The sequence below is a fragment of the Streptomyces sp. NPDC004051 genome (genome assembly GCF_053604275.1).
Map to the genome: position 1 here is coordinate 1 of NZ_JBSGHG010000011.1, position 56164 is coordinate 56164.

Sequence of the window (56164 nt, forward strand, 5' to 3'; positions counted from 1 at the left end):
AAGTTGCACTCGCGTCACACAAGAAGATCTACCGGACCAGGCCCCGCAGCGAAGGCGAATCCCGCAACTTGATCACGACTCAATACGCGCCCTAGAGGGCCGCCGCTCCGTGCTCGCGCAGGGACTGGTCGTACTGCTGGAGGACCCACAGTTCGTTCTGCACGGAGGCCAGTTCGGCGGGGTCGCCCTGGGAGGCGAGGCGGGTCAGCCGGCCGGTGATCTCGCGGACGCGGCGCTCGACGGCGCGGCGGCGGACGGTGACCAGCTGGGCGCCCGCGTAGTTCTCGTCGACCTCCTTGACGCCCCGGTGCAGCATGATCGCCTCGACGGCGAGTTCGGTGACCATGGCGCGGACGGTGTCGTCGGGGGCGGCGTCGCGCACCCGGATCAGGTACTCCTGCGGGTCCTGGGCGCCGTACTCCGCGCCGCCCGCCTCCAGGACGGCCTGGCGCACGGCCGCGTAGGCCGGGGCGGTGAACTCGTCGACGCCGTAGGCGTCGAAGGCCGGGGAGACCAGGGCGGGGTGCTGGAGGGCGAGCTTGAGCAGTTCCCGTTCGGTGGCGAAGACGGGGTTGCGGAGGTTGAGGGCGGGGCCCCGCGGGGGTGTGGGGGCCGGACCGGAGGCGTACTGCTGCGGGTCGCCGCCGCGGCCGCGCTGCCGGCGGTCCTCGGGGGCGGGGCCCTTGCCGCCGCGGTCGCGGGCCCAGCGGGCGAGCTGTGCCACCCGCTTGACCACGAACTGGGTGTCGAGGATGCCGAGCATGCCGGCGAGCTGGACGGCGACCTCGTGCTGGGCGCCGCTGTTCTTGATGCGGGCGACGACCGGGGCGGCCTCGTCGAGGGCGGCGGCGCGGCCGGCCGGGGTGTCCAGGTCGTAGCGGTTCACGATGTGGCGGAGCGCGAACTCGAAGAGCGGGGTGCGGGGTTCGGCGAGGTCGGCGACGGCCGCGTCGCCCTTGGCCAGGCGCAGGTCGCAGGGGTCCATGCCGTCGGGCGCGATGGCGATGTAGGTCTCGGCGGCGAACTTCTGGTCGTCCTCGAAGGCGCGCAGGGCCGCCTTCTGGCCGGCCGCGTCACCGTCGAAGGTGAAGATCACCCGGGCCGAGCCGTTGTCCATCAGCAGCCGGCGCAGGATCTTGATGTGGTCGTTGCCGAAGGCGGTGCCGCAGGTCGCGATGGCGGTGGTGACACCGGCGAGGTGGCAGGCCATGACGTCGGTGTAGCCCTCGACGACGACCGCGCGGGACGCCTTGGCGATGTCCTTCTTCGCCAGGTCGATGCCGTAGAGGACCTGGGACTTCTTGTAGATCGCCGTCTCGGGGGTGTTGAGGTACTTGGGGCCGTTGTCCGCCTCGTACAGCTTGCGGGCGCCGAAGCCGACGACCTCGCCGCCGATGTCGCGGATGGGCCACATCAGCCGGCCGCGGAAGCGGTCGATGGGGCCGCGGCGGCCCTCCTGGGAGAGGCCGGAGAGGATCAGTTCCTTGTCGGTGAAGCCCTTGCCCCGCAGGAAGCGGGTGAGGTGGTCCCAGCCCTGGGGGCTGTAGCCGACGGAGAAGTGCCGGGCGGCCTCCTGGTCGAAGCCCCGCTCGGCGAGGAAGGCGCGGCCGGTGTCCGCCTCGGGGGAGGTCGCGAGCTGCTCCGCGTACCAGTCGGCGGCGATCCGGTGCGCCTCGACCAGGCGGATGCGCTCGCCGCGCTGGTGGGCCGGGTTGTACCCGCCCTCCTCGTAGCGCAGGGTGATGCCGGCCTGGGCGGCCAGGCGCTCGACCGCCTCGGAGAAGGAGAGGTGGTCGACCTTCATCACGAACGTGATGGTGTCGCCGCCCTCCTGGCAGCCGAAGCAGTGGAAGAGCCCCTTGCTCGGGCTCACCTGGAAGGACGGCGACTTCTCGTCGTGGAACGGGCACAGGCCCTTGAGGTTGCCGCCGCCGGCGCCGCGCAGCTGGAGGTACTCGGACACCACGGCGTCGATCGGGACCGCGTCCCGTACCGCCTTCACGTCCTCGTCGTTGATCCGTCCAGCCACGCTGGAAGTCTACGGTGGCCCGCCGGGAGCCGGATCGGAGGCGTCCGCCCCGGTCAGGGGGCGAGGCTCTCCAGCGGAACGTGCGGGTCGGCCAGGGCGTCCGTGTCCACCGGGGTCCCGGAGCGGATCAGCCGCTGGATCGGGTCCGTGACGTCCCACACGTTGACGTTCATCCCGGCCAGCACCCTGCCCTCCTTCACCCAGAACGCGATGAACTCCCGCTTGCCCGAGTCGCCCCGGATCACGACCTGGTCGTAGGAGCCCGCCGGCGCCCAGCCGGAGTACTCCATCCCCAGGTCGTACTGGTCGCTGAAGAAGTACGGGACCCTGTCGTACGTGACCTCCCGGCCGAGCATGGCGCGGGCCGCGGCCGGGCCGCCGTTGAGGGCGTTGGCCCAGTGTTCGACGCGCATCCGGGTGCCGAACAGGGCGTGCGGGAAGGAGACGACGTCGCCCGCCGCGTGGATGTCCGGGTCGGAGGTGCGCAGCCGCTCGTCGACCAGGATGCCGCCGCCGTCCGCGGGGCCGGCGATCTCCAGGCCCGCCGCCCGGGCGAGGCCGGTGCGCGGGGCGGCGCCGATCGCCGCGAGGACGGCGTGCGCCGGGTGCTCCTCGCCGTCGTCGGTGCGGGCCGCGAGGACCATGCCGTCCTGCCCGGTGATCTCGGTGAGGGTGGCGCCGAAGTGGAAGCGGACGCCGTGGTCGCGGTGCAGGTCGGCGAAGAGCTGCCCGAGTTCCGGGCCGAGGACCGAGTGCAGCGGGGTCTGCCCCCGGTGCACGACGGTGACCTCCGCGCCGTACGCGCGGGCCGCCGCCGCGACCTCCAGGCCGATCCAGCCGCCGCCGGCGATCACCAGGTGGCCGTTGTCCCGGCCCAGGGAGGTCAGGACGCCCTTGAGGCGTTCGGCGTGCGCGAGGCGGCGCAGGTGGTGGACGCCGGCCAGGCCGGTGCCCGGGATGTCCAGGCGGCGGGGCTCGGCGCCGTTGGCCAGCAGCAGTTTGTCGTAGCGGACGGTGGTGCCGTCCTCGCCGAAGCGGACGGTCTTCGCGGCGCGGTCGACGGCGTCGACGGTCTGGCCGAGGTGCAGCTCGACGTCGTGGCGCGCGTACCAGGCGGGTTCGTGCACGAAGACGCTGTCGCGTTCCTCCTTGCCGAGGAGGTAGCCCTTGGACAGGGGCGGTCGCTCGTACGGGTGGTCGCGTTCGTCGCAGATCAGCAGGACGCGGCCGGTGAAGCCCTCCGTTCGCAGCGTTTCGGCCGCTTTCGCGCCGGCCAGTCCGCCTCCGACGATGACGAATGTCTGATCCGCGTCGACCACGTGATGCCTCCTCTTCAGGGTGCCGCCACCTGTGAGCGTCCCGCACACCGGGTGGTGCGGGAAGGGGGAGTGACCCGATCAGGCCACGGACGGTCACCTTCGGGCTCCTCCCCAACCCTGCCCCGTCAGACGGGTGTGAAGCGAGCGGGCCGAGGCGTCGGTGAGGGACGCGATCTGGTCGACGATCACCCGTTTGCGGGCACGGTTGTCCGGGGCCTGCGCGAACAGCGTGCGGAACTGCGGGTCCAGGCCGTCGGGGGCGCGGGCGGTGAGCGCCTCGGCCAGTTCGACGACGACGATCCGCTGGTCGGCGCGGAGCAGTTCCTGCTCGGCGCGCTGCATGACGTACCGGTCGGCGACCGCCTTGAGGACGGCGCACTCCAGGCGGGTCTCCCGGGGGACGACGAGTTCGGCTCCGTAGCGGGTGAGGCGGCCGCTGCCGAACCGCTGCCGGGTGGCGCCCTCGGCGGCGAGGCAGAAGCGGCCGATGAGCTGGCTGGTGGCGTCCTTGAGGCGGGCCTGGGCGACCGCGGTGCCGTCGTAGCCGTGCGGCCACCACTCCTGGGCGAGGAGCCGGTCGAGCGCCTCGGCGAGTTCCCCCGGGTCGGTGCCGGGGTCGGTGTAACGGGCGGCGGCGACGGCGAAGACCGCCTGCCGCTCGGGCTCGGCGTGCAGGAGGTTGGGGTCGATGTGGCCGGCGTGCAGGCCGTCCTCCACGTCGTGCACCGAGTAGGCCACGTCGTCGGCCCAGTCCATGACCTGGGCCTCGAAGCAGACGCGGCCGTCGGGGGCGCTCTCGCGGATCCAGTCGAAGACGGGACGGTCGTCCTCGTAGACGCCGAACTTCGGGGAGGCCGGGTCGGTGGGGTGGCCGCCCCGGGGCCAGGGGTACTTGGTGGCGGCGTCGAGGGCGGCACGGGTGAGGTTGAGGCCGACGGAGCCTTCGGGGGTGAACCGTTTGGGTTCGATGCGGGTGAGCAGGCGGAGCGACTGGGCGTTGCCCTCGAAGCCGCCGCAGTCCTCGGCGAACTCGTTCAGCGCCTGTTCGCCGTTGTGGCCGAAGGGCGGGTGGCCCAGGTCGTGGGAGAGGCAGGCGGCCTCCACCAGGTCCGGGTCGCAGCCGAGGGCCGCGCCGAGCTCCCGGCCCACCTGGGCGCACTCCAGGGAGTGGGTGAGGCGGGTGCGGGGGCTGGCGTCCCAGAGCGGGCTGGCCGCTCCGGGGGTGACGACCTGGGTCTTGCCGGCCAGGCGGCGCAGGGCCGCGGAGTGCAGCACGCGTGCGCGGTCGCGCTGGAAGGCGGTGCGCCCGGGGCGCTTGTCGGGTTCGGCGGCCCAGCGGGCGACCGAGGCCGGGGCGTAGCCGGGGGGCGGGACGTGGTTCTCGTACTCCTGTGACGCCGGGCCGTCGGGGGCGTGGGTGCTGGTGCCTGCCATGCCTCGACACTACGGGGAGGCGGCGACGGCCGGGGGGCGCCCGTACCCCGTCGGGGCGGGGGCCGTGCGGGCCTGGTCGTAGCGGTGGAGGAGGAGGCGGACCAGGGCCGGGTGGGCGCCGAGGGGGGCCGAGGCGATCCAGGGGGACGCCGCCGCGCACTCGGTGGCGAAGCGCCCGGGGGCCGTGAAGCAGGAGGCGACCGCAACGCGGTGGCGGCCCCGGGCGGCCAGGGCGCGCAGGGCGTCGGGGACGGTGGGGGCGGCGGCGGAGGCGTAGGCGGGGACGACGGGGACGCCGAGGCGTTCGGCGAGCAGGCCGGCGGTGCGGGCGGTGTCGCGCCCCGAGCCGGGGGTGCGGGAGCCGGCGGCGGCCAGCACGACCGCGCTCGCGCGGCGGGTCGCCCCGTCCGCCGGGGCGCGCCAGCCGGCTTCCGTCAGGCGGGCGTGCAGGGCGTCCACCAGCAGCGGGTGCGGGCCCAGCGGGGCGGCCACGCGCGTGTGCAGCGGGGTGTCCGCGGCCGTCTCGGGGATGTCCCGGGTGACGTGGTGGCCGCGCCCGAGCAGCAGCGGCACCAGCACGGCCGAACCGGCACCCCGCGCGTGCAGTGCGGCGAGGGTGTCCGGGAGCAGCGGGGCGTTCAGCTCGAGGTGCCCCAGGTGCACGGGCAGACCGGGACGCAGCGCGCGGACGCGGTCCAGGAGCGCCCGTACGGTGCTCGGCGTGCGCGGATCGCGGCTGCCGTGAGCCACGACGACCAGGGGGGTGGTGGGGTGCGCCGTCATGTCCCGAGGGTCGCCCAGGGACGTTGCCTTCCCGTTGCACGCGCGTGACGGGTGTTTTCCGGCGGTTCACGGCGCCGTCCGCGCCCGGTGTGAGCCCGTTCGGGCCGATCACGGGGCGCGGCTGAACCGGAGGGCGCTCCGGCGCGTCTCCGAGATCGAGGACCGACCGGGGAGGGTGCCCGTCCGATGCTTGACCTGTTGCGCCGCGTGAGGACCCGCGGGTTTCGCCGACCGCGCCTGCCGCGCACCCGTACCGGGCAACGGCGGCTGGTGCAGGCGGGGATGGCGGCGTGCGTCCTGGCGCTGCTGCCGGCGACCTGGATGCACACGGTCGCGGACGGCCGGCTGCGCACCACGGCCGACGTGCCCCGCACGGACGTCGCCGTGGTCTTCGGCGCGGGCCTGTGGGACGGGGAGCCGTCGCCGTACCTCGCCCGCCGGCTGAACGCGGCGGCCGAGCTGTACCGGACGGGCCGGATCGAGGTGGTCCTGGTCACCGGCGACAACAGCCGTGAGGAGTACGACGAGCCGGACGCGATGCGCGCCTATCTGACCCGGCACGGCGTGCCCGACGCGCGGATCGTCAGCGACTACGCGGGCTTCGACACCTGGGACTCCTGCGTCCGCGCGAAGGAGATCTTCGGCGTGGACCGGGCCGTGCTGATCAGCCAGGGCTTCCACATCCGGCGCGCGGTCACGCTGTGCCGGGCGGCCGGAGTCTCCTCCTACGGCGTCGGCGTCGACGACCGGCACGACCTCACCTGGTACTACGGGGGCGTCCGGGAGATCCTCGCCGCGGGCAAGGCGGCGGCGGACGCCGTGCTCCGCCCGGACCCGCACTTCCTCGGCCCGGAGGAGCCCGGGGTGCGGCGCGCCCTGGCGGACGTCCACGTCCCGTGAACCGCTGACCGACAGCGCGCATATCGCGGTATGCTCGCGTCATGGCAGACACAACGCGGATCACGGTGACGCTCCCGGTCGAGCAGGTCGCCGAACTGAAGAAGCTCACCGACAACGTCTCCGGCTACGTCGCTGAAGCGGTGGCGCGTCAGCTCCGGCACCAGTTGCTCGGTGCCGATCTGCTGCGCCATCAGGAGGAGCACGGGGCCTTCACCGAGGAGGAGTTGACCGAGGCGCACTCCCGGATCTTCGGCACGACGGGAAGCGCCGGACGTCCGGCGAGCACCGCGTGAACGGTCACATCGAGACCGTCGTCCTGGACTCCCAGGGTCTCTCCGCCTGGATCACGGAGGATCGCAAGATCCTCGCGATGCTCCAGGTGTTCCATTCCATGGGCTCCGGGATCGTCGTCGGAGCCAACACCGTCGTGGAGGTCAGCCACGCGCGTGTGAACCTGCCCCGGCTGCGGTGGGTGCTGTCCCGCGTCAAGGTGGAGGCGGTGACCGAGGCGGCGGCGAAGAGGGCCGCGGAACTGCTCAAGGCCACAGGCCTGCACGGGCACCGGTACGCGATCGACGCGACGGTCGCGGAGCTGGCGCTGCGCCAACCGGGGCCGGTGGCCCTCCTGACATCCGACCTCGATGACATGTCCCGTCTGTGCGGCGGCCGTATCCAGCTCGTCGGTGTCTGAGCGGACGCCCCGTGCCCCCGCGCACCCGGTCTCACCGCGCTCCCCCGGCCCCGGGGAGGTGGTCGTGCCCGGGGCGTAACCGGGGGCGGTGCGGGGTGTAACACGGGGGGCGCAGGGTGGACGGTATGGAGAGTCCGGGGACGCCCACGCACTGCCCGTACTGCGCGCTGCAGTGCGGGATGAGTCTGGTGTCCGGCGCGGGCGGGGCCGTCGGGGTGCGGGAGCGGGCGGACTTCCCGGTGAACCGGGGGGCGCTGTGCGGAAAGGGGCGTACGGCGCCGGCCGTGCTGTCGTCGGACGTGCGGCTGACCTCGCCGCTGGTGCGGTCCGCGGGGGGTGTGCTGGTGCCGGCCTCCTGGGAGGAGGCGCTGGACCGGGTCGCCGAGGGGCTGAGGCGGACGCGTGCACAGTACGGGGCGGACGCGGTCGCGGTGTTCGGCGGGGGCGGGCTGACCAACGAGAAGGCGTACAGCCTGGGGAAGTTCGCGCGGGTGGTGCTGGGGACCTCCCAGATCGACTACAACGGGCGGTTCTGCATGTCGTCGGCGGCAGCGGCCGGGGTCAGGGCGTTCGGGCTGGACCGCGGACTGCCGTTTCCGCTGGAGGACATCCCGCGGACCGGCTGCGTGATCCTGGTCGGGGCGAACCCGGCGGAGACCATGCCGCCGTTCCTGCGGTACCTCACCGAGCTGAGGGAGAACGGCGGCACGCTGATCGTCGTCGACCCGCGCCGTACCAGGACGGCCGAGCAGGCCGATCTGCATCTGGCGCCCCGCCCCGGTACCGATCTCGCGCTGGCGCTGGGCCTGCTGCACCTGGTCGTCGCCGAGGGGCGCACCGACGAGGCGTACGTCCGGGAGCGCACCGTCGGCTGGGAGGAGACCCGGGCCGCGGCGATGGCGCACTGGCCGGAGTACGTGGAGCGGATCACGGGCGTGTCCGTGCCCGAACTGCGGGAGGCGGTACGGCTGTTCTGTGAGCCGGAGGCGGCGATGGTGCTCACCGCGCGCGGGCCCGAGCAGCAGTCCAAGGGCACCGACACCGTGGGCGCCTGGATCAACCTGTGCCTGGCGACGGGCCGGGCGGGCCGCCCGCTGTCCGGGTACGGGTGCCTGACCGGGCAGGGCAACGGGCAGGGCGGGCGCGAACACGGCCAGAAGGCGGACCAGTTGCCCGGCTACCGCGAGCTGACCGATCCGGCGGCGCGGGCCCATGTGGCCGGGGTGTGGGGCGTGGACCCGGATTCCCTCCCCGGGCCGGGGCGCAGCGCCTACGAGCTCCTCGACGCGCTGGGCACGGACATCCGCTCGCTGCTGCTGATGGGCTCCAACCCGGTGGTGTCGGCGCCGCGCGCCGCGCACGTCGAGGAGCGGATCCGCTCGCTGGACTTCCTGGCGGTGTGCGACGTCGTGCTGTCGGAGACGGCGGCGCTCGCCGATGTCGTGCTGCCGGTGACCCAGTGGGCGGAGGAGACGGGGACGACGACGAACCTCGAGGGCCGGGTGCTGCTGCGCCGCCGGGCCCTCGCCCCGCCGGAGGGCGTCCGGAGCGACCTGGAGGTGCTGCACGGGCTGGCCGCCCGGCTCGGTGGCACACGGGGCGGTTCGGAGAAGGGGTTCCCGACCGAGCCCGAGGAGGTCTTCGAGGAGCTGCGCCGGGCGAGCGCGGGCGGACCGGCGGACTACTCCGGGATCGGCTACCGGCGGCTGGCGGCGGAGGACGGCGTGTTCTGGCCGTGCCCGGCGGGGGCCGGGGGCGCCGTCCACCCCGGCACGCCCCGGCTCTTCCTCGACCGGTTCGCCACCGGGGACGGGCGGGCCCGGTTCACGCCCGTCTCGCACCGGGCGAGCGCCGAGGAACCCGACGAGGAGTACCCCGTGCTGCTGACCACCGGCCGGGTCGTGGCGCAGTACCAGTCCGGTGCGCAGACCCGGCGCGTCGAGGAGCTGAACGCCGCCGCGCCCGGCCCGTTCGTGGAACTCCATCCCCGTCTCGCACAGCGGCTCGGCGCGGCCGAGGGCGATCCGCTGGCCGTGGTGTCCCGGCGGGGCCGGGCGGTGGCGCCGGCGCGGATCACCGCCGCGATCCGCCCCGACACCGTGTTCATGCCGTTCCACTGGGCCGGCGAGGGCCGCGCCAACACCCTCACCCACCCCGCCCTGGACCCGGTCTCGCGGATGCCGGAGTTCAAGGTGTGCGCGGTACGGGTGGAGAGGGCGGCGCCGTGAGCGGATCACCCGTTCACAGGCGCGCGGCGCGCCCTTCGGCTTCTTTCCCCTGAAAGGACCGCCGCACGCCGGTGACCTGCCGGAACGGCGGGCGGACGGGCCCCGGCCGGGCGGGTCCGACACCCGTTCACCCCATTCCTGACTCTTCTTCAGGAAGCGCTCCGTGCCCGGTGGCACTTACCTCGGACAGGCAGGGACGCGACTGACGGCGGCACATGGGCGTGTCGCGGGCGTGGCCCCTGCGTGAGCTCGAGGGAGCATCGATGCGAGATATCGCCCGGTGGCCGGCCCGTCTGCCCGGCGGGGTCTGCCTGCCCGGTGGGGTCTGCCTGTCCGGTGCGGCCGCTCTGGCCGGCTCCGTGCTCGCCCTGGCCTTCCTGGGACTGCTCGTCGCCCCCGCCGGGTACGCCGGGGAGGCGGACACCTCCCCGGCCGGGCGCTCCCGCGGCACGGTGGTCGGGAAGCTGGAGGTGTACCCGTCCTCGGTCGTGGCCGGCGCTCAGGTGACGGTGAACACCGCGGCGTGCGGGGACCGCGACACGGTCGCGGGGGACGCCACCGCCGTGGGCGCCGGTCGCTTCACCCTGGCGCCGAGCGCACACGAGCGGGACTCGATCGGCCAGTTCCGGGTGCCGCCGGGCGCGCAGCCGGGGACGTACGAGATCGTCGCGAAATGCTCCGCCGGCGGGCAGTTGGTGACCGGGGACCTGGTGGTCAGACTGACGTCCGCGGCCCAGCAGGTGCATCCGCACGGAAGTGTGAAGACGGGGGTCGGCGGCGCACTGGGCCCCGACCCCGTACAGACCGCGGCCGGCGTGGCGGCGCTCGCCGTCGCCGCCGCGGGCGGTACCTGGCTCCTGCATCGCCGGGCGAGAGGCGACGGGATCTGACGGGCACCCTCCGCTGCCCGTCCACCGGTACCGCATGTCCCCTCCCCCTCCGGGTCCGACGCCCCTCGCGGCCCGGAGGGGGGCACGGGGCCGACTGTGAAGAGGTCATCACGATGCGCAGCAGGTTCGGCCGGGCCGGCGGCCCGAGCAGTACGGCCATAGCCTCCGTGAGCGTGCTCGCCCTGTGCTGCGGGCTGTGGCTGCTGCGCGACGCGGCCGACACACCCGCCCCTCCCCAGCCGTCCGCCGCCCAGGCCCACTCCGGGCGCCCCGCTCTCGCCCCCGGCCGCCCCGCCGCACTGCCGCCCTCCCCGCCCAAGAGCATCCGCATACCCGCGATCGACGTGGACGCGCCGCTGACGGGCCTCTCCCTGACCGGCACCGGCAGTCTCGACGCGCCGCCGCCCGAGCGGAGGAACCTGGCCGGCTGGTACGAGGCCGGCACCGCACCCGGCGAGCGGGGCACCGCGATCGTCGCGGGCCATGTCGACAACGCCGACGGCCCCGCCGTCTTCTACTCCCTGGGCGCCCTGCGCAAGGGCAGCAGTGTCGAAGTGGACCGGGCGGACGGCCGCACCGCCGTGTTCACGGTGCACGCCGTGGAGGCGTACGACGCGAGGGACTTCCCCGACGAGCGGGTCTACGGCGCGGCGAAACGGCCCGAACTGCGGATCATCACCTGCGGCGGCGGCTGGTCGCGCACCACCGGCTACCGGGGCAACGTCGTCGTCTACGCCCATCTGACGGGCAGTCGCGGCCGCTGAAGTTCCGCGGCCCGCGGCCTCAGGCCAGCCACTGCTCGTACGCCATGTTCGCCACCAGGGCGAAGACCACCGTCAGCAGGACGACGCGGACGAAGCCGCTGCCCTTCTTCAGGGCCGTGCGGGCGCCGAGCGTGCCGCCCGCGAGGTTGAACACCGCCATCAGGGCCGCCAGCTGCCACAGCACCGCGCCCTGCCAGGCGAACATGGCCAGCGCGCCGGCGTTGGTGCAGCAGTTGACGATCTTCGCGGTGGCGGAGGCGGTGACCAGGTCGAGGTGGAGCAGCGCGGTGAGCGCCAGGACGAGGAACGTACCGGTGCCGGGGCCGATGAGACCGTCGTAGAAGCCGATGCCCAGGCCGCCGAGGCCGATCGCGGCGAGGACGCGGCGGCGCGAGACCGGGCCGGGTGCGGGCGCGGCGCCGAAGGACGGGCGGAGGATGACGAAGGCGGCCACGGCGAGCAGCACCACCATGATCACCGGTTTGAGGACCTCGGTGCTCATCCCGGCGGCGAGGAAGGCGCCGCCCGACGACCCCGCGAGGGCGGCGAGACCGATGCGCACGGCGGTGCGGACGTCCACCGGGGCCTTGCGGGCGTAGGTGATCGCCGCGCCCGTGGTGCCGACGATGGCGACCGCCTTGTTGGTGCCCAGCGCGTGCGCGGCCGGGGTGCCGGCGGGCAGGCCCAGCAGCAGGGCCGGCAGGAGCAGCAGCCCGCCGCCACCGACCACGGCGTCGATCCAGCCGGCGGCGAGCGCCGCGAGGCAGAGCAGGACGACGGTGGTCAGCGAGATGTCGGGCATGGCCGTGACCCTATGAACCGGATAGTTGCGCCGTCCATCGAGATGAGCGTTTCCTGAGGTTGAGCCTCCTCACACCCGCCCCCCGCCCCCGCTGAGGGCAGCGTTCCGCGCGGGAAACAGAGGTGGTGCCGCCGGGTAACACGCGCACCGCAGGCTCGGGGCATGACCTCGGACGAGCGTGTGGTGGTGATCGGCGCCGGCCTGGCGGGCGTGCGTCTCGCCCGGCGGCTCGGCGAGCTCGGCACGCCGGTGACGCTGATCGGCGAGGAGGGGCCCCGCCCGTACAACAGGGTGCTGCTCGCCGAGGTGCTGGCCGGACGCTACGGCCCCGAGGTGATCGCCCTGCCGACGCCCGGGGAGCCGGTCCGGGCCCGGGTCACCGGCGTCGACCGCGCGGCGCGCACCGTCACCTGCGCGGACGGCTCGGTGATCGGGTACGGCCGGCTGGTCCTGGCCACCGGCTCCGCCCCGGTGCTGCCGCCGCTGCGCGGACTGCTCAGCGCGGACGCCCCGGGCGCCGCGGGCACCGCGGGCACCACAGGCACCGCGGGCGCCACGGGCACTCCGGGCGCCACGGGCACTCCGGGCGCCACGGGCACTTCGGATGCCGCAGGCACCACAGGCACCACAGGCACCACAGGCGCCCCGGGCGCCACGGGCGCTCCAGGCACCGCGGGCACTCCAGGCCCCACGGGCACTTCGGGCACTCCGGATGCCGCGGGTACCACGGGCACCGCGGACACTCCGGGCACCGGGGGCGCCGGGAACGCCGGGTCCCGCGAGCTGCCCGAGGGGGTGCACGCCTTCCGCACCCTGGACGACTGCCTGGGCCTGGACGAGGCGCTGCGGCCGGGGGTGCGGGCGGTGGTGATCGGCGGCGGGCTCCTCGGGGTCTCCGCGGCCCGCGCCCTCGCCGTGCGCGGCGCGCGGGTCGTCCTCGCCCAGCGGTCCGGGCGGCTCATGCAACGCCGGCTCGACCCGGCCGCGTCCGCACTGGTCGAGCGGCATCTGGCCGGCCTCGGCGTCGAGGTGCGCACCGAGTGCCGGGTGCGGGACGTGCACTGCGCCGGCGGTGCGGTCCGCTCGGTGGAGCCGGCCGACGGACACGCCCTCGACGCCGACCTGGTGGTACTGGCCTGCGGGGCCCGTCCGCGCACCGGGCTCGCCGAGGCCGCCGGGCTCACGGTCCGCGAGGGGATCGTCGTCGACGACGAGCTGCGCACCTCCGACCCGTCCGTCCACGCGATCGGCGACTGCGCGCAGCACGCCGGCACGGTGTACGGGCTCGCCGCCCCGGCCCTGGAACAGGCCGACGTGCTCGCCGCGCTGCTCGCCGGGGACACCGGCGCCCGCTACACCGGCACCCGCTCCCTGACCCGGCTCACCCTCACCGGCCGTCCCGGCCCCTTCGACCTGGCCGCGTTCGGCGAGGCCGAGGCGCTGCCGGGCGACGACGTCGTCCGGCTCACCGACGCCACCCGGGGCACCCACCGCAAGGTCGTCGTCCGCGAGGGCCGCCTGGTCGGCGGGGTCCTGGTCGGCGAACTCGGCACCGTCGGCGCCCTCGCCCGCGCCTGGGAGAGAGCAGAGCCGCTCCCGCCCGACGGCGGTTCCCTGCTCCACCTGATCACCCACGACGGAGGCTCCTGATGACCGCCACCCCGGGGGCATCCCCCACTCTCGTGCTCGTCGGCCACGGCATGGTCGGCCAGCGCTTCCTCGAGGCGCTCGCCGAGCGCGGTCTGACCGCCACGCACCGCGTGGTCGTGCTGTGCGAGGAACCGCGTCCGGCGTACGACCGGGTCCGGCTCACCTCGTACTTCTCGGGGTGCACGCCCGAGGAACTGTCCGTGACGGACCCGGAGTTCATCACGGACCACGGCATCGAGCTGCACCTGGGCGACCCGGCGGAGACGATCGACCGCGAGAGCCGCGAGGTCACCGCCCGTTCGGGGCTGGTCGTCGGCTACGACGTCCTGGTGCTGGCCACCGGATCCCACCCGTTCGTGCCGCCGGTGCCGCACCAGGACGCCGAGGGCTGCTTCGTCTACCGCACGATCGAGGACCTGCTCGCGATCGAGGAGTACGCGAGGAGGTCGACGACCGGCACGGTGGTCGGCGGTGGTCTGCTCGGCCTGGAGGCGGCGGGCGCCCTCAAGGGTCTCGGACTCACCACGCACATCGTGGAGTTCGCCCCGCGCCTGATGCCGGTGCAGGTCGACGAGGGCGGTGGCGCGGCGCTGCTGCGCACCGTCGAGGGCATGGGCCTGAACGTCCGCACGGGCGTGGGTGCACAGGAGATCGTGGTCGGTGACGAGGGCGCGGTCACCGGCATGAGGCTGTCCGACGGCTCAGAAATCGCCACCGACCTGGTGGTGTTCTCCGCGGGTGTCCGCCCCCGCGACCGACTGGCCCGGGACTGCGGCCTCACCGTCGGCGAGCGCGGCGGCGTCGCGGTCGACGAGCAGTGCCGCTCGGTCACCGACCCGCGCGTCTTCGCGATCGGCGAGTGCGCGCTGGCCGCCGACGGCCGGGTGTACGGGCTGGTGGCCCCCGGTTACGAGCAGGCCGGGACGGCCGCCGCGGCCATCGCCGCCGACGGGACCGGCCCGTCGGCGTTCACGGGCGCCGACCTGTCCACCAAGCTCAAGCTGCTCGGCGTGGACGTGGCGTCCTTCGGCGACGCGCACGGCGCCACCGCCGACTGCCTGGACGTCGTCTACTCCGACTCCCGCTCCGGTCTCTACAGGAAGCTGGTCGTCGGCCGCGACGGCACCCTGCTCGGCGGCATCCTGGTCGGCGACGCCGACGCCTACGGCACGCTGCGCGCCCTCACCGGTTCGGTGCCGCCGGTCGCACCGGAGTCCCTGGTCCTGCCCGCCGGGGCCGGCGCCCCCGCCCCGCTCGGCCCGTCCGCGCTGCCGGACGACGCGATCGTCTGCTCCTGCAACAACGTCCGCAAGGGAACCGTCCGCGAGGCCGTCACCGAGCACCGGTGCACCACCGTGCCCGAGGTGAAGAAGTGCACCAAGGCCGGTACGACCTGCGGCAGTTGCGTCAAGGTGATCGGCCTGCTGGTCGACGCCGAGCTGGCGGCGAACGGCGTCGAGGTCGACCGGGGCCTGTGCGGCTGCTTCGCGCAGACCCGCGAGGAGCTGTACGAGATCGTCCGCGCCCTGCGCGTCACCTCCCACCGGGACCTGCTGGACCGGCACGGCCGTGCGGGCGCCCGCGGCGGCGACGGCTGCGAGGTCTGCAAGCCGACGGTCGGCTCGATCATCGCCTCCCTCGCCCCGGTGATCGGCGCGAGCACCTACGTCCTGGACGGCGAACAGGCCGCCCTCCAGGACACCAACGACCACTTCCTCGCCAACCTGCAGAAGAACGGCTCGTATTCGGTCGTGCCCCGCATCCCCGGCGGTGAGATCGCCCCGGAGAAGCTGATCGTGATCGGTGAGATCGCCCGCGACTTCGGCCTCTACACCAAGATCACCGGCGGCCAGCGCATCGACATGTTCGGCGCGAGGGTCGAGCAACTCCCGTTGATCTGGTCCCGGTTGGTGAACGCCGGCTTCGAGTCCGGCCACGCCTACGGAAAGTCGCTGCGCACGGTGAAGTCCTGCGTCGGGCAGACCTGGTGCCGCTACGGCGTCCAGGACTCCGTCCGCATGGCGATCGACCTGGAGCTGCGCTACCGGGGCCTGCGCTCCCCGCACAAGCTGAAGTCGGCCGTCTCCGGCTGCCCACGCGAGTGCGCGGAGGCCCGCTCGAAGGACTTCGGCGTCATCGCCACCACGGGCGGCTGGAACCTGTACGTCGGCGGCAACGGCGGCGCCACCCCGCGCCACGCCGACCTGCTCGCGCAGGACCTCCCGGACGCCGGACTGGTCCGCCTGATCGACCGGTTCCTGATGTTCTACATCCGCACCGCCGACCGCCTGGAGCGCACCTCCGCCTGGCTGGAGCGCCTCCCCGGCGGCCTGGACCACCTACGGGACGTCGTCGTCCACGACTCGCTCGGCATCTGCGGCGAACTGGAGGCCCAGATGGCCGCCCATGTGTCCCACTACCGCGACGAGTGGGCCGAGACCCTCGACGACCCCGAGAAGCTGGCCCGGTTCGTGTCCTTCGTGAACGCCCCGGACACCCCCGACCCGGTGGTCGCCTTCGTCCCCGAGCGGGACCAGATGAAGCCCGACCTGCCGCTGCTGAGCATCGGCCTGCGACCCGCCGACGACCTCCTGGAAGGAACCGCCACGCGATGCCCCTGACACCAAAGACCACCGGACCGAAGGTGCGACTCCGCCTGAGAGGCGACTGGTTCACGGTCTGCGACCTGGGCGTGCTGCTCCCCGGCCGCGGTGTGGCGGCCCTGCTCCCCGACGGCCGCCAGGCCGCCGTCTTCACCGACCGCACCGGCGCCCTGTACGCCGTCGACAACCGCGACCCCTTCACCGGCGCGGCGGTCCTCTCCCGCGGCCTGACCGGCACCCACCACGGCCGCCCCTTCGTCGCCTCCCCCCTGCTGAAGCAGCGCTTCGACCTGGAGACGGGCCGGTGCCTGGACGACGACACGGTCCGGCTGACGACGTACGAGGTCAAGGTGGCGTGAGCCCGTGCGAACGGAGAGCTACCGTCCGGTCACGTCACGTTCGCATCACGGGTCCACGAAACCTCCCCACCCTCCCCCGGCCACTCCCCTACCGTCGGCAGCTCACACCCGGCAGACCGCCCCGGACGGGGGCATGCCGCCGGATATCCGCACATGGCTGGGAGTTTCCCCGTGAACCTGTCCTGCAAGTCCGCCGCCGTGACCGTCGCCGCGCTCGCACTGGCCGCGCTGCCCCTCACCACCGCCACGGCCCACGAGGGCAACCACCCGTTCGAGAACTGCACCGAGGCGTACGACGCCGGGTACAAGAACATCGAGGTGGGCGACGAGCACTACGGCAAGCACCTGGACCGCGACGGCGACGGCGTCGGCTGCGACCGGGCACCGGCGGGCTTCGTCCCCGCCGACGACAGGGACAGCGGCTCGGACGACGGCGCCACCGGCTCCGACGCCGGCTCCGGCTCCGGCTCCGGCTCCGACGACAAGGGCACCGCCGAGAAGAGCGGCGGCACCGACCTCGCCGAGACCGGCGGCAACAGCGCCACCCCGTACCTCGCGGCCGGCGGCGCGGCCGTCGTCCTCGCGGGCGGCGGGGTGCTGTTCGCCTCCCGCAGGCGCCGCAGCACCGACTGACCCGGAGCGTCGGCACCCTTACGGCCTCGGCCGGCTGGCGCGGAGCACCGGGGCGCGGTTGCATGAATCGGCACGCCGTGCGCGTGAGGCGCACGGCGGCGCGGGCCCGGTGGCCGCTCGGACGATGCGAGGGGAGAGGCCGTTGGACTTCCGTCAGGCGGTGGCCCTCGCCGTGGCGGTCGCCGCACTGGCGACGGGCTGCACAGCGGCCGACGCCGTACCGGACTCGGTGCCGCAGGTGGCCGTTCTGCGGTTGGAGACGCCGGTGCGGGAGCCGATCTGGTCGAAGGAGACCCACGCGGTCCTCGCGCTGGCCGAGGACGCGTCCCGGATCGCCAGGATCACCCCGGAGGTGAGGTCCGGCCGGCTGACGGCGCGCACCGCGCTCTCCGGTCCCCTCCCCGGCCTGGGCGAGAATCTGGCGCCGAGCGCCACGGGCGAGGAGGTGGTGTACGCGCCGCGTCCCGAGGCCGGTCGGGTCGCCGTCGTCGACGCCAGGACGCTGCGGGCGAAGACGTCCCTGCCGGCGGGCAGGACGCCGTCCTTCGTCGCCGTGGACTCCGGCGCGGACGTGTTGCTGGCGCTGTCCGCGGACGGCTCCACCGTCACCGGGGTGGGCGTCCGGCCTGCCCCCGGCGAGGAACCCTCCGTCGTGACGCGGACCGATGTCCGGCTCGGTCCGGCGGGCGAGGTCGACGGCGCCGCGCGGGGGCGCCTCATCGAGTTCCACACGGTCGGACCGGACCGGGTGAGCCACTACAAGGGGGCCGCGGGCGAGGTGGAGAAGACCGCCGACCTCGCCTTCCGGGCCGAGACGGCCACCGGCGACCTGATCAAGGTCAGTCGGCTCTACGCCGCCGAGAAGGGGACGGACCTGCTGGTCGCGATCGACACGTCACCCGGCGGGGACCGGCTCCTGACGGTGGCCCGGTCCCGGCTCGGGGCCCCGGTGCTGCGCCTGGGGGTCGACGAGGACCGGCTCTACGCCGCCACCGAGGACCGGCTGGTGGTGCTGGAGACGAACAGTTACGAAGGTTTCCCGGAAGGGAGGTTCACCGTCGTGGAGAGCGTCGACTTCCGGGCCCCGGTGCGGGACGCGGGGGTGAGGAAGGCGCCGTTGTCGGGCATGACGGTGGGCCCGGAACGGGTCTATCTGACCTTGCGGGGCGTCCCTCACGCCCTCAGTGTCGCCAAACCGGGTCTGTAGGTGCCCCACCCATGGGATTCCGTACGTGGAGCGCACGCCGCAGGCGGTCGGCCGGCGGCGGACCGGAGTCCGCGGCCGTACCCGGCGCGGCCGCGGACATGGACCTGTTGTTCACCCAGGTACGGCGCCTGCGCGAACTGGCCGGTGACCCCGAGCAGGCCGGGGACGCCGACCGCGTGTACGACTTCGGCATCCGGTGGGGGGCGTTTCTGCACGGACGGCTGCCGCGGCTGGTGCGGTACGACCGTCAGGGCGTGCTCGGTCCGGCCGAGCGGGACCGGTTCGCGGACCTGTGCGCCGAACTGCGGGCCGCGGCACCGCTGGCCGCGCGGCTCGGCCTGGCGGTGCCGCGCCTGGACGGCGAGCCGCGACGCCGAGCGGCGCCGGCACCGGGGCGCGGGGTCAGGGGTCCAGGACGTCCGCCCGGTGCACGATGACGCCGGTGCGGGGCCGCGGGCAGCCGCGGCGGCGGCAGGTCACCGCGATCATGTAGGCGTCCTCGTCCTCGTCGAGGAAGAGGAACCCCAGGTGGAGCGCGTCGCCGACGGTCCACCGCCGGCGGTTTCCGCAGGACGGGCAGGCCACGCGGCGGCGGCGCAGCACGCGGCGGACCCGCTCGCGCTGTTCCTCGTCGAGCGGTGTGATCTCCGGACGGGCCGCCGTGCGCGCCGGGCCGGGCATCAGATCTCCACGTCCTTGTCGTAGAAGACGTTGTCCTCGCGCCAGCCGCCCATGCCGTGGCCGATCGCCGCGTAGTCGGAGACCACTTCGATCCGGTCGATCCACTTGGCCATCTTGAATCCCACCTGGGTCTCCAACCGCAGCCGCAGCGGCGCGCCGTGCTTGATGGGAAGCGGTCCGCCGTTCATGTCGTAGGCGAGGAGGCACTGCGGGTGTTTCGCCAGGCTGAGGTCGATGACCTCGTAGAACTGGCCCGCGCCCTCGGCTCCGGGTTCGTCGCGGCCGACGTCCTGCATCGTCAGGAAGCACAGGAAACGCGCCTCGGGCAGGGGTTGCACCAGGTCGAGCACCGTCTGCAGCGGCACCCCGCCCCACTGGGCGATGCTGGACCAGCCCTGGACGCAGTTGTGCAGGACCTGTTGGGTCCGCGGCCGGCCCAGCGCGCGCAGGTCCTCCAGGGAGAGGGCCACGGGGCGTTCCACCAGCCCGCCGACCTCGAGCCGCCAGTCCACGAACCCGTGCACCGCCATCGTCTTGTACCGGAGGGAGCACGGCGGTTTGCCGTTGACCCGGTGCTCGACGGACACCTCCCGGCGCGGGTAGGCCTGGGTCGACCTCAGCGGTCGCAGCAGGGTCCGGCGGACCGGTGTGACCACGGCGCCGAGAGCGCGTTGCACGGTGCGCGGCCGTCTCAGGCTGACCACCGTGGCCGCGACGTGCACGGCGACGATGCCGGCCAGGACGGCCATGGACGCCCAGACGGCCCCGTCCAGGTCCTGCACATGACCGAAGATCATCAGTGCGTGCAGTTCCGGCCAGCCCCACAGGACGATCATCGTCAGATGGGCGGCGATGAACGCCAGGAAGGCCACCAGCCCCAGGAAGTGCAGGCTGCGGGCCGCCTGCCGCCCGCCCCACAGCCGTACGTACCAGGGGAACCGGGCCTCGATCGCCGGGGACTGGGCGGCGCCGGTGAGGATCTGGAAGGGGGCCAGCAGGAAGATCACGGCCCCGTATGCGATTTTCTGCAGGGCGTCCAGGGGCTCGCCCGGCAGCAGCGGCGGCAGGTCGAAGCTGAGGTAGGTCAGCAGGTCCTCCCAGGCGGTGGGGAAGAGCGACCAGTCCTGAGGGAGGTAGCGGCGCCACTGGCCGGTCGTGAACAGCAGGACGTAGTAGGCGGCACCGGTCAGGATCCAGCCGATCACGCTGATGAAGTGCCAGTGCCTGCCCATCCCGAGATTCCGGCGGCCCGGCAGGGACACGAGGGAGGAGTAGTGCTCCTCCTCGTCCAGGGTGTCGTACAGGCGGTCCTTCGGCATGGTCTTGCGGGTGAAGCGCGCCCACTCGGTGCCCGGCCGGCTGTCGTCGCGCCAGTAGAGCTTGGGGTGGGTGGCGATGATCTCGATGCCGCTGCGGACGAGCAGCGTGAGGAACAGGACGTTCAGCCAGTGCTCGACCCTCAGCCACACGGGGTAATCCAGATGCTGCACGTGAACTCCCACGTCCGGGCTGTCGGTTTCTGACTCAGCCGTGTTCAGTCGTGCCAGTGGCGGCGGTCGGGCGCGGCGACGTTCAGTCCGGTGCGGACCGAGAGGTGAAGACCCGCGAAGAGAACCGCCAGGGCCATCGAGAGGGTGCCCGGGACGTAGTCCCACCGTCCCCTCAGCTCCCCGAGGCCCGGAAGCCCCGCGGTGCGGCTGACGAGGTACACCGCGAGGGAGGCCGACGACACCAGGCTGCCCAGCGTCCAGGCGGAGCGGCCGCGGCGGCGAGGCCTGCCCGCGCGAGTGGCCCAGCCCCGCGCGACACCGGCCGCGGCGAGTACCGGACCGGCGGCGAGCAGCGCCAGGCACGCGGTGAAGTAGCCCGGCACCCCACGGTGGGTGAACGCCGTCCACAACTGGACGGCGGCGAGGCCGAGCAGCAGCCCCAGCGCCGACAGTGTGGTGAGAGCCGGCAGGTTGAAGGCGAGATACCGGTAGAAGGACACCGCCTTTCCCACTCCGGTCCACCGCAGCACCGCAGTCGTCATCGTCCACCACCGATGCCCGGGCGGCGGCTCCCCCGGCGTCCGGCCGGTGGCGATCCGTGAGTGAGCGGCATGGGGCCCAACATAGGCGTGACCCCGACCGGCGGCACTTCGGCCGTTCTCGCTCGCCGCGGGCTTTCCCCCTGCCGTGCGCACCCGTTCGCCGTGGAGGGCCGAACGAGTGAGTACCGCCCGGTTTACCGACTTTCAGGGAAGGCACTCCGAAAGCGCCTTTCGTCCCTCCCCCAGGAGAGCCCCATGAGTCAAGTCGCCGACTACGTGCTGCAGCGCCTGTCCGAGTGGGGCGTGAAGCGGGTGTACGGCTATCCGGGTGACGGCATCAACGGTCTGCTCGGCGCGTTCGACCGGGCCGACGGCGACCCGGAGTTCATCCAGGCGCGGCACGAGGAGATGGCCGCGTTCATGGCCTGCGCGCACGCGAAGTTCACCGGTGAGGTCGGCTGCTGCACGGCGACCTCCGGTCCGGGCGCGGTGCACCTGCTCAACGGTCTGTACGACGCCAAGCTCGACCACCAGCCGGTGGTGGCGGTGGTCGGCCAGCAGAAGCGGCTGTCGCTGGGCACCCACTACCAGCAGGAGATCGCGCTCGACCAACTGTTCGCGGACGTGTCGGAGTTCTGCCAGATGGTCGTGCACCCGGGCCAGGCCCGGCACGTGATCGACCGCGCCTTCAAGACGGCGCTGACCACCCGGGGCGTCGCCACGATCATCATCCCGAACGACGTGCAGGAGGAGGAGGCCGTGCCCTCCCCGCCGAAGGCGCACGGCTCGGTCTTCTCCAGCGTCGGCTGGAGCCGGCCCCGGGTCCTCCCCGACCCCGGGGAGCTGCGCAAGGCCGCCGACGTCCTCAACTCCGGCAAGAAGGTCGCCATGCTGGTCGGCCAGGGCGCGGCGGAAGCCGAGAGCGAGGTCGTGGAGGTCGCGGAGCTGCTGGGCGCCGGCGTGGCCAAGGCCCTGCTGGGGCGTGAGGTGCTGCCGGACGACCTGCCGTTCGTGACCGGCCCCATCGGGCTGCTGGGCAGCAAGGCCAGCGACAGCATGATCCAGGGCTGCGACACCCTGTTCATGATCGGCAGCAGCTTCCCGTACGCGGAGTGGCTGCCGGACGAGGGCCAGGCCCGGGGCGTGGAGATCGACATCGACGGCCGCATGATCGGCATCCGCTACCCCATGGACGCCCACCTCGTGGGCGACTCCAAGGAGACCCTGCGCGCCCTGATCCCCCTGCTCCGGCGCAAGGAGGACCGCTCCTGGCGAAAGAAGATCGAGAAGGACGTCGTCGAGTGGAACGACCTGTGCGAGCGGTGGGCCGCCCAGCACTTCGGCGACACCATCAACCCCCAGTCCGTCGCCGCCGAACTCTCGCCCCGGCTGCCGGACGGCGCCATCCTGACCGCCGACTCCGGCTCGGGCACCAACTGGTGGGCCCGCCACCTCAAGCTCCGCGACGGCATGCGGGCCTCGCTGTCCGGCACGCTGGCGACCATGGGCCCGGGGACGCCGTACGCGATCGCGGCGCGCTTCGCGTACCCGGACCGGCCGGTGATCGCCTTCATCGGGGACGGCGCGTTCCAGATGAACGGCATGAACGAGATGATCACCGTCAAGCGGTACCTGGACCGCCTGTCCGGACCGGCCCCGCTGATCTTCTGCGTGTTCAACAACCAGGACCTCAACCAGGTCACCTGGGAGCAGCGCGCCATGGCCGGCGACCCGAAGTACCCGGGCTCCCAGACCATCCCCGACGTCCCCTACGCCGCCTACGCCGAACTCCTCGGCCTCAAGGGCATCGTCTGCACCCGCCCCAAGAAGGTCGGCGCAGCCTGGGACGAGGCGCTCGCCGCCGGCCGGCCCGTGGTCCTGGAGTTCAAGGTCGACGCGGAGATCGCGCCGATCCCGCCGCACATCATGAAGTCCCAGGCCAAGAAGGCGGCCAAGGCGGCGCTGCACGACCCGGAGCTCGCCGGCATCGCCACCAAGGGCGTACGCCAGAAGCTCACCGACTACGCCGAGCACCTCCCCGGCCGGGGGAAGAAGTGAGCGCCGCGCGGCGGTCCTCACGCGGTGGACGCCACCGCCGGACGGGCGGCGGGCAGGTCGTGGTCGTCACCGGGGCGAGCGGTGGGGTCGGCCGGGCCACCGCCCGGGCCTTCGGCGCGCGCGGATGCTCCGTGGCCCTGCTCGCGCGGGGCGAGTACGCCCTTCAGCGGGCGGCCGACGAGGTCCGGCAGGCGGGCGGACGCGCGCTGCCCCTGGTCGTGGACGTCGCCGACGCCCGGGCCGTGGACGCCGCCGCGGCCCGGGTGGAGGAGGAACTCGGGCCGATCGACGTCTGGGTGAACGCCGCCTTCACCACGGTCTTCGCCCCCGTCCAGGAGGTCCGGCCGGAGGAGCTGAAGCGGGCCACGGAGGTGACCTACTTCGGTTTCGTGCACGGCACCCAGGCCGCCCTGCGGCGCATGACACCGCGCGATCGCGGCACCGTCGTCCAGGTCGGTTCGGCCCTGGCCCGGCGCAGCGTCCCGCTCCAGGCGGTGTACTGCGGGGCCAAGCACGCCATCCAGGGGTTCACCGAGTCGCTGCGCTGCGAACTGCTGCACGACCGCAGCGGGGTGCGGGTGACCATGGTCCAGATGCCCGGGCTCAACACGCCCCAGTTCAGCTGGGTCCTCACCCGGCTGCCCCGGCACCCGCGCCCCGTGGCCCCCGTCTACCAGCCCGAGGTCGCCGCCGAGGCGGTCCTGTACGCCGCGGACCATCCGGAGCGGCGCGAGTACTGGGTCGGCGGGTCCACCGTCGCCACCCTGCTCGGGCAGAAATTCGCCCCCGGGCTGCTGGACCGCTACCTGGCCCGGACCGGTTACGACGCGCAGCAGACGGACCGGCCCATCGATCCGTCGCGGCCGGTCAACCTCTGGAAGCCGCCGGACGACACCGCTCCGGCGGACTACGGCGCGCACGGCGTCTTCGACGAGGAGGCCCACCCGCGCAGCCTCCAGTTCTGGCTCTCCCGCCACCGCCGGCCGCTCGCACTGGCCGCCGCCGCGGCCGGCGCCGCCGCGGCGGTGGCCGGCGGCACGGGCGGGCGCGCTCGGCCGGGTGCGCTCAGGGCGGCGGCGCCGAGGCGTCGCTGAGGCGGACCGCGCACTCCAGCAGGAGCGCGTGGACGAAGGCCTGGGGCAGGTTGCCGCGCAGCTGACGCTGCCGTACGTCGTACTCCTCCGCGAACAGCCCGGACGGACCGCAGGCCGCCCGGGTGCGTTCGAACCAGCGGAACGCACCCGTGCGGTCGCCCAGGTGGTGCGTGGCCAGGGCCATGGTGAACCCGCACAGCAGGAAGGCCCCCTCCTCCCGGCCCAGCGGGCCGCCGGGGTGGTCGAAGCGGTACACGTATCCGTCCTCGGCCAGCCGGTCCTCGATGTGGGCGCGGGTGACGGCGCTGCTGGGGTCGTCGGCGGAGGGGCAGCCGCGGGCCAGCGGCACCAGCAGGGCGGCCTCGGCCCCGTCGTCGTCGGCGGCCCGGCGCCAGCGGCCGTCGGCGCGCAGACAGCGCCGGCGCGTCTCGGTCATGATCACGTCGGCGGTCTCGGTGCACCGCCGCGCCGTCGCGCCGGGCAGCACGTCCGCGATGTGCCGCAGCCCGGAGACGACGCTCAGCCGGGAGTGGGTCCACCACCGGTCCTCCAGCTCCCACAGACCTGCGTCGGGCCGCCGCCAGTTGCGTTCCACCGCGTCCACCGTGACCCGCACCGCGCGTTCGGCCTCCGCGGTGAGCCGGTCGTGGCGGGCGGCCGCGGCGAAGAGCTGCAGCACCTCCCCGAACGTGTCGAGCTGGAACTGGGTGGCCGCCCGGTTGCCGACCCGGTCGCCGCCGCCCGGATAGCCCGGCAGCCGCAGCGCGCGCTCCTCGGGAACCGGCCCACCGTCGACGGTGTAGGCGGGCCGGACCCGTTCGCCGTCCTCGAGCACGCGTGCGGCGATGAAGCGCACGGCGCCGTCCACCAGCTCGTGCGGCCCGTGCGCGGCGACCGCGACGCCCGCGTAGCACTGGTCGCGCAGCCAGGCGAAGCGGTAGTCGTAGCTGCGCCCGGTGTTGGCCCGTTCCGGCAGTGAGGTGGTGGCGGCGGCGACCATGCCGCCCGCCGAGCTGGTCAGGCCCCGCAGCACCGCGTACGCGTGCCGGGCGTCGCGCGGTGCGGCGAGCGTCGAGCAGTCCGGCACGGCGCGACGCCACTCCCGCTCCGTCGCCCGCCACAGCTCCCCCGGCTCGAGGCGGCCCCCGTCGGGGCCCGCGGCGAGCTCCAGCACCAGGTCGTGCTCCTCGCCCCGCCGCAGCCGGAACTCGCCGCGCAGCCCGCGCTCCCCGTCCCACGCCGCCTCGGGAGCCCCCAGCAGCCGCAGCCGCAGCCCGCCGCCCCGAGCCGTCCACACGCCGTCCTCCCGTCGGGCGTCCGTCATGCGGTGGGCGCCGAAACCGGGGCGCGGGTCGAGGCTCAGCCGCAGTCGCGCCTCACCCCGCTCCACCCGCATCCGGCGCAGCAGCACCAGCCGGTCCGGCGCGGCGGGCAGGGCCAGCGCGTCCCGGCACTCGATCACGGAGTCCGCGGTCACCCAGCGGCTCACCCGGATGAGGGTCCCCTCTTCGTAGGAACCGCCCCACACGTGCCACCGGTCGGCGGGTTCCACCGCGAAGTGCCCGGCGCCCGCGATCAGCGCGCTGAAGACCGCGTCGCTGTCCCAGCGCGGCGCGCACAGCCAGACCACCCGGCCCTCGGGATCGACCAGCGCCCCGCGTTCGCCGTCGGCCAGCACGGCGTAGTCCCGGATGGCCCAGGGCGGGACGGCGGGGCGCCCCGGAGGGGTGGGCGTCGGGACTCGGAAGCTCATGACACTGGCCCTAACCGGACCGGACCGGCCGGAAACGTGACGCCGCCGACCGGCGGCTCCCCGCCCCGGACCGGCCGCTCACCGTGCGGTCCGCACGAGTGGCAGAACCGGAAGCACCGTTTACCCGGCCCGCCCACGGGTCACCCCCTGATGACGGCAGAGGTGCGTCCGGAGGAGAAAGCGATGACGCTGGTGGCCGACCTCGTCCCGCGGCGCCCGCGGGAACGGGACGTCGAGCGGGTGCACGGCAGGCTCACCGAGTGCGCCGAGCACCCGTCAGGGCGCCCCTGATGCGGGACGACACGACGCCGCTGGAGGGGTGCACGGTCGACGCGGTCGACGTCCACGCCTTCGAGGTCCCCACCGACGGCCCCGGGGGCAGGGAGCAGGACGGCACCCTGGAGTGGGACTCCACGACCCTGGTCCTGGTCCGGGTGCACGCCGGCGGCAGGACCGGACTCGGTTACACCTACGGGGACGCCTCGGTCGCCCCGTTCGTGCACTCGGAACTGATCCCGGTGATCGAGGGCGGGCCCGCCTCCTCGCCCGCGGCGCTGTGGCAGCGGATGGGCGCGCGGATCCGCAACGCCGGGCGTCCCGGGGTGGGGAGCATGGCGCTCTCCGCCGTGGACGTGGCGCTGTGGGACCTCAAGGCCAGACTGCTGGACCTTCCGCTGGTGCACCTCCTCCCGGCCTGCCACGACCGGGTGCCGGTCTACGGGAGCGGCGGCTTCACCAACTACCCCCCAGGCCGCCTCACCGACCAGCTCACCGGCTGGGTGGACCAGGGCATCCCGCGCGTGAAGCTGAAGACCTCACGGCAACCGGAACGCGACGCAGCCCGCCTGACCGCCGTACGCGAGGCGGTCGGTGACGGACCGGAACTGTTCACCGACGCCAACGGCGCGCTCGGACGCAAGGAGGCCCTGTACTGGGCGCGGCGGTTCCACGACGAGTGGGACGTGCGCTGGTTCGAGGAGCCCGTCACCTCCGCCGACCTGGAAGGGCTGCGGCTGCTGCGCGACCGAGGCCCGGAACGGCTGGAGATCGCGGCGGGAGAATACGCCTTCACCGCCCAGGACTTCGTCAACCTAGTCGACGGGCCCGCCGTCGACTGCCTGCAGGCGGACATCACCCGGTGCGGGGGCGTCACCGGCGTGCTGGAGGTCGCCGGTCTGTCGGCCGCCCGGCACCTCGACCTGTCCGCGCACTGCGCCCCGGCGCTGTCCGCGCACGCCTTCTGCGCCGTGCGCCGACTGCGGCACCTGGAGTACTTCCATGATCACGTGCGCGTCGAGCACCTGCTGTTCGACGGCACCCTGTCGCCCGTCGGCGGCGCCCTGCGCCCCGACACCGACCGGCCCGGACTCGGCCTGGACGTCAAATGGGCCGACGCGGAGCCCTACCGCGTCCACGGGACGCGACCGTCCTGACCAGGACGGCAGAGGAGAGTGGACACCCATGGCCAAAGCGACACGCCGCACGGAGCGGGAGGTCCCCGCCAAGACCGACCCGGGGATCGCGGGACCGCCCCGCGCCCGGCAGACCATCGACGTCGGGAAGCTGGAGCGGGCGCTGCGCAAGGCGGTCGAGGGCGAGGTCCGCTTCGACACCGGCACGCTCGGCCTGTACGCCCAGGACGCCTCCAACTTCCGTCAGGTGCCGGTGGGGGTCGTCGTACCGCGCACCCTGGACGACGTCGTGGCGGTGCACAGGATCTGCCACCGCTTCGGCGCCCCCGTCCTCAACCGCGGCGGCGGCACCAGCCTGTCCGGCGAGACGGTCAACGAGGCCGTCGTCATCGACCACTCGAAATACCTCACCGCCATCGGCGAGATCGACCCCGACCGCCGCCTCGTCACCTGCGAACCGGGCGTCATCAACGAGGAACTCAACCGCCACACCGGCGCACACGGCCTGATCTTCGGACCCGACCCCTCCACCCACTCCCGGTGCGTCATCGGCGGCAACATCGGCAACAACTCCTGCGGCATCCACTCGGTGCAGTCGCAGCTGTACGGCCCCGGCCCGCGCACCAGCGACAACGTCGAGGCCCTGGAGATCGTCACCTACGACGGCGCACGGTTCTGGGTCGGCGTCGACGAGGAGGAGCGGCTCGACGAGATCATCGCCGCGGGCGGCCGCAAGGGCGAGATCTACGCCGCGCTGCGCGACCTGCGGGACAAGTACGCCGACGCGATCCGGGCCGGGTTCCCCTCGGAGAAGCAGGTGCCGCGCCGGGTCTCCGGCTACAACCTCGACGAGCTCCTGCCGGAACGCGGCTTCAACGTCGCCCGCGCCCTGGTCGGCACCGAGAGCACCTGCGCCACGGTGCTGCGGGCCGTCCTCAAACTCACCCCCGCCCTGCTGCAGCGCACCACCGTGGTGGTGGAGTACGACGACCTCGCCGACGCGGCCGAGCACTGCGAGGAGATCGTCGAGCGGTGGCGGCCGATCGGCCTGGAGGCCCTGGACGACGAGCTCATCCGGGACCAGCAGGAACAGAACATGAACCTGGAGGACATCAAGGAGCTCCCGCGCCGGGGAGGCGGGGCCTGGCTCGTCGTCCAGTTCGGCGCGGACACCACCGAGGAGTCCGTCGACCGGGCCCACCGGTTCATCGCATGGCTCACGGACGACAAGGGCTACGCCCGCGACCGCATCCGCGTCGCCAGGAGCACACAGGAGGGCGGCACCAGCGAGCACCTGTGGGCGATCCGGGAGGGCGGCCTCGGCTCGACCGCGTTCCCGCCCGACGGCAAGGACCACTGGCCCGGCTGGGAGGACTCCGCCGTCCCGCCCGACCGGCTCGGCGAGTACGTGCGCAAGCTGCGCGAGGTCATGGACCGGCACGGCATCAAGGGCGCCATGTACGGGCACTTCGGCCAGGGCTGCATCCACTGCCGGCTCAGCTTCGACCTCCGCACCGCCGACGGACTGGCCACCTACCGGGCGTTCATCGAGGACGCCGCCGACCTGGTCGTCGCCCTCGGCGGGTCGGTGTCCGGCGAGCACGGCGACGGCCAGCAGCGCGGTGAACTGCTGGAGAAGCAGTACGGCCCCGAACTGGTCCGGGCCATGCGCGAGTTCAAGGCCGTCTGGGATCCGCAGGCCAAGATGAACCCCGGCAAGGTGATCGACCCCTACCGGATGGACGAGAACCTCAAGCTCGGCACCGACTACAACCCCCCGCGCACCCCGCTGAAGTTCGCCTACCCGGAGGACGGCGGCGACTTCGCCCACGCCACCCTGCGCTGCGTCGGCATCGGCAAGTGCCGCGTCCCGCGGGCCGAGACGACGATGTGCCCCAGCTACCAGGTGACCCGCGAGGAGAAGCACACCACCCGCGGCCGGGCCCGGCTGCTGTACGAGATGCTCAAGGGCGACGTGATCACCGACGGCTGGCAGTCGAAGGAGGTCAAGGACGCGCTCGACCTCTGCCTGGCCTGCAAGGGCTGCACCAACGACTGCCCCGTCAACGTCGACATGCCCACCTACAAGGCGGAGTTCCTGCACCACCACTACAAGTCGGCCCGGCGGTGGCGCCCCCGGCACGCCTACGCCTTCGGCTTCATCGACCGGACCGCCCGGATCGCCTCACGCGTTCCCGAGCTGGTCAACCTCGCCACCCGGACTCCGGGGCTGTCCCGGCTGACCAAGCTGGTCGCGGGCATCGACCGCAGGCGACCGCTGCCCCGGTTCGCGCCGATGACGCTCCAGGACTGGTTCGCCCGGCGCGGCGGCACCGCCAACCCGACCGGACGGCCCGTCGTCCTCTTCCCCGACACGTTCAACAACCACTTCCATACCCAGGTCGGTGTGGCGTGCGTGGAGGCGATCGAGGCGGCGGGCTGGCGGGTCGTCATGCCCGAGCAGCACCTCTGCTGCGGCCGGCCGCTGTACGACTACGGCTTCCTGGACGCCGCCGAACGCTACCTGCGCCGGGTGCTGGACGTCCTGCGGCCCGAACTGCGGGCCGGAACGCCCGTCGTGGGCATGGAACCCAGCTGCCTGGCCGTCTTCAAGGACGAGCTGCCCAAGCTGCTGCCGCACGACGACGACGCCGAGCGGCTGACCCGCAACGCCTACCACTTCGCGGAGTTCTTCCAGACCTTCGGCATCCGGCCGCCCGCCCTCGACGGCAAGGCGCTCCTGTGGGGGCACTGCCACCAGCGGGCCACCGGCGGCACGGATCCCGACCGGCGGCTGCTGGAGGAGATGGGCCTGGAGGTGGACGACCTCCGGGGCGGCTGCTGCGGCCTGGCCGGTTCGTGGGGCTTCGAGTCCGGCAAGTACGAGATCTCCCTGGACTGCGGCGAGCAGGCCCTCCTGCCCGCCGTGCGGGACGCCGGGGAGGACTGCCTGGTGGTGGCCGACGGCTTCTCCTGCAAGACGCAGATCGAGGACGCCGGCACCGGACGCCGGTCACTGCACGTCGCCGAGGTGATGAAGCTGGCCCGGGAAACCCGCGAAGCCCGGGAGCAGGGCGCGCGCGTCGCGTCCGGCCGGCCCGGGGAGGGCGGCCCCTCGCGTCCCGCCCCGCCGTGGCACGAGCGCGTCCTGCGCGTCTCGGTCGCCACCGCCCTGGGAGCGGCCGTCGTCGCCCTCGGCGTCCGCGCGGCACGCCGCTGAGGGCGGCGCGGACTTCCCGAAGACGCGGGGACACGAAGAAGCGGGGACACGAAAACGGCGGCGCCCCCGCACGGGTGCCGCCGTTTCCTTTCGTGATCCGGAGCCGTCGCCGATCGGTGAGGGTGGTCGGGTGACAGGCGACGGCTCCGGGGCTCGACTCACCCCGGAGGGGTCAGCGGTGGTCGCTGCCGTTCGAGGTGACCGCGGCGCGGCCGGCCTCCAGGCGGGCGACGGGGATGCGGAACGGGGAGCAGGAGACGTAGTCCAGGCCGACCTGGTGGAAGAAGTGGACCGACTCCGGGTCGCCGCCGTGCTCGCCGCAGACGCCGAGCTTGAGGCCGGGGCGGGTGGCGCGGCCGGCCTCGGCGGCGAGCTTCACCAGGGAGCCGACGCCGTCCTTGTCGATCGTCTCGAACGGGGAGACGCCGAAGATGCCCTTCTCCAGGTAGGCAGTGAAGAAGCTGGCCTCCACGTCGTCCCGGCTGAAGCCCCACACCGTCTGGGTGAGGTCGTTGGTGCCGAAGGAGAAGAACTCGGCGGCCTCGGCGATCTGACCGGCGGTCAGGGCGGCGCGCGGCAGCTCGATCATCGTGCCGATGGCGAGCTTCAGCCGCGTGCCGGTGGTCTGCTCGACCTCCTCGATGACCTGGTCGGCCTCCTCGCGGACGATCTCCAGCTCCTGGACCGTGCCGACCAGCGGGATCATGATCTCGGCACGCGGGTCGCCCTTGGCCGCCCGGCGCTCGGCCGCCGCCTCGGCGATGGCCCGCACCTGCATGGTGAACAGGCCGGGGATGACCAGGCCGAGGCGGACTCCGCGCAGGCCCAGCATCGGGTTCTGCTCATGCAGCCGGTGCACGGCCTGGAGCAGGCGCAGTTCGTTCTCGTGCGGCTCCTGCCGGGACTCGGCGAGGGCCACCCGGACCGACAGCTCGGTGATGTCGGGCAGGAACTCGTGCAGCGGCGGGTCGAGGAGCCGGACGGTGACCGGGAGGCCGTCCATCGCCTCGAACAGCTCGACGAAGTCCTGCTTCTGGTGCGGCAGCAGCGCCTTGAGGCACTCCTCGCGCTCGGCCTCGGTGTCGGCCAGGATCAGCCGCTCCACCAGCTCGCGCCGGTCGCCGAGGAACATGTGCTCGGTGCGGCACAGGCCGATGCCCTGGGCGCCGAAGCGGCGGGCGCGCAGCGCGTCCTCGGCGTTGTCGGCGTTGGCGCGCACCCGCAGCCGGCGCTTGCGGTCGGCGAAGGCCATCATCCGGTGGACCGCCTCGACCAGCTCGTCGGCGTCGTCGGCGCCCGGGTGCATCCGGCCCTCGAAGTACTCCACGACCGGGGACGGCACGACGGGTACCTCACCGAGGTAGACCTTGCCGGTGGAGCCGTCGATGGAGATCAGGTCGCCTTCCTCGACGACGTGCCCGCCCGGGACGGTCATCCGGCGGCGCTTGGTGTCGACCTCCAGCTCCTCCGCTCCGCACACACAGGTCTTGCCCATGCCCCGGGCGACGACGGCGGCGTGCGAGGTCTTGCCGCCGCGGGAGGTGAGGATGCCCTCGGCGGCGATCATGCCGTCCAGGTCGTCGGGGTTGGTCTCCCGGCGGACCAGGATGACCTTCTCTCCGGAGCGGGACCACTTGACGGCCGTGTACGAGTCGAAGACCGCCTTGCCGACCGCCGCGCCCGGCGAGGCCGCGATGCCGCGCCCGATCTTCTCCACCTTCGCTTCCTCGTCGAAGCGGGGGAACATCAGCTGGGCGAGCTGGGCGCCGGTGACGCGGGTGAGCGCCTCGGCCTCGTCGATCAGGCCCTGGTCCACCAGCTGGGTGGCGATCCGGAAGGCCGCGCCCGCGGTGCGCTTGCCGACGCGGGTCTGGAGCATCCACAGCTGGCCGCGCTCGATGGTGAACTCGATGTCGCAGAGATCCTTGTAGTGGTTCTCCAGCGTCTCCATGATCTGCATCAGCTGGTCGTACGACTTCTTGTCGATCTGCTCCAGATCGGCGAGCGGCACGGTGTTGCGGATGCCCGCGACCACGTCCTCGCCCTGCGCGTTCTGCAGGTAGTCGCCGTAGACGCCCTGCTGGCCGGAGGCGGGGTCACGGGTGAAGGCCACGCCGGTGCCGGAGTCGGGACCGAGGTTGCCGAAGACCATGGAGCAGACGTTGACGGCCGTGCCCAGGTCGTGCGGGATGCGCTCCTGACGGCGGTAGAGCTTGGCCCGGTCGGTGTTCCAGGAGTCGAAGACCGCGTGGATGGCGAGGTCCATCTGCTCGCGCGGGTCCTGCGGGAAGTCCCGGCCGGCCTCGGTCTTGACGATCTTCTTGAACTTGGTGACCAGCTTCTTGAGGTCGGCGGCCTCCAGCTCGGTGTCGACCGTGACCTTCTTGGCCGCCTTCGCCGCCTCCAGCGCGTCCTCGAAGAGGTCGCCGTCGACGCCGAGGACGGTCTTGCCGAACATCTGGATGAGGCGCCGGTAGGAGTCCCAGGCGAAACGCTCGTCGCCGGCCTGCTCGGCCAGGCCCTGCACGGACGTGTCGGAGAGGCCGATGTTCAGGACGGTGTCCATCATGCCGGGCATGGAGAACTTCGCCCCGGAGCGGACCGACACCAGGAGGGGGTCCTCGGCCTGGCCGAGCTTCTTGCCCATCGCCGCTTCGAGGGCGTCGAGGTGCGCACTCACCTCGTCACGCAGTGCCGCCGGTTCCTCGCCGCTGTCCAGGTAGACCTTGCAGGCTTCCGTGGTGATGGTGAAGCCGGGAGGGACGGGGAGGCCCAGATTGGTCATCTCGGCGAGGTTCGCACCCTTCCCGCCGAGAAGGTCCTTGAGGTCCTTGTTGCCCTCGGTGAAGTCGTAGACGAACTTCACGCCCTCAACACTCCCGCCCTGCTGGGTTCCACGGAGATCTTTGTTTTCCGACACGGGTCTCGACTCCTCGAGGACGCGGTGGCTGCCCTGACGAGCAGGAACATACCCAGATCGAAGGCGCATGGGTACGTCCACACGTCCACCATGCGGCTGGGACCCCGCCTTCGCCACTGGATCAAAAGTCAAAGGCAAGTCAAGGTTCGGCAAGAAATCGCCGCCTCATGTGTTCACTTCTTGAACGCAAGGATTCCGGATTGCACGCTCTACGCGCTCACCTGAGCGCCGTTCGACACGTTTGTTTTCGCTCGATGAACGATCAAGAGATGGCACTGGGTGCCAACCTTTGAGAAATGCAGCCGCCCATGATCCGCTCATTTGAGCGGACCCCTGATCAAGGGTGGCGAGAATCACGCTGTCCCGGTCGCCGGAATTTCACCATGCGGACGCTTCTCGTACCTCCGGTCCCCACGGCGGGACGGACCGTTGAACGAACCGGCCTGCACACCCGTACGGAACTGCGGCGGACCCGGACCCCCACGCCGGGTCCGCCTCCTCACCGGGTTTTGCACGGAAGGACCTCCGGGTGCCTGTCTTCACACGCCTGCACCGGCCGACACGGACCACCGAAGAAGAACGAGGGGGCCACGAGCGGGACGAGAAGCAGGGGGATCAGACCCGCCCCACCCCTCCGGTCGTCCGCGTCTTCCGCTCCCTCGGCGCCTTCCCTCTGCTCCGGGCTTTCCGCACCCGCTGCGCCGCTCTGCGCGACCGGCACCCCCGCGCCGCACGCGCCGTCCGTCCGACCCTGCACGTCCTGGCCGCCGTACTGGTCCTCGGCGCCCTTCTGCTGCCCAACACCGCCGGCGCCCTGCGCCCCGACCGGTTCGCCCGGATACCGGCCGAGGCGATCATCGGGGCCGCGCTGCTCCCCGCCCTGCCGCGCCGGCCCCGGATCGTCGCGGCCGTGCTGTACGGGGTCGGCCTCGCCGTGCTGACCGTGCTGAACCTGCTGGACATCGGGTTCAAGGAGTACCTGGGCCGGGGCTTCAACCTGGTCCTCGACTGGGGGCTGCTCGACGACGCCTTGTCCTATGTCAAGGACTCGATGGGCACCGCCACCGCCACCGCGGCCACCGTCGGCGCCCTCGCCCTCGTCCTGCTCCTGGTGGCGGGGATGGCGCTGGCCTCCGTCCGGCTGACCGAGCTGCTGGCCCGGCACCGCGCGCGGGCCACCCGGGGCACCCTCGTCGCGGGCACCGTGTGGATCACCTGTACCGCCCTCGGCGTGCAGGTCCTCGGTACGCCGGTCGCCTCCGACCGGGCCTCGACGGCGGCGAAGGTGCAGGCCCGGCGCGTGGTGAACACGCTGCACGACGAGGCGCAGTTCGAGAAGACGGCGCGTTCCGACGCCTTCGCGGCCACACCCCCCGACCGGCTCCTGCCCGACCTGCGCGGCAAGGACGTGCTCATCACGTTCATCGAGAGCTACGGCCGCGCCGCCCTGGAGGACCCGGTGATCGCCCCCGGTGTCACCCACACCCTCGACACCGGAACCGAGACCCTCGCGCAGGCCGGGTACCGGGCCCGGAGCGGCTGGCTGACCTCGGCGACCTTCGGCGGCAGCAGCTGGCTCGGCCACTCGACGGCCCTGTCCGGCCTGTGGATCGACAACCAGCAGCGCTACCGCACCGCCACCTCGAACGACCGCCTCACCCTCACCAAGGCGTTCCAGAAGTCCGGGGCGTGGGACACCGTCGGCATCATGCCGGGTGTCCAGAAGGCCTGGCCCGAGGCGCAGTGGTTCGGCCTCGAAAAGGTCTACAACGCCTTCCAACTGGGCTACCAGGGGCCGAAGTTCAGCTGGTCGACGATGCCGGACCAGTACACCCTCGAGGCCTTCCAGCACCTGGAGCACGGCAAGGAGCGCGACCGGGGCAGGAAGCTGATGGCGGAGATCATCCTGACCTCCAGTCACCAGCCCTGGGCGCCCCTGCCCGAGATGGTCGGCTGGGACGAACTCGGCGACGGCTCCGTCTTCGAGCCCATCCAGCGGGCGGGGAAGGATCCCGGCTCCCTCATCACGGACAGCGCCGGGTCCCGTCAGGAGTACGGCAGGTCGGTCACGTACTCGGTGACCGCCCTCACCCAGTGGCTGGAGCGCTACGGCACCGACGACACCGTCCTCGTCTTCCTCGGCGACCACCAGCCCGTCGCCCGGGTCAGCGGCCTGCGGGCGAGCCGGGACGTGCCGGTGACGATCGTCGCCAAGGACCCGGAGGTGCTGGAGAAGATCGCCGACTGGAACTGGACGGAGGGCCTCAGGCCGGCCGAGGACGCGCCCGTGTGGAAGATGGACGCGTTCCGTGACCGTTTCCTGAAGGCCTACGGCTCCGTCCCGCACCCGGCCGGACGCTGAGTCACGATCGGCCGCGCAACCCGCGCGTGACCTCGGACGACACCCCGTGCCGGGCCCGGCGGCGGCGCACGTGACCGGTATGCGGATACCTCTGTTCACCAGGCGTTCCTGTTGCTAGCGTGCCGCGCTACGCAAAAAAATGACCAAGGAACCGTGATCATGTCCAGTCCTTCCCGTGAGCAGTGGGGGAGCCGCGCAGGTTTCCTGTTCGCCGCGATCGGATCGGCGATCGGCCTCGGCAACATCTGGCGCTTCCCCGCCGTTGCCTACGACAACGGCGGCGGGGCCTTCCTCCTGCCGTACCTCGTCGCGCTGCTGACCGCCGGTATCCCGTTGCTCATCCTCGAGTACTCGATCGGCCACCGATTCCGGAAGTCGCCCCCGGCTGCCTTCCGCAAGCTGTCCAGACCGGCGGAGGCGATCGGCTGGTGGCAGGTCGCGATCTGCTTCGTGGTCGCCGCCTACTACGCCGTCATCCTCGCCTGGGCGGTGCGCTACATCGGGTACTCCTTCGGCGAGCAGTGGGGCGACGATGCCAACGCCTTCTTCTTCGGCGACTTCCTCCAGGCCGCCGAGACGCCCGGCGTCATGTCGTCCTACGTGGACGGTGTGCTCTGGCCGCTCATCGCGGTCTGGGTGGTCGTGCTGGTCATCCTGGCGCTCGGCATCCGCAACGGGATCGAGAAGGCCAACAAGTTCTTCATCCCGCTGCTGGTGCTCTTCTTCACCGTCCTGGTCGTGCGCGCGCTCACGCTCGACGGTGCCGCCAAGGGGCTGGACGGCCTGTTCCGGCCGGACTGGTCGGCGCTCGGTGACGGCAGCGTGTGGGTCGCCGCGTACGGCCAGATCTTCTTCTCGCTGTCCATCGGCTTCGGCATCATGATCACGTACGCCTCGTACCTGAAGAAGCGCTCGGACCTCACCGGCACCGCGATGGTCGCCGGCTTCGCCAACAGCGCCTTCGAGATCCTCGCGGGCATCGGCGTGTTCGCCACCCTCGGTTTCATGGCCGCGGCCCAGGGCGTCGGGGTGGACGAGGTCGCGAGCTCCGGCATCGGCCTGGCGTTCGTGGCGTTCCCGACGGTCATCTCCCAGATGCCGATGGGCGCGCTGTTCGGCGTGCTGTTCTTCGCCTCGCTGGTGATCGCCGGCCTCACCTCGCTGATCAGCATCGTGCAGGTCGTCATCGCCGCCGTGCAGGACCGCACCGGCATGCGCCGGGTCCCGGCGGTCCTGAGCGTCGGCGGGGCCGTCGCCCTGGTGTCGATCCTCGTCTTCCCGACCGACAGCGGCATCTACCTGCTGGACGCGGCCGACCACTTCATCAACCAGTACGGCATCGTCCTCGCCGCGCTGGCCTCGCTCGTCCTCGTGGGCTGGGTGCTGCGACGGCTGCCCGCCTTCCAGAAGCACGCCAACGACATCTCCACGATGCGGGTCGGCCGCTGGTGGCTGATCTGCCTCGGCGTCGTCACCCCGCTGGTGCTCGGCTGGATGATGGTCGACAGCCTGCGGGCGGAGTTCGCCGAGAACTACGAGGGCTACTCCACGGAGTTCCTGCTCTGGGCGGGCTGGGGCGTCGCCGCGGGGGCCCTGCTCGTCGGCGTGGTCCTCAGTCTGGTGCCCTGGCGCTCCGCCGACGTCGAATCCGACGTGGACGCCGAATCCGACGTGGAAGCGGGCGTGGCGGCAGGCGCGGGCTCCGGCTCTGACTCCGGTTCCGGCTCCGAGGTGCTGGAAGGGGGGAAGAACTGATGTCGACGAGTGCGATCATCATGCTGATCGTGGCCATCGTGATCGTCTGGGGCGGTCTGGTGGGCGCCATCGTCCACCTGCGCCGCCACCCCGAGCGTCCCGAGGAGGACGCGGCCCCGGCGCAGCCGACGGCCTGAGCGGTCCGGACACACCCGTACGGCCCTGCTCCCCGGGGGAGCAGGGCCGTACGGCTTCCGGCGCCGGTCAGCCGCCGGACGTGTCGAGTTCGGCGTCCGCGCCGACGTCCGCGCAGTCGTACGGGTCCTTCAGCCAGCCGTCCGGCAGCGCCACCCGGTTGTTGCCGGACGTACGGCCGCGGGGGCCGTCCGCGCCGGTCGGCCAGGGCTGGTCCAGGTCCAGCTCGTCCAGCCCGGCCCGCAGCGCCTCGAGGGACGAGGTGATCGCGAGCCGCTTGCGCATCTCGGAGCCGACCGCGAAGCCCTTCAGGTACCAGGCGACGTGCTTGCGGAAGTCGATCACCCCGCGCGCCTCGTCCCCGATCCACTCCCCGAGCAGGGTCGCGTGCCGGACCATGACGTCGGCGACCACGCGCAGCGTGGGCCTGCGGAAGTCGTCCCGGCCCTCGAAGGCCGCGACCAGATCGGCGAAGAGCCACGGCCGGCCCAGGCAGCCGCGCCCCACCACGACCCCGTCGCAGCCCGTCTCGCGCACCATCCGCAGCGCGTCGTCGGCGGACCAGATGTCGCCGTTGCCGAGCACGGGGATCTCCGGCACGTGCTCCTTGAGCCGGGCGATGGCGTCCCAGTCGGCGGTGCCGCCGTAGTGCTGTGCGGCGGTGCGGCCGTGCAGGGCGACGGCGCTCACGCCCTCCTCGACGGCGATGCGGCCGGCGTCCAGGTAGGTCAGGTGGTCGTCGTCGATGCCCTTGCGCATCTTCATCGTGACCGGCAGGTCCCCGGCGCCGCTCACCGCCTCGCGCAGGATGGACCGCAGCAGGTTCCGCTTGTAGGGCAGGGCCGAGCCGCCGCCCTTGCGGGTCACCTTCGGCACCGGGCAGCCGAAGTTGAGGTCGATGTGGTCGGCGAGGTCCTCCTCCGCGATCATGCGGACGGCCTTGCCGACGGTCGCCGGGTCGACGCCGTACAGCTGGATCGAACGCGGCGTCTCGCTCGCGTCGAACCTGATCAGCTGCATGGTCTTCTCGTTGCGTTCGACCAGCGCCCGGGTGGTGATCATCTCGCTCACGAACAGCCCCTTGCCGCCGCTGAACTCCCGGCACAGGGTGCGGAAGGGCGCGTTGGTGATCCCGGCCATGGGAGCCAGCACGACGGGCGGTCGGACCGCGTACGGGCCGACCGTCAGGTTCGAGTGGTTCGAGCGGTGCGAGTGGTTCGAGCGGTCCGGCCGGTTCGGCGGGGACTGGGCCGGGGCGGGCGTGGGCGTGGGCATTCCCCCATTGTCCCGCATCCCGAAAGCCGCCCGGGACGATACATGTGCAACAGTCATTAGTTAACCGCACTATCGAACCGCGCGTACGATGGACCCCATGCCCGAGCTCAGCCCGCGCCGACGCCTCCTCGTGCTCGCGATCTGCTGCATGAGTCTGCTCATCGTGAGCCTGGACAACACGGTGCTGAACGTCGCCCTGCCGTCCCTCCAGCGGGATCTGCACGCGAGCACCGCGGGTCTCCAGTGGACCATCGACGCGTACACCCTCGTCCTCGCCTCGCTGCTGATGCTGGCGGGCTCCACGGCCGACCGGATCGGCCGCAAGCGGGTCTTCATGGCGGGGCTGGTCGTCTTCACCCTCGGCTCGGTGCTGTGCTCGCTCGCCCCGAGCCTGGACGCGCTGGTCGCCTTCCGCATGGTGCAGGCGGTGGGCGGTTCGATGCTCAACCCGGTCGCCATGTCGATCATCACCAACACCTTCACCGACCCGCGCGAACGCGCCCGCGCGATCGGCGCGTGGGGCGCGGTCGTCGGCCTCTCGATGGCCGCGGGCCCCCTGGTCGGGGGGCTGCTGGTGGACTCCGTCGGCTGGCGCTCCATCTTCTGGATCAACCTGCCGGTCGGTCTCGCCGCCCTCGTCCTCACCCTGCGCTTCGTCCCGGAGTCCCGCGCCCCCGAGGCCCGGCGCGCCGACCCGGTCGGCCAGCTGCTGGTCATCGTCCTGTTCGGCTCGCTGACGTACGCCATCATCGAGGCGCCGCACGCGGCGCCCTCCACCACCGCCCCCTTCGCCCTCCTCGCGTCGGCGGCCCTGATCGCCCTGCTGATCTACGAGTCCCGCCGCCACGAACCCCTGATCGACCTGCGCTTCTTCCGTTCGGCACCGTTCAGCGGGGCCACCGTGATCGCGGTGAGCGCGTTCGCCGCGCTCGGCGGGTTCCTCTTCCTCTCCACGCTCTACCTGCAGAACGTGCGGGGCCTGAGCGCCCTGGACGCCGGCCTGTGGATGCTCCCCATGGCCGTCCCGACCTTCCTGTGCGCCCCGATCTCCGGCCGGCTGGTCGGCAGCCGGGGCCCCCGGGTGCCGCTGCTGATCGCGGGCGCCGCGCTGACGGCGAGCGGGCTGCTCTTCGCCCTCTTCGAGGCCGAGACGTCCGACGTCACGCTGTTCACCGGGTACGTCCTGTTCGGCGTGGGCTTCGGCTTCGTCAACGCCCCCATCACCAACACCGCCGTCTCCGGCATGCCCCGCACCCAGGCCGGGGTGGCCTCGGCGGTGGCCTCCACCAGCCGGCAGCTGGGCCAGGCGCTCGGGGTCGCGGTGGTGGGCGCGGTGCTGGCGGCGGGGGTGGGCTCGTCCTCGTACGCGGACCGCTTCGTGTCGGCGGCGCGGCCCGGTTGGTGGATCCTCACCGTGTGCGGGCTCGCGGTGCTGGTGGTGGGTGCGGTGACCTCCGGCCGCTGGGCCCGCGCGACCGCGCGGCGGACGGCCGAGCGGCTGGAGTCGGCGGAGATCCGCGAGGCGGCCGGCGTGGACGCGTAGGGCCTTCCCGGCCGGTCCCCGCCGAATCCACCTGCGCGCACCCCCGTTGACGTCGTCCTTGCTGCACACTCTGCGTCATGCCGCAGAGCGACACGAGCAAGGTCAGCCGCTGGGACCAGCACGGCCGGGAACACGTCGTACGGATACGGCGCACCGGGGTGCGGCGCACGATCAGCTGCGAGACGTGCGGCTGGCGCGGACGCGCCCCGTTCCTGCCCCGGCCGAAGGCGGAGGAACATCTGGCCCGGGCCCACCAGGCGACGGTGGACCCCACGCGAACGTGAACCGCCCCGGGCGGCGCGGGAGGCGCTGCCCGGGGCGGCTCAAGGGTTCGCTACGGCGTCAGCAGCCGATCAGGCGGCTCGCCAGGTAGCCCTCGATCTGGTCGAGGGAGACCCGCTCCTGCTTCATGGTGTCGCGCTCGCGCACCGTCACCGCGTTGTCCTCCAGGGTGTCGAAGTCGACCGTGACGCAGAACGGCGTACCGATCTCGTCCTGGCGGCGGTAGCGGCGGCCGATGGCGCCGGCGTCGTCGAACTCGATGTTCCAGTGCTGCCGCAGCGCCTGGGCGAGGCCCTTCGCCTTCGGCGACAGCTCCGCGTTGCGGGAGAGCGGGAGCACCGCGACCTTGACCGGGGCCAGGCGCGGGTCGAGGCGCAGCACCGTGCGCTTCTCCAGCTTGCCCTTGGCGTTGGGCGCCTCGTCCTCGACGTAGGCGTCGAGCAGGAAGGCGAGCATCGCCCGGCCGAGACCGGCCGCCGGCTCGATGACGTACGGCGTCCAGCGCTCCCCGGCCTCCTGGTCGAAGTAGGAGAGGTCCTGGCCAGATGCCTTGGAGTGGGCGCCGAGGTCGTAGTCGGTGCGGTTGGCGACGCCCTCCAGCTCGCCCCACTCGCTGCCGCCGAACTGGAAGCGGTACTCGATGTCAGCGGTGCGCTTGGAGTAGTGGGAGAGCTTCTCCTTCGGGTGCTCGTACCACCGCATGTTCTCCTCGCGCATGCCGAGGCCGGTGTACCAGTTCCAGCGCTGCTCCATCCAGTATTCCTGCCACTGCTCGTCCTCGCCCGGCTTGACGAAGAACTCCATCTCCATCTGCTCGAACTCGCGGGTGCGGAAGATGAAGTTGCCGGGCGTGATCTCGTTGCGGAAGGACTTGCCGATCTGGGCGATGCCGAACGGCGGCTTGCGGCGCGAAGCGGTCTGCACCTGGGCGAAGTTGGTGAAGATGCCCTGGGCGGTCTCGGGACGCAGGTAGGCGACCGAGCCGGAGTCCTGGGTCGGGCCGAGGTGGGTGGAGAGCAGACCCGAGAACTGCTTGGGCTCGGTGAACTGGCCCTTGTTGCCGCAGTTCGGGCAGTTGACGTCGGCGAGGCCGTTCTCGGGGGCGCGGCCCTTCTTCTCCTCGTACGCCTCCTCCAGGTGGTCCGCGCGGAACCGCTTGTGACAGGCGGTGCACTCGGTGAGCGGGTCGGTGAAGGTGGCGACGTGACCGGAGGCGACCCACACCTCGGGGGCCAGGATCACCGACGAGTCGATGCCGACCACGTCCTCACGCGAAGTCACCATGTAGCGCCACCACTGGCGCTTGAGGTTCTCCTTGAGCTCGACACCCAGCGGCCCGTAGTCCCAGGCGGCACGCTGGCCGCCGTAGATCTCACTGCAGGGGAATACGAAGCCTCGGCGCTTGCTCAGGCTGACGATGGTGTCGATCTTGTCGGCGGCCACAGTGCTCTCTTCATTACGACGTCGGGCGACGAAGCGAGATTGCTTCCAGCGAAGTTCCCAGGTTACCGGCGGGCCCTGCCCCTGGACCAATTAGGGCCTGCCACAAGCCTCTCACCCGGCTTGTTGACAACGGTTTCCATGTTAGTTGAAAATGGGAGTCATGAACGTACGACGACGCCTCATACCCGCGGCCGCGGTGACCGTGGTCACCGCGGCCGCCCTCGGCACCCTGTCCGCCTGCTCCTCCGGCAGCGGCGCGGCCGTCGGCAACACCGACAAGTTCGACGTCGTCGCCTCGTTCTATCCCATGGCGTTCCTCGCCGAGCAGATCGGCGGCGACCATGTGAACGTCACCAGTCTGACCCAGCCCGGCCAGGAGCCGCACGACCTGGAGATCAGCGCCAAGCAGACCGCGCAGCTCGAGGAGACCGACGCGGCGCTCTACCTCAAGGGCCTGCAGCCCACCGTCGACGAGGCCATCGGCCAGTCCGGGGTCCGGACGAAGATCGACGCGGCCACCCTGACCTCCCTCGACCACGCCGCCGGCGACCACGAGGACGAGCACGGCCACGAGGACGAGCACGGTCACGGCGCCGGGCACGGCCACGAGCACAGCCACGGCGGCCAGGACCCCCACGTCTGGCTCGACCCGGTCAAGTACGCCGAGGTCGCCGAGGGCGTCGGCAAGGCCTTCCAGAAGGCCGACCCCGACCACGCCGCCGACTACAGGAAGAACACCGAGGCCCTGGTCGACAGGCTGAACGACCTCGACGCCGAGTTCGCGGCCGGCCTCGAGCACCGGAAGACCGACGTCTTCGTCACCACCCACACCGCCTTCGGCCACCTCGCCGCGCGCTACGGCCTGACCGAGGAGGCCATCAACGGCCTCTCCCCGGAGGCCGAGCCCAGCGCGGCGCGCGTGAAGCAGCTCACCGAGACCGCCAAGGCCGACGGGGTGACCACCGTCTTCTACGAGACGCTGATCAGCGACCGGACCGCGAAGACCGTCGCCCGCGACGCCGGGCTCAAGACCGACGTCCTCGACCCGCTCGAGGGCATCACCGACAAGTCCCGCGGCGACGACTACTTCCAGGTCATGGAGTCCAACCTCCAGGCCCTGCGGACGGCGCTGGGCGCCAAGTGACCCACTCCGACCACCGGAAGGACACCGGCATGAGGACGGCAGCATGAGCACCGAGTCCGTCATATCCCTGCGCGGTGTCCACGCCGAGCTCGGTTCGCGCCCCGTGCTGCGCGGCATCGACCTCACCGTGCGCCGCGGTGAGGTGGTCGCCCTGCTCGGCGCCAACGGCTCCGGCAAGTCGACGGCCGTGCGCAGCGTCATCGGCCAGGTCCCGGCCGTCGCCGGCGAGGTCGAGCTGTTCGGCACCCCGCAGCGCCGGTTCCGCGACTGGGCGCGCGTGGGGTACGTACCGCAGCGCACCACGGCCGCGAGCGGCGTGCCCGCCACGCTGACCGAGGTCGTCTCCTCCGGCCGGCTCTCCCGCACCCGCTTCGGCGTGTTCCGCAAGGCCGACCGCGAGGCCGTGCACCGCGCCCTGGACCTGGTCGGCATGGCGGACCGGGCGAAGGACTCGGTGGACGCCCTCTCCGGCGGCCAGCACCAGCGGGTCCTGATCGCCCGCGCGCTCGCCGCCGAACCCGAGCTGCTGATCCTGGACGAACCGATGGCGGGCGTCGACCTGGCCAGCCAGGAAGTGCTCGCGAAGACGCTGCGCGAGCAGGTCGCCCAGGGCACCACCGTCCTGCTCGTCCTGCACGAACTGGGCCCGCTGGAGCCCCTGATCGACCGGGCGGTCGTGCTGCGCGACGGCTGCGTCGTGCACGACGGCCCGCCCCCGAAGGCGGTCGGCCAGCACGCCCTGCCCGGCCACGACCACGTACACCCGCACGCACCCGCGGGCGCCGAACCGATCCGCACGGGACTGCTGAGCTGATCCATGGAAATCCTGAACTATGCCTTCATGCAGCGGGCGCTGCTGGCGGCCGTCCTGGTCGGCGTCACCGCCCCCGCGGTCGGCATCTACCTCGTCCAGCGCCGCCAGGCCCTCATGGGCGACGGCATCGGGCACGTCGCGATGACCGGCGTCGGCCTCGGCTTCCTGCTCTCCTGGTCGCCGGTGTGGATGGCCGCCCTGGTCTCCGTCCTCGGCGCCGTCCTCATGGAGCTGATCCGCTGGTACGGCAGGACCCGCGGCGACATCGCCCTCGCCATGCTCTTCTACGGAGGCATGGCGGGCGGTGTCATGTTCATCAACCTCGCCCCGAGCGGCTCCAACGCGAACCTCACCTCGTACCTCTTCGGCTCCCTGTCGACGGTCTCCGAGTCCGACGTCATGGCCATCTCCCTGCTGGCCGCCTTCGTCGTGCTGGTCGCCCTCGGTCTGCGCCGCCAGTTGTTCGCGGTCAGCCAGGACGAGGAGTTCGCGCGGGTCACCGGCCTGCCGGTGCGGTTCCTGAACCTGCTCACCGCCGTCACGGCGGCGCTCACCGTCACCGTCGCGATGCGCGTGGTCGGCCTGCTGCTGGTGAGCGCGCTGATGGTGGTGCCCGTCGCCGCCGCCCAGGCGCTCAGCCGCAGCTTCGCCGCCACCTTCGCCATCGCCGTCGCCATCGGCGTGACGGTGACCATCGGCGGCACGGTCACCTCCTACTACCAGGACGTGCCGCCCGGCGCGACGATCGTGCTGCTGACGATCGCCGCGTTCCTCGTGCTGACCGCGCTGGCCACCCCGCTGGCCCGCCGCCGCGCCCGTGCCCTGGCCGCCGCACGGCCCGCCCCGGACCCCGCGGAATGCGCGGTCCCGGCCGGCAGGACCCCCACCGACCGGGCCGACGCCTGACTGCTCCCGGCCCCGATCTTCCCCGGACTGGCACAATGGCCGCGGCAGACTCGGACGTGAGGAGGAAACCGGTGACCACCGCTGGACCGCCCGTGAAGGGCCGCGCCACCAGGCAGCGGGCCGCTGTGGCGGCTGCGCTCCAGGATGTCGACGAGTTCCGCAGTGCGCAGGAACTGCACGACATGCTCAAGCACAAGGGCGACTCGGTGGGGCTCACCACGGTGTACCGCACCCTGCAGTCCCTCGCCGAGGCCGGCGAGGTCGACGTGCTGCGGACCGCCGAGGGTGAGTCCGTCTACCGCCGCTGCTCCACCGGCGAGCACCACCACCACCTGGTCTGCCGCACCTGCGGCAAGGCGGTCGAGGTAGAGGGCCCGGTCGTGGAGACCTGGGCGGAGGCCGTCGCCGCCGAACACGGCTTCGTCAACGTGGCCCACACGGTGGAGATCTTCGGCACCTGCGCGGAGTGCGCGGCGGCCGGCCACGACGACTGAGGTCGCGGGCGCGGGACACGGCGAAGGGCGCGGAGACGATCTCCGCGCCCTTCGCCGTGTCCGCGTCCGTCCCCGTTACCGCCCGCTCTCCTGCTGCCTGCCCTCCATGGCCAGCAGCTCCTCGTTCGGGATCGCCCCGCCGAAGCGCCGGTCGCGGGAGGCGAACTCCAGGCACGCCCGCCACAGGTCCCGGCGGTCGAAGTCCGGCCACAGGACGTCCTGGAAGACCATCTCCGCGTAGGCGCTCTGCCACAGCAGGTAGTTGGACGTACGCTGCTCACCGCTCGGCCGCAGGAACAGGTCCACGTCCGGCATGTCCGGGTAGTAGAGGTAGTTCTGCAGGGTCTTCTCGGTGATCTTGCCCGGGTCGAGGCGCCCCGCCTTCACGTCCTCGGCCATGGCCTGCGCCGCGTCGGCGATCTCGGCGCGGCCTCCGTAGTTCATGCAGAAGTAGAGCGTGAGCCGGTCGTTGTCCTTGGTCTGCTCCTGGGCGACCTGAAGCTCCTTGGCCACCGACTTCCACAGCTTGGGCATCCGGCCCACCCAGCGCACCCGGATCCCGAGTGCGTCGAGCTCGTCCCGGGACTTGCGGATGAAGTCCCGGTTGAAGTTCATCAGGAAGCGCACCTCGTCCGGCGAACGCTTCCAGTTCTCGGTGGAGAAGGCGTACAGCGAGATGGCGCCCACGCCCATCTCTATCCCGCCCTGGAGCACGTCCAGCACCCGCTCGGCGCCGACCTTGTGCCCCTCGGTGCGCGGCAGGCCCCGTTCCTTGGCCCAGCGGCCGTTGCCGTCCATGACGATCGCCACGTGCTTGGGGACCAGCTCGGCGGGGAACTTCGGGGGCCGCGCGCCGGAGGGGTGCGGTTCCGGCGTCTTGTACTCCCGGCGCTGACGCCCCAGGAACCCGCGTACGGCCATGTGCTTCCTCGTCTCCCTCTAGCTGGTACTGCTCTGTGGGTGCTGGTTGCTTCTCGGCTTACTTCTCGACGTACCGGAGTGAGCGCAGCCCGCGCTCGAGGTGCCAGTGCAGGTAGGCGGAGACCAGCCCGCTCCCCTCCCGGACGTGCCGCTCCTCGCACGCGTCCGCGGTCTCCCAGTCCCCCGTCAGCAGCGCGCCGAGCAGTTCCAGGGCCTCCGGCGAGGGTACGACGCTGCCCGGCACCCGGCAGTCGGTGCAGACGGAACCGCCGGACGCGACCGAGAAGAACCGGTTCGGTCCGGGCATCCCGCACCGTGCGCAGTCCCCGAAGCTCGGGGCGTAGCCGTTGACGGCGAGGGAGCGCAGCAGGAACGCGTCGAGGACGAGATGCGGCGCGTGCTCGCCGCGGGCGAGGGTCCTGAGGGCGCCCACGAGCAGCAGGTACTGCTGCACGGCCGGCTCGCCCTCGTTGTCGGTGAACCGCTCGGCGGTCTCGAGCATGGCCGTTCCGGCGGTGTAGCGGGCGTAGTCGGTGACGATCCCGCTGCCGTACGGCGCGATGGTCTCGCTCTGGGTGCACAGCGGGAGCCCGCGTCCGATCAGCTCGCTGCCCTTCGCGAAGAACTGCACGTCCACGTGCGAGAACGGTTCGAGGCGGGCGCCGAACTTGGACTTCGTCCGGCGCACACCTCTCGCCACGGCGCGTACCCGTCCGTGACCGCGTGTGAGCAACGTGATGATCCGGTCCGCTTCACCCAGCTTCTGGGTGCGCAGCACGATGCCGTCGTCGCGGAACAGACTCATGTCCCCATTCTCGCGCACGCCCGGGGCGCCCCATCACCTGCACCGTCCACATCCGTGTCACCCGGCTCACGGCCGCTCTCCCCGGCTGCGCGCGTTGGCGTACGCGGTCGCCGCGCGCAGCCGTTCGGCGGGGGTCGCCCGGCGCAGGGCGACCGGCTCGGCGTCCCACTCCCGGCCGCCGCCGTACGGTCTCAGCTGGACGTAGGGCCCCTCGTGCCCCATCACGACGCCGACCCGCTCGGTCCGGGTGTCCACGACGTACACGCCGACCGGCGGTTTCATCGTGCCGCCGCGGCCATCGTGGCCGCGATCCGCCGTGCGGTGTCCACGGAGCACCGCCCCAGGTCGACGAGCGGACAGGGCGCCTCCCGCGCAAGACTCACCGGGTCCAGCCCCAGTGACGGCAGGGTAATTCCGGCCTTCGCGAGTAACGCCCGCAATTCTTTCACCACTTCCTCCGCTTCTTCGACGCAGGGCGCCGAGTGCTGTGCCTTCACCCTGATCCCCTTCTTTTCGGCATTCACGCTTCCGCTCCTTAAGGTGCCCGCCGGAACCTACACTCGGAAGGGGGTTGCGGCCTACAAGTAACGGGCTGCGCAAAGGGCTTGAGAAAGGGGTCAGCAATGGCCAACGGTTCACGCCAGGCGGCATGGGAGTTCTTCGGAGCGGAGCTGAAGCGGCGCCGGGAGGAGTCGGGGTTCACGCAGGTGGAACTGGGTGCGCGGGTGTTCGTCTCCGGCGGCTACATCGGCCAATTCGAACAGGCCATCCGAAAACCCCAACTGGACGTGGCCCGACGAATCGACGACACACTGCAAACCGACGGCTTTTTCGAACGGCTGTGGCGCAAGCTCATCAAGGAACAGCGGTACGCCGAGTACTTTGCACATGCAGCAGAACTGGAGCGGATGGCAACGAGCATCTGCGACTGGGCGCCCGCAGTGGTCCCCGGCCTCCTCCAGACACTCGCGTATGCCAGGGCCATCTATGTGGCAAGCAATCCGCTCGCCACGGACGAATACATCGAGGAGATGGTCGGCCTCCGCATGAACCGCGTTCAGCTCCTCAAGGACGCCACCCGGCCGGTGTATTGGGCCGTCCTGCACGAGGCGGTACTGCGTGTACCGGTCGGCGGAGCCACGGTGATGGCCGAGCAACTCGATCACATCTCGGAGACGGCACGCAGCCGCAAGGCTCTGGTGCAGGTGGTCCCGTTCTCCGTCGGGGCGCATCCGCAGATGGGCAAGATGATGAGGCTCAAGGAGTTCGAGGACGCACCGCCGACCGCCTATACAGAGGGGGTGTTGTCAGGCAGTCTGCTGGACGATCCGGCGGTGGTGAGGAAAATCCGAGCGGATTACGATCTCCTCAGGGCTGCAGCTCTGTCACGGGAGGCGTCCCTGGCCATGATCGAGGCGGCGGCGGAGGACTACAGACGATGCGCGAGTACGACCTGACCAAAGCAGACTGGCGCAAGAGCAGCCACAGCGGCGGAAGCGGCGGCGAGGAATGCGTCGAAGTCGCCCACGACTTTCCCGGCGCCGCCCGCTGGCGCAAGAGCACCTACAGCGGCGGCAGCGGCGGCGAGTCCTGCCTCGAAGTCGCCGACGGCTTCCCCGGTGTCGTCCCCGTCCGGGACAGCAAGGTGGCCGACGGGCCCGTGCTGGTGGTCGGGGCGGTGGCCTGGACGGAGTTCATCGGCGCCGTCGGCGAGCGACGCCGCCGCTAGGACACGGTGGCCGCCGTCCCGGGGGCGGCGGCGAGTAGCAGACCTAACTCCACGAGGGCCCAGCCGAGGCGGGCCCGGAGGGCCCGGGAGCGTCCGACGGAGGCGGCGAGCCGGTACGCCCCGGCCTGCGCGCGGAGTTCGGTGCCGCGGAGGTGCAGCGCTCCGAAGAACCCGTTGCAACAAGTTCTCCGGAGGACGCCTCACCGAGGCCGTGCGGCCGCGAGTGGATCAATAGTTCCCGGTGGCGAGCGGTTCGCCGTCCTTGTCGTACACGGTGACCAGTCCGTTCTCGGATTCGTAGCACGACGTGAACGCCGAGGCGATCAACGTGCCCTCCCCCGTGTGCGGGCCGGTCAAGCCGCCGGAGAAGTCCGTGAAGACCTCGGCCGAGTCGAGGATGTCGTTGCGCTTGTCGGCGCCGGTCACCTTGGTGACGTGCTTCACGGCCTCCTTCTCCGTGGGCGTGCCGGACTCGGCGACACAGGTCCGGAACTCCTCGGCCTGACTCTTCGTCCCCTCCCCCGGTTCGCCCTTGGCGGGCTCCCCCTTCGCTTCTTCGGCCGCAACAGCACTGTCTTTCCTACTGGTGTCCGTGGAATCGGAGCCCCCGTTCATCACAGCTGCGGCGATGACGATCAGGCCGAGGATGCCGGCGCAGCCGAGGCCCATGACCTTGCCGAGGCTGCGCTTCTTCGGCGGCTGGGGCGCCGGAGCACCTGCCGACTGATGAGAGCCGTCCCATCCGGGCTGCTGCTGGGAGTGGTGCTGGTTCATGGGGTTCCCCTTGAGGTGGTTCACGTTTTCCGCGTGTACGACCTGTGAGGATGCTGAGCAGTTGTGCGCGAAGGGTTCAATTCACGCGTTTGCGGGTAGAGCCGTCGAAGCGTGCGAATTACGGTTACTGAAGCGGGCGCCACGGAGCGTCACCCCATCTCCCTTTCTCCACCGGGCTGTTGGTCCGACGTGAGGATGAACTGGCTATGACGCCGTTGGCGTGACGTTTCGGCGGGGGTACCACCGAGGTGGGCTCCGAGGCGGTCTCCTGTGAGGTAGACCGACATCCTTTGGAGATCCACGTGACCGCCTCCGCTTACGAGTTCGGCACCGACCACCGTGCCTTCGCCGACCCCTACGCCATCGACCGGAGCGGCTTCGGTGACTACCCGCTGACACCGCCGCGCCCGAGCGAGCGGCTGGACGTCGCCATCGACCCGCAGGACCGGCGCCGGCTGGAGCTGCACGCGGCTCTGACGGCGGCCGGCATCCCGCCGCGGCCCGAGGACCGCGAGGCCATCGACCGGCTCAGCGCCCTGCCCGGCAACATCAACAGCACGATCCAGCGCTGGCTGGCCCACGCCCTCTGAGCGGCCGTGGCGCCGGTCACGGTGTGCCCGGTGCCACCAGGCCCGACTCGTACGCCACGATGACCAGTTGGGCCCGGTCGCGGGCCGTCGGCTTGCCCATGTCCGTCTGGAGCGCGCCGTGCCCGTGTCCTCGTCTCCCCCATGCGACGAACTTCCTCCGCCCGGTCTGCCCGGAACGCTCCCCGGCCTCCCGGCGCGAAAGGACCGGCACATCCGGCGCGAGAGCGAGCCGGCCGGTGCTGCGGAGGGTGGCGCGGAGGTCGGGCTGCTCCCCGGGGAGTAGCGGGGAGTGCGCCGGGTCGGACTCCGGTGGAAGGCCTGCGCACGATACGCGCGTGCCGTGACCGTGCCTCTGGCGCCTCGAAGGTGTTCGAGGCGCCGGGCGGGCCGGGGGAGAGACATGGCGACGCTGTCCACGAGGGCGGCACTCTCGTCCGATGGCACCCGCGCCGATGACCACCACACGGCCTGTCACTCCACGCCCCGTGGAAATCGTCGTCGCACGGACCACCGGAACGGCCCCGCGTTTCGCCGGGAGGGGATCCCGCTCCCCTCCCGGAACCCTCTCGCGCCGCCTACGACGGCGTCCGGGCCGCCGTCAGCAGGCGGGTGACGTCGTCCGCGCGGATGGTGAGGGCGGCGCCCACGGTGGCCAGGGTGTCGCGCTCGGCCGGGGTGTAGGGGCCGTCGGCGAGGGCGATGCGGGCGCCGCCCAGGAGGACCGACTCGCGGCCCGGGGCGGCGAGGTGCGGGGCCAGCGGGTCGAGGGCCTCGTGGAGCTCTATGGCGAGGCCCGCCGTGCAGGGCTCGCCGGTGAAGCGGCCGGTGTCGGCGGCCAGCGCCTCGACGAGCTCGGCCAGCCGGTCCTCGGTGCAGTCGTCGAAGCCGGCCGCGCGGACGGCGGCGACGGCGGTCTCCAGGGACGCCCGCGAGCAGGTGCCCGCGGTCAGCACCGCGAGGGCGACGGTGTGCACGGCGTCGCGGAGCATCGCGGAGAAGCGGGTGGTGGTGGGGTGGTTCAGGACGTCGGTGCCGAAGTGGCACAGGCAGGCCGCGCACTCGACGACCGGGCCGGCCGGGCCGCGCGGCGCCACGGGCACGCCCAGGAGGGTGAAGCGGCGTTGTCCGGTCAGCCGCCGGTAGTTGCGGTCGCCGCCGCACCCGGGGCAGAAGAACTCCCCGTCGCCGACGGCCGTCCACGCGGTCCGGGTGCCCAGCAGCCGCGAGAGTCCGGTGGCAGCGGCACGGTCGTCGGGTCCCCGTCCTGGCAGCACGTCGCACCTCCACATCGCCCCGGCATCGTCGCCGCGCTTGCGTGATGTTAGCCACATCGGAGAGCCTTCGTCAGCATCTCGGACGAGACCTCTCCGTGACCTGTGCGGGGATTGGCCGGTAACCGACGGGGTCCCGCCCACCGGAAACGGCGGGCGGGACCCCGGGAACTCTCGGAGCGGCTGTTCAGCGGGCCGCCCGGTTGACGGCCGAGACGACCGCCTTCAGCGAGGCGCGCGTGGTGTTCGCGTCGATTCCGACGCCCCACAGGACCTTCTCGCCGATGGCGCACTCGATGTAGGAGGCGGCCTGCGCGGAGGCGCCCTCGCTCATCGTGTGCTCCTGGTAGTCGAGCAGGCGTACGTCGATGCCGATGGACTGCAGGGCCTCGAAGAACGCGGAGATCGGGCCGTTGCCGGTGCCGGTCAGCACGGTGGGCTCACCGTCGACGGTGGCCTCGACGGTGAGCGTGTCGACGCCGTCCCGGTCGGTGGTGGACTGGCCGTTCCTGACCTGGATGCGGCCCCAGGCGTTGTCCGGGTTGGGCAGGTACTCGTCCTGGAACACCGACCAGATGTCGGCCGGGGTGACCTCGCCGCCCTCGGCGTCCGTCTTGGCCTGGATGATCTTCGAGAACTCGATCTGCATGCGGCGCGGCAGGTCCAGCTTGTGGTCGTTCTTCAGGACGTAGGCGATACCGCCCTTGCCGGACTGCGAGTTCACGCGGATGACGGCCTCGTAGGAACGGCCGACGTCCTTGGGGTCGATGGGCAGGTACGGCACCGCCCACTCGATGTCGTCGACGGTGACGCCCTTGGCCTTGGCGTCGGCCTCCATGGCGTCGAAGCCCTTCTTGATGGCGTCCTGGTGGGAGCCGGAGAAGGACGTGTAGACCAGGTCGCCCACATAGGGGTGGCGCGGGTGGACCTCCATCTGGTTGCAGTACTCCCAGGTGCGACGGATCTCGTCGATGCCGGAGAAGTCGATCTGCGGGTCGACGCCCTGGGAGAACAGGTTCATGCCCAGGGTGACCAGGTCGACGTTGCCGGTGCGCTCTCCCTGCCCGAACAGGCAGCCTTCGACGCGGTCGGCGCCGGCCATCAGGGCCAGCTCGGCGGCGGCCACGGCCGTACCGCGGTCGTTGTGCGGGTGGACGGACAGGCAGACGTGCTCGCGGCGGGACAGGTGGCGGCCCATCCACTCGAAGCGGTCGGCGTGGGTGGAGGGGGTGGAGCGCTCGACGGTGGCCGGCAGGTTGAGGATGATCTCGCGGCCCGGGCCGGGCCGGTAGACGTCCATCACCGCCTCGCAGACCTCCAGCGCGAAGTCCAGCTCGGTGTCGGTGAAGATCTCGGGGCTGTACTGGTAGCCGAAGTGCGTCTCGGGGCCCAGCAGTTTCTCGGCGTACTCCACGACCAGGCGGGTGCCGTCGACGGCGATCTGCTTGATGTCGTCCTTGGAGCCGCGGAAGACGACCCGGCGGAAGACCGGCGCGGTGGCGTTGTACAGGTGCACCGTGGCGCGCTTGGCGCCCTTGAGGGACTCGACCGTCCGCTCGATCAGGTCCTCGCGGGCCTGGGTCAGCACGGAGATCGTGACGTCCTCGGGGATGGCGTCCGGGTCCTCGATGATGGAGCGCACGAAGTCGAAGTCGGTCTGGCCGGAGGCCGGGAAGCCGACCTCGATCTCCTTGTAGCCCATCGCGACCAGGAGGTCGAACATCGCGCGCTTGCGGGCGGGCGACATGGGGTCGATCAGGGCCTGGTTGCCGTCGCGCAGGTCGGTGGAGAGCCATCGGGGAGCGGTGGTGATCCGGTTGTCCGGCCACGTCCGGTCGGGGAGGTCGACCTGCTCGTAGCGGCCGTACTTGTGGATCGGCATGGAACTGGGCTGCTGGCGGTTGGCCATGGTGCGTGGGCTCCTCGAAGGTCCGCGGTGATCCGGGATGAGACCGGAAGGGACGGCCGACGGCGCAGCGCCGAACTCCGCGGGGAGGGAGTCGGCCTACTGCAGACCCTCACCGCGGCAGCTAAGGAGAAGCAGCCCGAAACGCATGATGCTGCGCAGCTTAACCGAGACACAGGCCCGTGCGAGCGTCTGTATCAGTATGCGGGACCAGAAGGGGAAACGGGACAAAAGGTGCGGCATACCACTTCCGGGCGCCCGATCGCGGGAGTCCGCCGCACTTTTCATCCATCATGGTTGCGGAGGGTGACACGACCGTCACGTGGTGCGAAGGTGCCGGGCATGACCACCAACGGGGGCTTCGAGCCCGTCTTCTGCACCATCGTTCCGCCGCACGTCCTCGACCGGCTCGCGCAGGCCGAGGACCCCGCACTCGCCGGACCCGCCCGCCGCACCCTTCAGCGCGACGCCTACGAGCGCACCCAGCGCCGTCTGACCACGGTCGTCGGCGCCGCCCCCGTCGCCCCGCTCGCCGGGGCCGAGTCCGGCAAGCCGCACCGCACCGTCCACGACGCCCGGCACCGCACGAAGCTGCCGGGGGCGGTGGCCCGCCGGGAGGGCGAGGAGCCCGGCAAGGACGCCACCGTCAACCGCGCCTACGCGGGCCTCGGCGCCACCTTCGAACTCCTCCTCAAGGCGTTCTCCCGCGACTCGATCGACGGCGCCGGGCTGCCGCTGGTCGCGACCGTGCACTACGACCGGGACTACAACAACGCCTTCTGGAACGGCGACCAGATGGTCTTCGGCGACGGGGACGGGGAGATCTTCCTCGACTTCACCCTCCCCGTCGACGTCATCGGCCACGAACTCGCGCACGGCGTCACCCAGTACACCGCCAACCTGGACTACTTCGGCCAGTCCGGCGCGCTCAACGAGTCGGTGTCGGACGTCTTCGGCGCCCTGATCAAGCAGTACACGCTCGGCCAGACCGCCGACGAGGCGGACTGGCTGATCGGCGCGGGGCTGCTCGCCCCCCGGGTCACCGGCACGGCGCTGCGCTCCATGAAGGAGCCGGGCACCGCGTACGACGACGACGTCCTCGGCAAGGACCCGCAGCCCTCGACGATGGACGACTACGTCCGCACCGGCCGCGACAACGGCGGGGTCCACATCAACTCCGGCATCCCCAACCACGCCTTCTACCTCGCCGCCACCACCCTCGGCGGGCACTCCTGGGAGCGGGCGGGGCAGGTCTGGTACGACGTGCTGACCGGCGGCGAGCTGTCGCAGGACGCGCAGTTCACGGACTTCGCGACGCTGACGGTGAAGGCGGCGCGGGCCCGGTTCGGGGAGGGCGAGGAGCTGCGGGCGGTGTCGAAGGCATGGGAGCGGGTGGGGGTGCGGACGCTGTAGTTCCGTACTAGACACGGACCCATGCGCATCCAGGTGACACGCACCGGCGGATTCGCCGGTGTCGAGCGGCGGGCCGAGGTGGACACCTCGGGACGGGCCGACGCGCCCGAGTGGCACGCCCTGGCCGAGGAGGCCCTGGCCGCGGGCCGGGGCACGCCCCCGGCCGGGGTGCCGGACGGCTTCGGCTACCGGATCACGGTGGACGGGAGGACCGTGTACTGCGCGGACCCCCGGCTGACCGAGGAACAGCGCGCGCTGATCCGCAGAGTGCTCAAGGAGGGTGCGTAACCACCGTTGCCCGCAAGGGCGTTGACTTGGGCCGTGGTCGGTGCGGATGATCCGTGCCATGGCGACGACGAACCCGATCCCCCGCTTCCCGGACGGCTTCCTGTGGGGCGTGTCGACCTCGGCGCACCAGATCGAGGGCGCGGTGGAGGAACGCGAGCCGTCCGTGTGGGACGAGTTCAGCGCCGAGCCGGGACGGGTGCGGGACGGCTCGACGGCGGCGGTGGCCTGCGACCACGTCCACCGCCACGGCGAGGACGTGGCGCTGCTGGCCGGGCTGGGGGTGGACGCGTACCGCTTCTCGGTCTCCTGGCCGCGGGTGCGGGCGAAGGGCGGCCTGGACTTCTACGACCGGCTGGTCGACGACCTGTGCGCCGCGGGCGTGCGACCGGTGCCGACGCTGTTCCACTGGGATCTGCCGGCCGGGGCGGACTGGCTGGAGCGGAGCACCGCGGAGCGTTTCGCGCAGTACGTGTCCGAGGTCGCCGACCGGCTCGGCGACCGTGTGGCGCGCTGGATCACCCTCAACGAGCCCGCCGAACACACCCTGCTGGGCCATGCGCTGGGCGTCCACGCCCCTGGCCGGAAGCTTCTCCTCGACGCGCTGCCGGCGGCCCACCACCAGCTCCTCGCACACGGGCTGGCGGTACGCGCGCTGCGCGCGGCCGGCGCCGGTGACATCGGCATCGCCAACTCCCACGGCCCGGTCTGGTCGGCCGGCCCCGACCCGGCGGACGTGGCGGCGGCGGACTTCTACGACACGCTCCTGAACCGCCTGTTCGCCGACCCGGTACTGCTCGGCCGCTATCCGGACGGCCTCGGCGAACTGATGCCGGGCGACGTCGAGGCGGACCT

50 protein-coding genes and 1 pseudogene (1 of these 51 cut by a window edge) are annotated in these 56164 nt (G+C 72.1%); 31 read left to right on the top strand and 20 right to left on the bottom strand.

What is annotated here, in order from left to right; genetic code table 11:
• Positions 1-91: 91 nt before the first annotated feature.
• The 4 genes from dnaG to ACWEQO_RS14370 all read right to left on the bottom strand — a co-directional run bounded on the left by dnaG (position 92) and on the right by ACWEQO_RS14370 (position 5565).
• Positions 92-2029 carry a DNA primase gene (dnaG, locus tag ACWEQO_RS14355; RefSeq protein WP_452982711.1) on the bottom strand — a complete coding sequence of 646 codons (1938 nt, stop codon included), beginning with the start codon at positions 2027-2029 and terminating at the stop codon, positions 92-94.
• A 53-nt stretch (positions 2030-2082) separates the two neighbouring features.
• On the bottom strand, positions 2083-3348 hold the full coding sequence (locus ACWEQO_RS14360; RefSeq protein WP_361447861.1) for an NAD(P)/FAD-dependent oxidoreductase: 1266 nt from the start codon (positions 3346-3348) through the stop codon (positions 2083-2085).
• A 93-nt stretch (positions 3349-3441) separates the two neighbouring features.
• Positions 3442-4782: a deoxyguanosinetriphosphate triphosphohydrolase gene (locus ACWEQO_RS14365; protein WP_452982714.1), complete on the bottom strand. Its 1341-nt coding sequence runs from the start codon at positions 4780-4782 to the stop codon at positions 3442-3444.
• Positions 4783-4791: 9 nt separating this feature from the next.
• Positions 4792-5565 carry a sirohydrochlorin chelatase gene (locus ACWEQO_RS14370; RefSeq protein ID WP_452982717.1) on the bottom strand — a complete coding sequence of 258 codons (774 nt, stop codon included), beginning with the start codon at positions 5563-5565 and terminating at the stop codon, positions 4792-4794.
• A gap of 186 nt (positions 5566-5751) precedes the next feature.
• Between ACWEQO_RS14370 and ACWEQO_RS14375 the strand changes: the two genes are divergently transcribed.
• The 6 genes from ACWEQO_RS14375 (at position 5752) to ACWEQO_RS14400 (ending at position 11038) form a co-directional block, all read left to right on the top strand.
• Complete coding sequence (locus tag ACWEQO_RS14375) at positions 5752-6465, top strand: SanA/YdcF family protein (protein WP_452982720.1); 714 nt, start codon at positions 5752-5754, stop codon at positions 6463-6465.
• Between the two features lie 41 nt (positions 6466-6506).
• Complete coding sequence (locus ACWEQO_RS14380; protein ID WP_452982723.1) at positions 6507-6758, top strand: hypothetical protein; 252 nt, start codon at positions 6507-6509, stop codon at positions 6756-6758.
• Complete coding sequence (locus tag ACWEQO_RS14385; RefSeq protein WP_452982726.1) at positions 6755-7156, top strand: DNA-binding protein; 402 nt, start codon at positions 6755-6757, stop codon at positions 7154-7156. The genes ACWEQO_RS14380 and ACWEQO_RS14385 overlap by 4 nt, the downstream gene beginning before the upstream one ends.
• Before the next feature lie 125 nt (positions 7157-7281).
• Positions 7282-9384 (top strand): molybdopterin oxidoreductase family protein, encoded by a 2103-nt coding sequence (locus tag ACWEQO_RS14390; RefSeq protein WP_452982729.1) that lies wholly within the window; start codon positions 7282-7284, stop codon positions 9382-9384.
• A gap of 263 nt (positions 9385-9647) precedes the next feature.
• Positions 9648-10274: a hypothetical protein gene (locus ACWEQO_RS14395; RefSeq protein ID WP_452982732.1), complete on the top strand. Its 627-nt coding sequence runs from the start codon at positions 9648-9650 to the stop codon at positions 10272-10274.
• A gap of 113 nt (positions 10275-10387) precedes the next feature.
• Positions 10388-11038: a class F sortase gene (locus ACWEQO_RS14400; protein WP_361447840.1), complete on the top strand. Its 651-nt coding sequence runs from the start codon at positions 10388-10390 to the stop codon at positions 11036-11038.
• A gap of 19 nt (positions 11039-11057) precedes the next feature.
• Here the strand turns inward: ACWEQO_RS14400 and ACWEQO_RS14405 are convergent, their stop codons facing one another.
• On the bottom strand, positions 11058-11840 hold the full coding sequence (locus ACWEQO_RS14405) for a sulfite exporter TauE/SafE family protein (protein ID WP_452982735.1): 783 nt from the start codon (positions 11838-11840) through the stop codon (positions 11058-11060).
• Positions 11841-12002: 162 nt separating this feature from the next.
• On the opposite strand from ACWEQO_RS14405, the gene ACWEQO_RS14410 reads away from it, so the two are divergent.
• The 6 genes from ACWEQO_RS14410 (at position 12003) to ACWEQO_RS14435 (ending at position 18729) form a co-directional block, all read left to right on the top strand.
• Complete coding sequence (locus tag ACWEQO_RS14410) at positions 12003-13490, top strand: NAD(P)/FAD-dependent oxidoreductase (protein ID WP_452982738.1); 1488 nt, start codon at positions 12003-12005, stop codon at positions 13488-13490.
• Positions 13490-16111, top strand: coding sequence for a nitrite reductase large subunit NirB (gene nirB / locus ACWEQO_RS14415; RefSeq protein ID WP_452982741.1), 2622 nt, complete (start codon positions 13490-13492; stop codon positions 16109-16111). Before ACWEQO_RS14410 ends, nirB begins: the two co-directional genes overlap by 1 nt.
• Positions 16102-16452: a nitrite reductase small subunit NirD gene (gene nirD / locus ACWEQO_RS14420; RefSeq protein ID WP_452982744.1), complete on the top strand. Its 351-nt coding sequence runs from the start codon at positions 16102-16104 to the stop codon at positions 16450-16452. Before nirB ends, nirD begins: the two co-directional genes overlap by 10 nt.
• Positions 16453-16605: 153 nt before the next feature.
• Positions 16606-17085 (top strand): excalibur calcium-binding domain-containing protein, encoded by a 480-nt coding sequence (locus ACWEQO_RS14425; RefSeq protein ID WP_452982747.1) that lies wholly within the window; start codon positions 16606-16608, stop codon positions 17083-17085.
• Positions 17086-17227: 142 nt separating this feature from the next.
• On the top strand, positions 17228-18292 hold the full coding sequence (locus ACWEQO_RS14430) for a hypothetical protein (RefSeq protein ID WP_452982750.1): 1065 nt from the start codon (positions 17228-17230) through the stop codon (positions 18290-18292).
• 11 nt (positions 18293-18303) lie between these two features.
• Positions 18304-18729, top strand: a complete 426-nt coding sequence (locus tag ACWEQO_RS14435) for a hypothetical protein (RefSeq protein WP_452982753.1) — start codon at positions 18304-18306, stop codon at positions 18727-18729.
• Here ACWEQO_RS14435 and ACWEQO_RS14440 read toward each other — a convergent pair.
• From ACWEQO_RS14440 to ACWEQO_RS14450, 3 genes are read right to left on the bottom strand one after another with little or no spacing between them, the layout of a single operon-like run.
• Positions 18695-18973: a hypothetical protein gene (locus ACWEQO_RS14440; protein WP_361447817.1), complete on the bottom strand. Its 279-nt coding sequence runs from the start codon at positions 18971-18973 to the stop codon at positions 18695-18697. The genes ACWEQO_RS14435 and ACWEQO_RS14440 overlap by 35 nt on opposite strands.
• Complete coding sequence (locus ACWEQO_RS14445; RefSeq protein WP_452982756.1) at positions 18973-20463, bottom strand: molybdopterin-dependent oxidoreductase; 1491 nt, start codon at positions 20461-20463, stop codon at positions 18973-18975. Before ACWEQO_RS14445 ends, ACWEQO_RS14440 begins: the two co-directional genes overlap by 1 nt.
• Before the next feature lie 44 nt (positions 20464-20507).
• A complete protein-coding gene (locus ACWEQO_RS14450; RefSeq protein WP_452982759.1) occupies positions 20508-21005 on the bottom strand; it encodes a hypothetical protein in 498 nt (165 codons plus the stop codon).
• A 255-nt stretch (positions 21006-21260) separates the two neighbouring features.
• On the opposite strand from ACWEQO_RS14450, the gene ACWEQO_RS14455 reads away from it, so the two are divergent.
• Together ACWEQO_RS14455 and ACWEQO_RS14460 are read left to right on the top strand one after the other, a co-directional pair.
• Positions 21261-23063: a thiamine pyrophosphate-requiring protein gene (locus ACWEQO_RS14455; RefSeq protein ID WP_452982762.1), complete on the top strand. Its 1803-nt coding sequence runs from the start codon at positions 21261-21263 to the stop codon at positions 23061-23063.
• Positions 23060-24157 carry an SDR family oxidoreductase gene (locus ACWEQO_RS14460; protein WP_361447805.1) on the top strand — a complete coding sequence of 366 codons (1098 nt, stop codon included), beginning with the start codon at positions 23060-23062 and terminating at the stop codon, positions 24155-24157. The genes ACWEQO_RS14455 and ACWEQO_RS14460 overlap by 4 nt, the downstream gene beginning before the upstream one ends.
• Here ACWEQO_RS14460 and ACWEQO_RS14465 read toward each other — a convergent pair.
• Complete coding sequence (locus tag ACWEQO_RS14465; protein WP_452982765.1) at positions 24129-25910, bottom strand: glycoside hydrolase family 15 protein; 1782 nt, start codon at positions 25908-25910, stop codon at positions 24129-24131. The two genes, ACWEQO_RS14460 and ACWEQO_RS14465, sit on opposite strands and share 29 nt — an antisense overlap.
• 290 nt (positions 25911-26200) lie before the next feature.
• On the opposite strand from ACWEQO_RS14465, the gene ACWEQO_RS14470 reads away from it, so the two are divergent.
• Together ACWEQO_RS14470 and ACWEQO_RS14475 are read left to right on the top strand one after the other, a co-directional pair.
• Positions 26201-27343, top strand: coding sequence for an enolase C-terminal domain-like protein (locus ACWEQO_RS14470; protein WP_361447799.1), 1143 nt, complete (start codon positions 26201-26203; stop codon positions 27341-27343).
• A gap of 28 nt (positions 27344-27371) precedes the next feature.
• Positions 27372-30542 (top strand): FAD-binding and (Fe-S)-binding domain-containing protein, encoded by a 3171-nt coding sequence (locus ACWEQO_RS14475; RefSeq protein ID WP_452982769.1) that lies wholly within the window; start codon positions 27372-27374, stop codon positions 30540-30542.
• A 172-nt stretch (positions 30543-30714) separates the two neighbouring features.
• Here ACWEQO_RS14475 and ppdK read toward each other — a convergent pair whose 3' ends face one another.
• Positions 30715-33462, bottom strand: coding sequence for a pyruvate, phosphate dikinase (gene ppdK / locus ACWEQO_RS14480; protein WP_452982772.1), 2748 nt, complete (start codon positions 33460-33462; stop codon positions 30715-30717).
• 529 nt (positions 33463-33991) lie between these two features.
• On the opposite strand from ppdK, the gene ACWEQO_RS14485 reads away from it, so the two are divergent.
• The 3 genes from ACWEQO_RS14485 to ACWEQO_RS14495 all read left to right on the top strand — a co-directional run bounded on the left by ACWEQO_RS14485 (position 33992) and on the right by ACWEQO_RS14495 (position 37716).
• Positions 33992-35824, top strand: a complete 1833-nt coding sequence (locus ACWEQO_RS14485) for a CDP-alcohol phosphatidyltransferase (protein ID WP_452982775.1) — start codon at positions 33992-33994, stop codon at positions 35822-35824.
• A gap of 159 nt (positions 35825-35983) precedes the next feature.
• The gene (locus tag ACWEQO_RS14490) at positions 35984-37579 is read left to right on the top strand and encodes a sodium-dependent transporter (RefSeq protein ID WP_452982778.1); all 1596 of its coding nucleotides are present in this window, start codon (positions 35984-35986) and stop codon (positions 37577-37579) included.
• Positions 37579-37716 (top strand): methionine/alanine import family NSS transporter small subunit, encoded by a 138-nt coding sequence (locus ACWEQO_RS14495; protein WP_452982781.1) that lies wholly within the window; start codon positions 37579-37581, stop codon positions 37714-37716. The genes ACWEQO_RS14490 and ACWEQO_RS14495 overlap by 1 nt, the downstream gene beginning before the upstream one ends.
• Before the next feature lie 67 nt (positions 37717-37783).
• On the opposite strand, the gene dusB is transcribed toward ACWEQO_RS14495, so the two are convergent.
• On the bottom strand, positions 37784-39007 hold the full coding sequence (gene dusB / locus ACWEQO_RS14500) for a tRNA dihydrouridine synthase DusB (protein WP_452982784.1): 1224 nt from the start codon (positions 39005-39007) through the stop codon (positions 37784-37786).
• A gap of 79 nt (positions 39008-39086) precedes the next feature.
• Between dusB and ACWEQO_RS14505 the strand changes: the two genes are divergently transcribed.
• Together ACWEQO_RS14505 and ACWEQO_RS14510 are read left to right on the top strand one after the other, a co-directional pair.
• Positions 39087-40532 carry an MFS transporter gene (locus tag ACWEQO_RS14505; protein ID WP_361447781.1) on the top strand — a complete coding sequence of 482 codons (1446 nt, stop codon included), beginning with the start codon at positions 39087-39089 and terminating at the stop codon, positions 40530-40532.
• 77 nt (positions 40533-40609) lie between these two features.
• Positions 40610-40816 (top strand): hypothetical protein, encoded by a 207-nt coding sequence (locus tag ACWEQO_RS14510; protein ID WP_452982788.1) that lies wholly within the window; start codon positions 40610-40612, stop codon positions 40814-40816.
• Positions 40817-40874: 58 nt separating this feature from the next.
• On the opposite strand, the gene ACWEQO_RS14515 is transcribed toward ACWEQO_RS14510, so the two are convergent.
• A complete protein-coding gene (locus tag ACWEQO_RS14515; protein WP_361447775.1) occupies positions 40875-42257 on the bottom strand; it encodes a glycine--tRNA ligase in 1383 nt (460 codons plus the stop codon).
• Positions 42258-42417: 160 nt separating this feature from the next.
• On the opposite strand from ACWEQO_RS14515, the gene ACWEQO_RS14520 reads away from it, so the two are divergent.
• From ACWEQO_RS14520 to ACWEQO_RS14535, 4 genes are all read left to right on the top strand, one after another.
• Complete coding sequence (locus ACWEQO_RS14520) at positions 42418-43401, top strand: metal ABC transporter substrate-binding protein (protein WP_452982791.1); 984 nt, start codon at positions 42418-42420, stop codon at positions 43399-43401.
• Positions 43402-43444: 43 nt separating this feature from the next.
• Positions 43445-44215 carry a metal ABC transporter ATP-binding protein gene (locus ACWEQO_RS14525; RefSeq protein WP_361447769.1) on the top strand — a complete coding sequence of 257 codons (771 nt, stop codon included), beginning with the start codon at positions 43445-43447 and terminating at the stop codon, positions 44213-44215.
• 3 nt (positions 44216-44218) lie between these two features.
• Positions 44219-45121, top strand: a complete 903-nt coding sequence (locus ACWEQO_RS14530; RefSeq protein ID WP_452982795.1) for a metal ABC transporter permease — start codon at positions 44219-44221, stop codon at positions 45119-45121.
• Positions 45122-45192: 71 nt separating this feature from the next.
• Positions 45193-45615: a Fur family transcriptional regulator gene (locus ACWEQO_RS14535; RefSeq protein WP_361447763.1), complete on the top strand. Its 423-nt coding sequence runs from the start codon at positions 45193-45195 to the stop codon at positions 45613-45615.
• Positions 45616-45690: 75 nt separating this feature from the next.
• Here ACWEQO_RS14535 and ACWEQO_RS14540 read toward each other — a convergent pair whose 3' ends face one another.
• From ACWEQO_RS14540 to ACWEQO_RS14555, 4 genes are all read right to left on the bottom strand, one after another.
• Positions 45691-46536: an isoprenyl transferase gene (locus ACWEQO_RS14540; protein ID WP_452982798.1), complete on the bottom strand. Its 846-nt coding sequence runs from the start codon at positions 46534-46536 to the stop codon at positions 45691-45693.
• Between the two features lie 58 nt (positions 46537-46594).
• On the bottom strand, positions 46595-47341 hold the full coding sequence (gene recO / locus ACWEQO_RS14545) for a DNA repair protein RecO (protein ID WP_452982801.1): 747 nt from the start codon (positions 47339-47341) through the stop codon (positions 46595-46597).
• Between the two features lie 66 nt (positions 47342-47407).
• A complete protein-coding gene (locus ACWEQO_RS14550) occupies positions 47408-47623 on the bottom strand; it encodes a hypothetical protein (RefSeq protein ID WP_361447754.1) in 216 nt (71 codons plus the stop codon).
• A complete protein-coding gene (locus ACWEQO_RS14555; RefSeq protein ID WP_452983039.1) occupies positions 47620-47838 on the bottom strand; it encodes a hypothetical protein in 219 nt (72 codons plus the stop codon). Before ACWEQO_RS14555 ends, ACWEQO_RS14550 begins: the two co-directional genes overlap by 4 nt.
• 126 nt (positions 47839-47964) lie before the next feature.
• Between ACWEQO_RS14555 and ACWEQO_RS14560 the strand changes: the two genes are divergently transcribed.
• A complete protein-coding gene (locus ACWEQO_RS14560; protein ID WP_452982805.1) occupies positions 47965-48798 on the top strand; it encodes a helix-turn-helix domain-containing protein in 834 nt (277 codons plus the stop codon).
• On the top strand, positions 48780-49070 hold the full coding sequence (locus ACWEQO_RS14565; RefSeq protein ID WP_361447749.1) for a DUF397 domain-containing protein: 291 nt from the start codon (positions 48780-48782) through the stop codon (positions 49068-49070). Before ACWEQO_RS14560 ends, ACWEQO_RS14565 begins: the two co-directional genes overlap by 19 nt.
• Positions 49071-49298: 228 nt before the next feature.
• Here ACWEQO_RS14565 and ACWEQO_RS14570 read toward each other — a convergent pair whose 3' ends face one another.
• Positions 49299-49844: a hypothetical protein gene (locus ACWEQO_RS14570; protein ID WP_361447746.1), complete on the bottom strand. Its 546-nt coding sequence runs from the start codon at positions 49842-49844 to the stop codon at positions 49299-49301.
• 302 nt (positions 49845-50146) lie between these two features.
• Here ACWEQO_RS14570 and ACWEQO_RS14575 point away from each other — a divergent pair, with 302 nt between their 5' ends.
• On the top strand, positions 50147-50434 hold the full coding sequence (locus ACWEQO_RS14575; RefSeq protein ID WP_361447743.1) for a hypothetical protein: 288 nt from the start codon (positions 50147-50149) through the stop codon (positions 50432-50434).
• 16 nt (positions 50435-50450) lie between these two features.
• Here ACWEQO_RS14575 and ACWEQO_RS14580 read toward each other — a convergent pair.
• The 3 genes and pseudogenes from ACWEQO_RS14580 to leuA form a co-directional block, all read right to left on the bottom strand.
• A pseudogene (locus ACWEQO_RS14580) lies at positions 50451-50534 on the bottom strand (DNA-binding response regulator); the annotation flags it as partial.
• Positions 50535-51009: 475 nt separating this feature from the next.
• Complete coding sequence (locus tag ACWEQO_RS14585) at positions 51010-51708, bottom strand: TerB family tellurite resistance protein (protein ID WP_452982809.1); 699 nt, start codon at positions 51706-51708, stop codon at positions 51010-51012.
• A gap of 184 nt (positions 51709-51892) precedes the next feature.
• Complete coding sequence (gene leuA, locus ACWEQO_RS14590; protein ID WP_452982812.1) at positions 51893-53614, bottom strand: 2-isopropylmalate synthase; 1722 nt, start codon at positions 53612-53614, stop codon at positions 51893-51895.
• 339 nt (positions 53615-53953) lie between these two features.
• Here leuA and ACWEQO_RS14595 point away from each other — a divergent pair, with 339 nt between their 5' ends.
• The 3 genes in view from ACWEQO_RS14595 to ACWEQO_RS14605 are tightly spaced (at most 58 nt apart) and all read left to right on the top strand, a layout consistent with a single transcriptional unit that may run on beyond the window.
• A complete protein-coding gene (locus tag ACWEQO_RS14595; RefSeq protein WP_361455868.1) occupies positions 53954-55024 on the top strand; it encodes a M4 family metallopeptidase in 1071 nt (356 codons plus the stop codon).
• A gap of 21 nt (positions 55025-55045) precedes the next feature.
• Complete coding sequence (locus tag ACWEQO_RS14600; protein ID WP_452982815.1) at positions 55046-55312, top strand: protealysin inhibitor emfourin; 267 nt, start codon at positions 55046-55048, stop codon at positions 55310-55312.
• 58 nt (positions 55313-55370) lie between these two features.
• On the top strand, positions 55371-56164 hold the 5' portion of the coding sequence (locus ACWEQO_RS14605; RefSeq protein WP_452982818.1) for a GH1 family beta-glucosidase. 517 nt of this gene lie beyond the right edge of the window; only the first 794 of its 1311 coding nucleotides appear in the window; its start codon is at positions 55371-55373; its stop codon lies beyond the right edge, outside the window.

What these genes read in the sequence shown, in the direction of transcription:
- ACWEQO_RS14365 (WP_452982714.1), bottom strand. Translation starts at nt 4,782, where the DNA reads ATGGCAGGCACCAGCACCCACGCCCCCGACGGCCCGGCGTCACAGGAG.
- ACWEQO_RS14370 (WP_452982717.1), bottom strand. Translation starts at nt 5,565, where the DNA reads ATGACGGCGCACCCCACCACCCCCCTGGTCGTCGTGGCTCACGGCAGC.
- ACWEQO_RS14375 (WP_452982720.1), top strand. Translation starts at nt 5,752, where the DNA reads ATGCTTGACCTGTTGCGCCGCGTGAGGACCCGCGGGTTTCGCCGACCG.
- ACWEQO_RS14380 (WP_452982723.1), top strand. Translation starts at nt 6,507, where the DNA reads ATGGCAGACACAACGCGGATCACGGTGACGCTCCCGGTCGAGCAGGTC.
- ACWEQO_RS14390 (WP_452982729.1), top strand. Translation starts at nt 7,282, where the DNA reads ATGGAGAGTCCGGGGACGCCCACGCACTGCCCGTACTGCGCGCTGCAG.
- ACWEQO_RS14395 (WP_452982732.1), top strand. Translation starts at nt 9,648, where the DNA reads ATGCGAGATATCGCCCGGTGGCCGGCCCGTCTGCCCGGCGGGGTCTGC.
- ACWEQO_RS14400 (WP_361447840.1), top strand. Translation starts at nt 10,388, where the DNA reads ATGCGCAGCAGGTTCGGCCGGGCCGGCGGCCCGAGCAGTACGGCCATA.
- ACWEQO_RS14405 (WP_452982735.1), bottom strand. Translation starts at nt 11,840, where the DNA reads ATGCCCGACATCTCGCTGACCACCGTCGTCCTGCTCTGCCTCGCGGCG.
- ACWEQO_RS14410 (WP_452982738.1), top strand. Translation starts at nt 12,003, where the DNA reads ATGACCTCGGACGAGCGTGTGGTGGTGATCGGCGCCGGCCTGGCGGGC.
- nirB (WP_452982741.1), top strand. Translation starts at nt 13,490, where the DNA reads ATGACCGCCACCCCGGGGGCATCCCCCACTCTCGTGCTCGTCGGCCAC.
- nirD (WP_452982744.1), top strand. Translation starts at nt 16,102, where the DNA reads ATGCCCCTGACACCAAAGACCACCGGACCGAAGGTGCGACTCCGCCTG.
- ACWEQO_RS14425 (WP_452982747.1), top strand. Translation starts at nt 16,606, where the DNA reads ATGGCTGGGAGTTTCCCCGTGAACCTGTCCTGCAAGTCCGCCGCCGTG.
- ACWEQO_RS14435 (WP_452982753.1), top strand. Translation starts at nt 18,304, where the DNA reads ATGGGATTCCGTACGTGGAGCGCACGCCGCAGGCGGTCGGCCGGCGGC.
- ACWEQO_RS14440 (WP_361447817.1), bottom strand. Translation starts at nt 18,973, where the DNA reads ATGCCCGGCCCGGCGCGCACGGCGGCCCGTCCGGAGATCACACCGCTC.
- ACWEQO_RS14450 (WP_452982759.1), bottom strand. Translation starts at nt 21,005, where the DNA reads ATGACGACTGCGGTGCTGCGGTGGACCGGAGTGGGAAAGGCGGTGTCC.
- ACWEQO_RS14455 (WP_452982762.1), top strand. Translation starts at nt 21,261, where the DNA reads ATGAGTCAAGTCGCCGACTACGTGCTGCAGCGCCTGTCCGAGTGGGGC.
- ACWEQO_RS14465 (WP_452982765.1), bottom strand. Translation starts at nt 25,910, where the DNA reads ATGAGCTTCCGAGTCCCGACGCCCACCCCTCCGGGGCGCCCCGCCGTC.
- ACWEQO_RS14470 (WP_361447799.1), top strand. Translation starts at nt 26,201, where the DNA reads ATGCGGGACGACACGACGCCGCTGGAGGGGTGCACGGTCGACGCGGTC.
- ACWEQO_RS14475 (WP_452982769.1), top strand. Translation starts at nt 27,372, where the DNA reads ATGGCCAAAGCGACACGCCGCACGGAGCGGGAGGTCCCCGCCAAGACC.
- ACWEQO_RS14490 (WP_452982778.1), top strand. Translation starts at nt 35,984, where the DNA reads ATGTCCAGTCCTTCCCGTGAGCAGTGGGGGAGCCGCGCAGGTTTCCTG.
- ACWEQO_RS14495 (WP_452982781.1), top strand. Translation starts at nt 37,579, where the DNA reads ATGTCGACGAGTGCGATCATCATGCTGATCGTGGCCATCGTGATCGTC.
- dusB (WP_452982784.1), bottom strand. Translation starts at nt 39,007, where the DNA reads ATGCGGGACAATGGGGGAATGCCCACGCCCACGCCCGCCCCGGCCCAG.
- ACWEQO_RS14505 (WP_361447781.1), top strand. Translation starts at nt 39,087, where the DNA reads ATGCCCGAGCTCAGCCCGCGCCGACGCCTCCTCGTGCTCGCGATCTGC.
- ACWEQO_RS14510 (WP_452982788.1), top strand. Translation starts at nt 40,610, where the DNA reads ATGCCGCAGAGCGACACGAGCAAGGTCAGCCGCTGGGACCAGCACGGC.
- ACWEQO_RS14520 (WP_452982791.1), top strand. Translation starts at nt 42,418, where the DNA reads ATGAACGTACGACGACGCCTCATACCCGCGGCCGCGGTGACCGTGGTC.
- ACWEQO_RS14525 (WP_361447769.1), top strand. Translation starts at nt 43,445, where the DNA reads ATGAGCACCGAGTCCGTCATATCCCTGCGCGGTGTCCACGCCGAGCTC.
- ACWEQO_RS14530 (WP_452982795.1), top strand. Translation starts at nt 44,219, where the DNA reads ATGGAAATCCTGAACTATGCCTTCATGCAGCGGGCGCTGCTGGCGGCC.
- ACWEQO_RS14540 (WP_452982798.1), bottom strand. Translation starts at nt 46,536, where the DNA reads ATGGCCGTACGCGGGTTCCTGGGGCGTCAGCGCCGGGAGTACAAGACG.
- recO (WP_452982801.1), bottom strand. Translation starts at nt 47,341, where the DNA reads ATGAGTCTGTTCCGCGACGACGGCATCGTGCTGCGCACCCAGAAGCTG.
- ACWEQO_RS14550 (WP_361447754.1), bottom strand. Translation starts at nt 47,623, where the DNA reads ATGAAACCGCCGGTCGGCGTGTACGTCGTGGACACCCGGACCGAGCGG.
- ACWEQO_RS14560 (WP_452982805.1), top strand. Translation starts at nt 47,965, where the DNA reads ATGGCCAACGGTTCACGCCAGGCGGCATGGGAGTTCTTCGGAGCGGAG.
- ACWEQO_RS14565 (WP_361447749.1), top strand. Translation starts at nt 48,780, where the DNA reads ATGCGCGAGTACGACCTGACCAAAGCAGACTGGCGCAAGAGCAGCCAC.
- ACWEQO_RS14570 (WP_361447746.1), bottom strand. Translation starts at nt 49,844, where the DNA reads ATGAACCAGCACCACTCCCAGCAGCAGCCCGGATGGGACGGCTCTCAT.
- leuA (WP_452982812.1), bottom strand. Translation starts at nt 53,614, where the DNA reads ATGGCCAACCGCCAGCAGCCCAGTTCCATGCCGATCCACAAGTACGGC.
- ACWEQO_RS14595 (WP_361455868.1), top strand. Translation starts at nt 53,954, where the DNA reads ATGACCACCAACGGGGGCTTCGAGCCCGTCTTCTGCACCATCGTTCCG.
- ACWEQO_RS14600 (WP_452982815.1), top strand. Translation starts at nt 55,046, where the DNA reads ATGCGCATCCAGGTGACACGCACCGGCGGATTCGCCGGTGTCGAGCGG.